51 protein-coding genes (1 of these 51 running past the window's edge) are annotated in these 57,671 nt (G+C 34.6%); 19 read left to right on the plus strand and 32 right to left on the minus strand.

What is annotated here, in order from left to right; genetic code table 11:
- Window positions 1-45: 45 nt before the first annotated feature.
- The 26 genes from BLV84_RS10355 to BLV84_RS10480 form a co-directional block, all read right to left on the minus strand.
- Entirely contained in the window at window positions 46-423 is a 378-nt protein-coding gene (locus BLV84_RS10355) for an arsenate reductase family protein (RefSeq protein WP_093244735.1), read from the minus strand.
- Window positions 424-434: 11 nt separating this feature from the next.
- Window positions 435-674, minus strand: coding sequence for a hypothetical protein (locus tag BLV84_RS10360; RefSeq protein WP_093245180.1), 240 nt, complete (start codon window positions 672-674; stop codon window positions 435-437).
- Between the two features lie 11 nt (window positions 675-685).
- Window positions 686-1,225 (minus strand): DUF420 domain-containing protein, encoded by a 540-nt coding sequence (locus tag BLV84_RS10365; protein WP_093244740.1) that lies wholly within the window; start codon window positions 1,223-1,225, stop codon window positions 686-688.
- Window positions 1,222-1,896 (minus strand): SCO family protein, encoded by a 675-nt coding sequence (locus tag BLV84_RS10370; RefSeq protein ID WP_093244744.1) that lies wholly within the window; start codon window positions 1,894-1,896, stop codon window positions 1,222-1,224. Before BLV84_RS10370 ends, BLV84_RS10365 begins: the two co-directional genes overlap by 4 nt.
- 4 nt (window positions 1,897-1,900) lie before the next feature.
- Window positions 1,901-2,545, minus strand: a complete 645-nt coding sequence (locus BLV84_RS10375; protein WP_093244748.1) for a hypothetical protein — start codon at window positions 2,543-2,545, stop codon at window positions 1,901-1,903.
- A 77-nt stretch (window positions 2,546-2,622) separates the two neighbouring features.
- Window positions 2,623-3,000 (minus strand): cytochrome C oxidase subunit IV family protein, encoded by a 378-nt coding sequence (locus tag BLV84_RS10380; RefSeq protein WP_093244753.1) that lies wholly within the window; start codon window positions 2,998-3,000, stop codon window positions 2,623-2,625.
- An 18-nt stretch (window positions 3,001-3,018) separates the two neighbouring features.
- On the minus strand, window positions 3,019-4,002 hold the full coding sequence (locus BLV84_RS10385) for a cytochrome c oxidase subunit 3 (RefSeq protein ID WP_093244758.1): 984 nt from the start codon (window positions 4,000-4,002) through the stop codon (window positions 3,019-3,021).
- A 43-nt stretch (window positions 4,003-4,045) separates the two neighbouring features.
- The gene (locus BLV84_RS10390; RefSeq protein WP_093244763.1) at window positions 4,046-4,615 is read right to left on the minus strand and encodes a cytochrome c oxidase subunit 3; all 570 of its coding nucleotides are present in this window, start codon (window positions 4,613-4,615) and stop codon (window positions 4,046-4,048) included.
- Window positions 4,606-5,511: a heme o synthase gene (cyoE, locus tag BLV84_RS10395; protein WP_093244767.1), complete on the minus strand. Its 906-nt coding sequence runs from the start codon at window positions 5,509-5,511 to the stop codon at window positions 4,606-4,608. The genes BLV84_RS10390 and cyoE overlap by 10 nt, the downstream gene beginning before the upstream one ends.
- A 103-nt stretch (window positions 5,512-5,614) precedes the next feature.
- Window positions 5,615-7,687 carry a gliding motility protein RemB gene (locus BLV84_RS10400; protein ID WP_093244772.1) on the minus strand — a complete coding sequence of 691 codons (2,073 nt, stop codon included), beginning with the start codon at window positions 7,685-7,687 and terminating at the stop codon, window positions 5,615-5,617.
- 131 nt (window positions 7,688-7,818) lie between these two features.
- On the minus strand, window positions 7,819-8,541 hold the full coding sequence (locus BLV84_RS10405; protein ID WP_093244777.1) for an energy transducer TonB: 723 nt from the start codon (window positions 8,539-8,541) through the stop codon (window positions 7,819-7,821).
- A 54-nt stretch (window positions 8,542-8,595) separates the two neighbouring features.
- Window positions 8,596-8,949, minus strand: a complete 354-nt coding sequence (locus tag BLV84_RS10410; RefSeq protein WP_234953138.1) for a VanZ family protein — start codon at window positions 8,947-8,949, stop codon at window positions 8,596-8,598.
- Window positions 8,950-8,968: 19 nt separating this feature from the next.
- Window positions 8,969-9,346 carry a glycine cleavage system protein GcvH gene (gene gcvH / locus BLV84_RS10415; RefSeq protein WP_093244787.1) on the minus strand — a complete coding sequence of 126 codons (378 nt, stop codon included), beginning with the start codon at window positions 9,344-9,346 and terminating at the stop codon, window positions 8,969-8,971.
- A gap of 19 nt (window positions 9,347-9,365) precedes the next feature.
- Window positions 9,366-16,601, minus strand: a complete 7,236-nt coding sequence (gene sov / locus BLV84_RS10420; protein WP_234953139.1) for a T9SS outer membrane translocon Sov/SprA — start codon at window positions 16,599-16,601, stop codon at window positions 9,366-9,368.
- 5 nt (window positions 16,602-16,606) lie between these two features.
- Window positions 16,607-17,185, minus strand: coding sequence for a Holliday junction branch migration protein RuvA (gene ruvA / locus BLV84_RS10425; RefSeq protein WP_093244794.1), 579 nt, complete (start codon window positions 17,183-17,185; stop codon window positions 16,607-16,609).
- Between the two features lie 52 nt (window positions 17,186-17,237).
- On the minus strand, window positions 17,238-19,526 hold the full coding sequence (locus BLV84_RS10430) for an NADP-dependent malic enzyme (protein WP_093244799.1): 2,289 nt from the start codon (window positions 19,524-19,526) through the stop codon (window positions 17,238-17,240).
- 91 nt (window positions 19,527-19,617) lie between these two features.
- Window positions 19,618-20,544, minus strand: coding sequence for a tRNA epoxyqueuosine(34) reductase QueG (gene queG / locus BLV84_RS10435; protein ID WP_093244804.1), 927 nt, complete (start codon window positions 20,542-20,544; stop codon window positions 19,618-19,620).
- Window positions 20,545-20,553: 9 nt separating this feature from the next.
- Window positions 20,554-21,576 (minus strand): Holliday junction branch migration DNA helicase RuvB, encoded by a 1,023-nt coding sequence (ruvB, locus tag BLV84_RS10440; protein WP_093244809.1) that lies wholly within the window; start codon window positions 21,574-21,576, stop codon window positions 20,554-20,556.
- A gap of 103 nt (window positions 21,577-21,679) precedes the next feature.
- Complete coding sequence (locus BLV84_RS10445; protein WP_093244814.1) at window positions 21,680-23,503, minus strand: cytochrome c oxidase subunit I; 1,824 nt, start codon at window positions 23,501-23,503, stop codon at window positions 21,680-21,682.
- Between the two features lie 9 nt (window positions 23,504-23,512).
- On the minus strand, window positions 23,513-24,577 hold the full coding sequence (locus BLV84_RS10450) for a cytochrome c oxidase subunit II (RefSeq protein ID WP_093244819.1): 1,065 nt from the start codon (window positions 24,575-24,577) through the stop codon (window positions 23,513-23,515).
- Between the two features lie 27 nt (window positions 24,578-24,604).
- Window positions 24,605-25,903 (minus strand): quinol:cytochrome C oxidoreductase, encoded by a 1,299-nt coding sequence (locus tag BLV84_RS10455; protein ID WP_093244823.1) that lies wholly within the window; start codon window positions 25,901-25,903, stop codon window positions 24,605-24,607.
- Window positions 25,904-25,928: 25 nt separating this feature from the next.
- A complete protein-coding gene (locus BLV84_RS10460; protein WP_093244828.1) occupies window positions 25,929-26,510 on the minus strand; it encodes a c-type cytochrome in 582 nt (193 codons plus the stop codon).
- 2 nt (window positions 26,511-26,512) lie between these two features.
- Window positions 26,513-27,037, minus strand: a complete 525-nt coding sequence (locus BLV84_RS10465) for a DUF3341 domain-containing protein (RefSeq protein WP_093244833.1) — start codon at window positions 27,035-27,037, stop codon at window positions 26,513-26,515.
- A gap of 3 nt (window positions 27,038-27,040) precedes the next feature.
- Window positions 27,041-28,495, minus strand: a complete 1,455-nt coding sequence (gene nrfD / locus BLV84_RS10470) for an NrfD/PsrC family molybdoenzyme membrane anchor subunit (RefSeq protein ID WP_093244838.1) — start codon at window positions 28,493-28,495, stop codon at window positions 27,041-27,043.
- A 28-nt stretch (window positions 28,496-28,523) separates the two neighbouring features.
- The gene (locus tag BLV84_RS10475; protein ID WP_093244842.1) at window positions 28,524-31,610 is read right to left on the minus strand and encodes a TAT-variant-translocated molybdopterin oxidoreductase; all 3,087 of its coding nucleotides are present in this window, start codon (window positions 31,608-31,610) and stop codon (window positions 28,524-28,526) included.
- Window positions 31,611-31,638: 28 nt separating this feature from the next.
- The gene (locus BLV84_RS10480) at window positions 31,639-32,958 is read right to left on the minus strand and encodes a c-type cytochrome (protein WP_093244847.1); all 1,320 of its coding nucleotides are present in this window, start codon (window positions 32,956-32,958) and stop codon (window positions 31,639-31,641) included.
- A 189-nt stretch (window positions 32,959-33,147) separates the two neighbouring features.
- Between BLV84_RS10480 and BLV84_RS10485 the strand changes: the two genes are divergently transcribed.
- From BLV84_RS10485 to BLV84_RS10545, 13 genes are all read left to right on the plus strand, one after another.
- Window positions 33,148-33,513 carry a hypothetical protein gene (locus tag BLV84_RS10485; RefSeq protein WP_093244852.1) on the plus strand — a complete coding sequence of 122 codons (366 nt, stop codon included), beginning with the start codon at window positions 33,148-33,150 and terminating at the stop codon, window positions 33,511-33,513.
- A gap of 36 nt (window positions 33,514-33,549) precedes the next feature.
- Window positions 33,550-34,233 (plus strand): TIGR04282 family arsenosugar biosynthesis glycosyltransferase, encoded by a 684-nt coding sequence (locus BLV84_RS10490; RefSeq protein ID WP_093244857.1) that lies wholly within the window; start codon window positions 33,550-33,552, stop codon window positions 34,231-34,233.
- A gap of 31 nt (window positions 34,234-34,264) precedes the next feature.
- Window positions 34,265-37,252: a TonB-dependent receptor plug domain-containing protein gene (locus tag BLV84_RS10495; RefSeq protein ID WP_093244860.1), complete on the plus strand. Its 2,988-nt coding sequence runs from the start codon at window positions 34,265-34,267 to the stop codon at window positions 37,250-37,252.
- 52 nt (window positions 37,253-37,304) lie between these two features.
- Entirely contained in the window at window positions 37,305-38,474 is a 1,170-nt protein-coding gene (locus BLV84_RS10500) for an ABC transporter substrate-binding protein (protein ID WP_234953140.1), read from the plus strand.
- Window positions 38,471-39,340, plus strand: a complete 870-nt coding sequence (locus BLV84_RS10505) for an ABC transporter permease subunit (protein WP_234953141.1) — start codon at window positions 38,471-38,473, stop codon at window positions 39,338-39,340. Before BLV84_RS10500 ends, BLV84_RS10505 begins: the two co-directional genes overlap by 4 nt.
- The gene (locus BLV84_RS10510; protein ID WP_093245183.1) at window positions 39,333-40,109 is read left to right on the plus strand and encodes an ABC transporter permease; all 777 of its coding nucleotides are present in this window, start codon (window positions 39,333-39,335) and stop codon (window positions 40,107-40,109) included. Before BLV84_RS10505 ends, BLV84_RS10510 begins: the two co-directional genes overlap by 8 nt.
- A gap of 1 nt (window position 40,110) precedes the next feature.
- Window positions 40,111-40,839: an ABC transporter ATP-binding protein gene (locus BLV84_RS10515; protein ID WP_093244873.1), complete on the plus strand. Its 729-nt coding sequence runs from the start codon at window positions 40,111-40,113 to the stop codon at window positions 40,837-40,839.
- Between the two features lie 7 nt (window positions 40,840-40,846).
- Window positions 40,847-41,797 carry a radical SAM protein gene (locus tag BLV84_RS10520; protein ID WP_093244878.1) on the plus strand — a complete coding sequence of 317 codons (951 nt, stop codon included), beginning with the start codon at window positions 40,847-40,849 and terminating at the stop codon, window positions 41,795-41,797.
- Between the two features lie 18 nt (window positions 41,798-41,815).
- On the plus strand, window positions 41,816-42,268 hold the full coding sequence (locus tag BLV84_RS10525; RefSeq protein WP_093244882.1) for a rhodanese-like domain-containing protein: 453 nt from the start codon (window positions 41,816-41,818) through the stop codon (window positions 42,266-42,268).
- On the plus strand, window positions 42,265-42,882 hold the full coding sequence (locus BLV84_RS10530; protein ID WP_093244887.1) for a TIGR04282 family arsenosugar biosynthesis glycosyltransferase: 618 nt from the start codon (window positions 42,265-42,267) through the stop codon (window positions 42,880-42,882). Before BLV84_RS10525 ends, BLV84_RS10530 begins: the two co-directional genes overlap by 4 nt.
- Window positions 42,879-43,694: a purine-nucleoside phosphorylase gene (locus tag BLV84_RS10535; RefSeq protein ID WP_093244892.1), complete on the plus strand. Its 816-nt coding sequence runs from the start codon at window positions 42,879-42,881 to the stop codon at window positions 43,692-43,694. Before BLV84_RS10530 ends, BLV84_RS10535 begins: the two co-directional genes overlap by 4 nt.
- 67 nt (window positions 43,695-43,761) lie before the next feature.
- The gene (locus tag BLV84_RS10540) at window positions 43,762-44,847 is read left to right on the plus strand and encodes an acyloxyacyl hydrolase (protein ID WP_159429421.1); all 1,086 of its coding nucleotides are present in this window, start codon (window positions 43,762-43,764) and stop codon (window positions 44,845-44,847) included.
- Window positions 44,844-45,593, plus strand: a complete 750-nt coding sequence (locus tag BLV84_RS10545; protein WP_093244901.1) for a GIN domain-containing protein — start codon at window positions 44,844-44,846, stop codon at window positions 45,591-45,593. Before BLV84_RS10540 ends, BLV84_RS10545 begins: the two co-directional genes overlap by 4 nt.
- On the opposite strand, the gene greA is transcribed toward BLV84_RS10545, so the two are convergent.
- On the minus strand, window positions 45,590-46,066 hold the full coding sequence (greA, locus tag BLV84_RS10550; protein WP_093244903.1) for a transcription elongation factor GreA: 477 nt from the start codon (window positions 46,064-46,066) through the stop codon (window positions 45,590-45,592). The two genes, BLV84_RS10545 and greA, sit on opposite strands and share 4 nt — an antisense overlap.
- A 98-nt stretch (window positions 46,067-46,164) precedes the next feature.
- Between greA and BLV84_RS10555 the strand changes: the two genes are divergently transcribed.
- Window positions 46,165-46,599 (plus strand): Rieske (2Fe-2S) protein, encoded by a 435-nt coding sequence (locus BLV84_RS10555; RefSeq protein ID WP_093244908.1) that lies wholly within the window; start codon window positions 46,165-46,167, stop codon window positions 46,597-46,599.
- Here the strand turns inward: BLV84_RS10555 and BLV84_RS10560 are convergent.
- The 3 genes from BLV84_RS10560 to BLV84_RS10570 all read right to left on the minus strand — a co-directional run bounded on the left by BLV84_RS10560 (window position 46,580) and on the right by BLV84_RS10570 (window position 51,652).
- Entirely contained in the window at window positions 46,580-47,551 is a 972-nt protein-coding gene (locus tag BLV84_RS10560) for an ABC transporter ATP-binding protein (RefSeq protein WP_093244913.1), read from the minus strand. The genes BLV84_RS10555 and BLV84_RS10560 overlap by 20 nt on opposite strands.
- Before the next feature lie 67 nt (window positions 47,552-47,618).
- Window positions 47,619-50,222 (minus strand): T9SS-dependent M36 family metallopeptidase, encoded by a 2,604-nt coding sequence (locus tag BLV84_RS10565; protein WP_093244918.1) that lies wholly within the window; start codon window positions 50,220-50,222, stop codon window positions 47,619-47,621.
- A gap of 65 nt (window positions 50,223-50,287) precedes the next feature.
- Window positions 50,288-51,652, minus strand: a complete 1,365-nt coding sequence (locus tag BLV84_RS10570; protein WP_093244922.1) for a saccharopine dehydrogenase family protein — start codon at window positions 51,650-51,652, stop codon at window positions 50,288-50,290.
- A gap of 61 nt (window positions 51,653-51,713) precedes the next feature.
- On the opposite strand from BLV84_RS10570, the gene BLV84_RS10575 reads away from it, so the two are divergent.
- Together BLV84_RS10575 and pckA are read left to right on the plus strand one after the other, a co-directional pair.
- Window positions 51,714-52,100 (plus strand): DUF423 domain-containing protein, encoded by a 387-nt coding sequence (locus BLV84_RS10575; protein WP_093244926.1) that lies wholly within the window; start codon window positions 51,714-51,716, stop codon window positions 52,098-52,100.
- 74 nt (window positions 52,101-52,174) lie between these two features.
- Window positions 52,175-53,770, plus strand: a complete 1,596-nt coding sequence (pckA, locus tag BLV84_RS10580; protein WP_093244930.1) for a phosphoenolpyruvate carboxykinase (ATP) — start codon at window positions 52,175-52,177, stop codon at window positions 53,768-53,770.
- Between the two features lie 82 nt (window positions 53,771-53,852).
- Here pckA and BLV84_RS10585 read toward each other — a convergent pair whose 3' ends face one another.
- Window positions 53,853-54,596, minus strand: a complete 744-nt coding sequence (locus tag BLV84_RS10585) for a uroporphyrinogen-III synthase (protein WP_093244936.1) — start codon at window positions 54,594-54,596, stop codon at window positions 53,853-53,855.
- A 22-nt stretch (window positions 54,597-54,618) separates the two neighbouring features.
- Window positions 54,619-55,278, minus strand: coding sequence for a DUF4271 domain-containing protein (locus BLV84_RS10590; protein WP_159429422.1), 660 nt, complete (start codon window positions 55,276-55,278; stop codon window positions 54,619-54,621).
- 81 nt (window positions 55,279-55,359) lie between these two features.
- On the opposite strand from BLV84_RS10590, the gene BLV84_RS10595 reads away from it, so the two are divergent.
- The 3 genes in view from BLV84_RS10595 to BLV84_RS10605 are tightly spaced (each overlapping or abutting the next) and all read left to right on the plus strand, a layout consistent with a single transcriptional unit that may run on beyond the window.
- A complete protein-coding gene (locus BLV84_RS10595; RefSeq protein WP_093244945.1) occupies window positions 55,360-56,082 on the plus strand; it encodes a polyprenol monophosphomannose synthase in 723 nt (240 codons plus the stop codon).
- Window positions 56,083-57,420 carry a dihydroorotase gene (locus tag BLV84_RS10600; RefSeq protein WP_093244950.1) on the plus strand — a complete coding sequence of 446 codons (1,338 nt, stop codon included), beginning with the start codon at window positions 56,083-56,085 and terminating at the stop codon, window positions 57,418-57,420. It begins immediately after the preceding gene.
- Window positions 57,417-57,671, plus strand: partial view of a DUF4296 domain-containing protein gene (locus BLV84_RS10605; protein WP_093244955.1) — the 5' portion only. Its footprint extends 129 nt past the window's final position; the window shows 255 of its 384 coding nt (coding positions 1-255); its start codon is at window positions 57,417-57,419; the stop codon falls past the right edge of the window. The genes BLV84_RS10600 and BLV84_RS10605 overlap by 4 nt, the downstream gene beginning before the upstream one ends.

A 57,671-nucleotide genomic window follows, 5' to 3' on the forward strand; every position in this document is an offset into this window, starting at 1 on the left:
CCAATCCATCAACCACAAAAATTTAAAAGACCTCTACCCGCAGAATTATAAAAAAATAGATGAACTAGCAAAGATGTAGTTGGTCGGGGGGATACCGTCTTTTGTTTTTTTAGCGTTGCCAATAAAAACATTTTCACCATCTATAAAAACTGGGCGTTTGAGTAAAGTGTAATGTTCAGCGATTAATTCTTTAAGCTCTTCTTCTGAAACTGACTTATTCTTGAGGTCTAATTCTTTATAAATTCTCGCTCTTTTGTTAAGCAAATCCTCATAAGAGGCTGTGAAGTTTCTTAAATGTGAAAGATCATCTAAAGAAATAGGCTCTTTCTTTAAATCTTGTATGAGCATATCTTCAGGAAGATCGAGATCATTCATAATGCGTTTACACGTGTCACAAGTTGATAAATAAAATACTTTTTTCATAGGAAAGAGAGTTATTCAGCTTCTTGTTTTTTTTGACGACGACTTCTATAAACGGCATAAAAAACGCCTCCAACTAGTAGGTAAGGGAAGGCCATTAAGTAAACAATTCCGTTATTGATGCCTTTGGCAGCACTTTGGTCTGTGTCTGTTTCTAAAACAGCTCGACACATGGAACATTGAGCATCAGCCTCAATAACAATTGACAAGAGGAAAATAACGCTAAAGATTATTTTTAAAGAATTCGTTTTCATCATTTTTAATTTTAATAATAAGGATACATAAAAAGATAAACTAAAACACCAGTGATTGCCACGTATAACCAAATAGGAAATGTCCAACGTGCAATTTTTTTATGTTTTTCAAAGTTACCACTTATCGCTCGATATATTGTAAACAATACTAACGGAACGATAATCGCTGACAAAATGATATGCGTTATTAAGATAAAGAAATAAATTCCTTTTAGCAAGCCCTCTCCACCATAAGGGACTGGATCATTACTGATTTTTGAAATAACATAACTCACCAAGAAAACAACTGAAAGTGCAAAAGCAGTCATCATGAAAAACTGATGTTGCTTTCTTTTTTGTTTTAAAATCATACGATAACCGATGATTAAAAGAAGCGCAGTCAAAGCGTTAATAATTGCATGGAAAAAAGGGAATGTACCAACATCAACACCTAATAAATTTGAGCGTTCAGGGAGATACATCAATATAAGTACAATGATGGGAACTAAAATGGATAGCGTGATAATTGTCGGGACAGCGTACTTGTCAAACTTGGAGATCTTTGTTTTCATTCTAAAAGTGATTTGATGTCTTTGATAAGAATATCAATTTGAGGTTCTTCACCCTCTAAAGGATTTTTTTCGTCATGCGGAACTGATCCTCTATAGAAAATAATCGGATTGCCAAACTCATCTTGTCTGGATCGGATATATCCTTCTTGGTCAACAAGTGCGAAGTATCCAGAATGCTCAAAACCACCTGGTGCATTTTCATCTTCAGCAGCGTAAATATTAAAGCCTTTATTAGACAAATTATAAATTTCATCTTGATCTCCAGTGAGCAAATGCCAGTTGGCATGTTTAATTTTATATTCTTCCGCATATTCCTTAAGAACTTCTGGCGTGTCAAACTCAGGATTTATGGTGATAGAAGCAATTCCGAAATCCATATTTCCATAAAACTCGTTTTGGACTTCAACAAGGTTTGATGTCATAATTGGGCAAATGGAAGGACAGTTCACAAAGAAAAATTCGACAACATAAACTTTATCCTTAAAGTCTGCATTAGTGATTGTTTTTTTGTCTTGATTAATAAATTCAAAATGTGGGACTTTCTTTTTTTCTCCATTTACAACAATATAGCCTAATTCTTCACTTTCATTTCTTGAGTTATATTCGTTAACAACCCAAATTCCGAAAATGAGTACAACCAGCGATATGCCAACGTAAGAATACTTCTTCATTTGATTAATCTTCTTTTTGTTTTTCTTTATATTTTTTCAATTCGAGTCTATATTCAGCTAAAAGTATTTTGACATCATCGTTAAGTTTGTCATTCACTTCTGCAATATTACTCATATCATAGGCGTATTTTAAGCCTTCATCTTCATCCTTAAGGCGTCCTCTTAAGTTAACGTCTTTGTCAATAATAAAGCAATGCTTTGAAGAAAGCTCATCGCTTAATTTAATTTTATTACCAAGTTCATTAAAAACTGATTTGATTTCTGCATCAGTCAGACTGATGAATTTCCAGAATTTTGCATCAGAAGAGGTGGAATTGATTTCGTACTTAAATTGATCAATATATTGTTCTTGATCTGGACTGATGATTGTTACAACTTGAAAATCCTTAAACTCATGATTTTTGTCGTAAATTTTCTCTTTCATATTAAAGGCGAAAACCTTTGTCGTTTCAAAGTCGTGACCAAAGAATGTTAACAAAGTTATTTTATCTTTTAGGTTAACAGAATCAGATTTGATCGTGCTTGAAATACCAAGATCTTTTTTGATAATAGGAAGTCGTGCAAATTCATTAACAGCACTTGAGAAAAACATGTAAGCTGTAATAGGTAGCACAAAAAGTATGATCAGAACAATTTTCTTTTTGTCCATTTTAAATTTTTTACAAAAATAGAAAAGGCGGTTGATATCAACCGCCTTTTCTATGAGTTTTTAACCTTTATTTAGATTTAGAAATCCCAAGTTATAAAACCATTCACGAAGACATCATAAATATAATATCCTTCAATTAATAGAATTGCGATAATGTATGAGATAAGGAATACGCCTGTCCAAACAACAGATCTTCTTAATCCTGATGTTTCATGCTCCATGTGCATGAATGCCCATGTAATATAGTAAGCTTTAAAAATTGTTAGGATGATAAAGATCCAGTTGAGTAAGTGCATATTGACAATATCAGTATTCACTAAAAAATCTGGTTTTATGATTCCTAAAACAACCTCTACAATCGTTAAGACAGAAAGGATGACAAATACTTGCCAAATTCTCTTGATAGCTCCAGAGCTTTTCTTTTTATTTTCAGTAGTCGTAGTTTCTGCTGACATGATAATTAATTTATAATATTAAACGAGGTAGAAGAACGTAAAGACAAAGACCCAAACTAAGTCGACAAAGTGCCAGTAGAGTCCTACTTTTTCTACCATTTCATAAGAACCTCTTTTTTCGTAAGTTCCGACTAATACATTAAAGAATGTAACAATGAGTAGCATTATACCAATTGAAACGTGGAAACCGTGAAAGCCTGTAATGAAGAAAAAGAAATCTGCAAACAGAGGTGGTCCGTATTCATTGCGTGTTAGGTTTGCACCCTCAACAACTCTTACGGCTCTTTCGCTTAGGTATTTTTCTGCCTCAGCACGATCAAGTATTGTTTTTTCGCCGTTTTCGTTAATCTGCATTGTTCTGATAGAGAGATCAGTGTTGTCTGTAAAACCAGCTTTGATTTCATCTAAAGTGTAACTTGGTTGGTCATTACCAGAAGCATACCAAATTCCGTTACTTCCTTCATGTACAGCCTCACTTCTCTCAGAAGCTTTTGCAAAATCTGCAATGGCTATTTGATGTCCATCGCTGTTGACAAACTGTAATATTTGACCAGATTTTGTTTCAATAGCTCCGTAAGTTCCACTGATAAAGTTTTTCCATTCCCAAGCTTGTGAGCCTAAGAAAATTAAACCACCTAATATGGTTAATGCCATATAAGTCGTTACTTTTTTCTTGTTCATGTGGTGTCCAGCATCAACGGCTAAAACCATTGTAACAGAAGAGAAAATAAGTATAAACGTCATTAATGCGACATAATACATCGGCGCATCAACACCGTGTAAGAAAGGGAAGTGATTAAACACTTCATCGGCAATTGGCCATTCTTCAATAAATTTGAAACGAGACAAACCGTAACCAGATAAGAAGCCTGTAAAGGTTAATGCATCGGAAAGGATGAAAAACCACATCATCAACTTTCCATAGCTTGCTTTTAAAGGAGGTGTGCCGCCACCCCAAGCCTTACCTTCAGTTCCTGTTTGTGCAACAGTAGTAGATTCCATATAATAAGATGTTTGTTGTCTGCAAAAATAGACAAAAATCTATTTATTTAAAGAAATATAAAAACAAAAAGAGATATATCCACAAAATGTCCACAAAATGCCAAAAAGTTAAGCCTAGACTGAAGCCTAACATGTTTCCTTTTGAGTACTTCTTTCTAAAATGATTATAAATTACAACCAGTAAAACAATTAAGCCTGCAAAGAGGTGAACTAAGTGTGTGACAATAATAATGTAAACAAATGAAACGCGAACATTACTAGCGCCACCTGTAAAACGGAAACCATCTTTGATGATTTCATCAAATCCCATAAATTGCATGATGACAAACAAACTCCCTAAAATGAAAGTGATAATCATCAATAGATTTGCTGCCTGTCTATTTCCGCTTAAAATTTGTTTTTTGGCAAAGTGAAATGTAAAACTACTGATGACAATTGCAATTGTACTGTATAAAAACACAGAAGGTAAATCATAATCAGTTAACCAATCCGGGCGTGTTTTACTAACCACATAAGAGCTTGTTAAGCCTGCAAACATCATCACCATACTGATGATGCCAAACCAAAGCATCATTTTTCTTGCACGAGCTTTACTTGTATTATCTATACCCATAGTCTAATATATTTATCTAAAACGTAAACAATTTGAATAAAAGAAATGTATGAAACACTCGCCAGCATCAATGCTTTTGCAGCTTTTGTTTCACGTGTTTTATAAAGTTGAATAGCTCTGTAAAGCATAAAAATACCCAAAGCCAAAATAATTATTGCCGAAATAGGAGAGATCATAAAATCTCCAGTAATTTGAAGAACAGGAATTAAAGAAGCGATAATTGTCCAGATTGTATAAAGAATAATCTGAATTGCCGTTCCTTTATCGCGTTTACCTGTTGGAAGCATAAAGAAACCACCTTTTTTATAATCATCATATAGCCACCAGCCTAAAGCCCAGAAATGAGGGAATTGCCAAAAAAACTGAATCATAAATAAAATCCCTGGTTCTATGCCAAACTCTCCGCTTGCTGCAACCCAACCTAACATAAATGGTATTGCGCCCGGTAGGGCTCCTGCAAAAACTGATAATGGCGTTAAGGTCTTTAATGGTGTGTAAACACTTGTGTAAAGAAATATTGATATGGCACCAAACATCGCCGTAATCGGATTGATGATGAATAGGAGGTAAACACCTAAAATCGTCATAACTGAGGCGAGTATAAATGCATTTTGCTTTGAAACTCTCCCAGATGGAATAGGTCGATTTTGTGTTCGTTGCATTTTAGCATCTAAATCTTTTTCAATAATTTGATTGAAAGTATTAGAAGCACCAACCATAGCGTAGCCTCCAATAGCTAGCAATAGGATGTGGAAATAATCAATATGTTCAACGCCAAGCAGATAACCTGCGATGGATGAAAAAACAACGCTTAATGCAAGTCTGACTTTTGTGAGCGATTTAAAATCATCAAAAATGCTTGGAGTCGTATAATTTTCAGCTGTGGTTTTAGACAACTTTTTGGATTTTTGTGCAAAGATACAGCGAAAAAAATAGATTTTGAACTTTGACGAAAGTTAATATTATCTGATGTTCAAAGTAGAATGCTGATGATGTTGTTTAGTAATTATAATACCAATTGAACAAGTCTGTTCTAAACCCAAAATTAAACCAAGTTGTGTTGTCTTCAAACACCGTTGCGGTTGTTTCTTCTGGTTTAAAACTTCTATGAATAATGCGTGTGTAAAGCTTAAGGTTTGTTTTTGGATTGATTAAGTAGCCAACTTCAAGTTCACCAAACAATTGTTTGACTTTATTGCCGTACCCAATTTTAATGTTATTATCCTTAATTCTGTCACGCTCATTTCCATAAATATTACCTCCATAAAAAGGATCAAGATCATCGTTTTTTTCTAAACCTCTTGTCCCTGCAATGAATTTTGCATGACCAAACCAACGGTCTTTTCGATATCTTGCAATTGCAATAAACTCTCTAAAATTAGCGCCCCATTGATGGGCTAATGATTGACCATTATGGCCGTAGTTTAAAACGCCTGTGTAATGAGAATAAGTGTAAGGCCTAACTTCATTATACTCAAGTTGTAAATTTAAATCTTTGACTTTAAAGGCGTCAAAGTATTTAACTCCGAGTTGGAAACCTAGTTTATTTCTCCAGCTATTTTGTCCTCCAAAAATATCACTTGTCGCAAACTCGTCAATTATTAACTGACCATAAGAATTAATGTTATCAGTCCATTTATACTTATAACTTAGACCTATTAAAGCGTTTCCGCCTTTAGATCCTGTTGAAAATTCAATCATGTGATAAAATATGACAGGATTGATGTAGTTGAAATCAAAGCCTCTGTCATTATCATTTTGCCAAATAACAGATTCAAACAGTCCTATATTTAACCTTTTTGTAATGTTGTAACTGAGATGGTGTGTCGCCATGTATTTTGTTCGGTATGATCCATTATCAGTGACCTCATCTCTTGTATCTCTCAATGATCTCCAAGTATTTGTGTATTTAAGTTTCCAAATATTTGTTTCTATTTTAAAATATGGATGAATACTGGCATTATCACTTATGAAAAGTGATCTATGTCCGTCACCTATAAAATTTTGACCATGACCTAATTGAAGTTTGAAATACTTGCTAGGTTTATAACTGATATAGCCTTCAGCGATTGGATAATCGTAAGCGTTTTCATTAAATCTTTTAGCGATCCCTCTTGAAGGAATGGTTGCTGGGTTTCCGCCAACAGGTTTTATCGATTCGGCATAAGCATTGTAATAGTCAGCAAATCTTGCTTGACTTTCGTAAATTGCTGTAAAGAAATTAAATTTCTTGCCTAATTGTCCTTGTATGTATGCAGCTCTTGTGTTATTATAAGTATAGCTCTCATCAGATTCTGTGTCTTTTCCTAATTGAAGATCTGCGGCAATATTAAAAGTTAACCAATAATCTTCTCCTTTAATTGTGACTAAATCTTCGTTAAAAAACTTTTTACCGAGCCATGTTTTTTTGTCAAACCTTAAATCATTGACTTCTTTTTCAAAATTATAATAAGGTTTGATGTCTTTGTAAGAATAAGGTTTTGATGATGTATGCGTGTTTGTGCCAATTCGGTTTAATTCTTTATCAAAACGATTATAAACCTCATGAGATAAAGGGATATTGAGATAACTGTTGAATTGGTCGTCATTAAACTGTTGATTTTTCAGTTGATCATATTCTTCTTGAAGTGGATTTTTTTTCTTTTCCTCTAAAATTTTAGTCTCATTTATATTAATCTCCTCCGTATTATAAATTGGAATAGAAAGAGGAATCGTGAATCTAATAAAACGCGCTTCACCGTTATAAGTTGCAGGTTTTATTTTTGGTAATGAGTCAAAGCTTTTTTGTATTTCACTCTTGATTTTTTGATCTATCGCGTTGATGTAAATCACATTAAACTTTCCAATTGTATCAACTTCAAATAAAACTCTGGCAACACTTTCAGATTCATCCAAAGAATCTGGATGATTATAGCTTTCTGCAAGATGATTAATAAGTTGACTTTTAAAACAATTATTCTGTTGTTCTGAGTTTTTACATTCTTCAAAAACAGGGTAAGTTTCTAATTCAGATTGTGCCTTAACAGTAAAACTTAATAACAAAAATAAAATCAGGAAGGAGTGAGACTTCATAAAATTGAACGATTAGGTGGCAAAGATAGCAAAAAGCTAATTTTAGCAGTTATTTGCGAGTTGAATTTATGATGCATAAAAAAAGCTCGAATCAACTGATTCGAGCTTTAATATTTTTATAATATAAGAGTTTAATCTCTAATTTGGAAAGTAATAGGAAGCGAGTAAAGAACACCTACTTTTTGACCTCGTTGCTCACCAGGTTTCATTTTAGGTAATTTATTAATAACACGCTCACCTTCTCGTTGTAATCTTGGGTGAGGGTTACGCGCTCTTACATCAACAATTTCACCAGATTTACTGATTTTAAATTGTACGTAAACTTTATTAACTCCACTTAAACCTAAGTCTTCACCAAGGCCAGTGTCGAATTCTTTACCAACAAACTCAGAAATCTTTTTACTCATACATTTCTTGCGTTCTTCATTGGTCGTGTATTTCTCACAGCCAGGGAAAATCGGTACATTTTCAATAACAGCAAAAGATACATCTCCGATTTCTTCTTCAACCTCTTCAACTTCTTCAACCTCAACAATTTCGTCTTGGTCAGTATCTGTTGATTCAATCACGACCTCTTCAACATCTTCTTCGTTGTCAACAACCTCAATAACTTCGGGTGCTGGCGGCGGTGGTGGTGGTGGTGGTGGCGGAGGTGGGGCTTTAATATCAGTAATAGGGACATCTTCTTCTTCAAGCATGTCCAAATTAACTTTACCTGTGTCTATCTGTTCTTTATCGTATGTTTTCCATTCGATAAGGAACAAAGTTAACCCAAGCATAAGCGCAAGACCAATTTGAAAAAAAAGAAAGCTCTTTTTATTCAAATCTTTTTTTGGATTCTTTTTAGGTTCCATAATTAATTTTTAAAGATTACTAAAGTATAAATTTTCAAAAGACTATCAATGACTTTACTTATTAATTTTTAAAAATTGTAACAAAGCACTTGTAATAACAAGACCGATAAATGATCCTAAAGTATTTGCTGCAATATCATAATAATCAAAAGTTCTATAGGTAGTCAAGCTCTCTTGAAGGACTTCAATAACAATGCCAAAAAGTATTGTTAAAAAAAATATACCGCTAAAATCTTTTAACGATATATTTTTTTCTCTGTAATTTCTATAATGCAGTGCCACACTAAAGCTCAATGAGGCATAGGCAATGAGATGATAAAGTTTATCTGCTGATTTGACTTTTAGCTTAGGTAAATCACTAATATTAATAAGTGATAGAGCAGGAATTGCACTTGCTATCAGAATCAACAAGCATAGACTTAGCCACTTATTCGATATGAGCTTTATAAGCTGCTGCATCGATAAGGTCATTAAGTTGTTCAGTATCTTTTATTTTAGCCTTAATCATCCAACCTTTGCCATAAGGATCTTCGTTGACTAATTCTGGTTCATCTTCAAGCTCTTCATTGAATTCAATGATTTCGCCATCAAATGGTAAAAATAAGTCAGAAACAGTTTTAACAGCTTCAACAGTTCCAAATACTTCTTCTTTATCAAGCTCTTCGTCTACTGTTTCAACTTCTACATAGACAATGTCACCTAGTTCGCTTTGAGCGAAATCCGTTATGCCTATTGTTGCTACGTCACCTTCAATCTTGACCCATTCGTGGTCTTTTGTGTATTTTAAATCTTCAGGTAATTTCATCTTTATATTTGTTTAATTATTAGTTTCCAAAGTTGTATCTCAATGTAAATCCACTTCTAATCGTTGTTTGTGGATAAATTGTGGAGATCGCATTTTTCGAAAAGATATGATCATAAAAGAAAATCGCAGTTAAGTTTTTTGTGAAAGCATATTCTGCTTCAAAATCTATTGACCAAATGTCTTGTCCTGCAGTCGTTCTGTTATTTACAACATCTAATGATCTGATGATTGTTTCATTTTTTCTTAAAGATAGATTTGCGTTTAATTTTAAATCACTGCTTAAAACGCGTCTGTTACCTTCAAATTGAGTTACAATCTTCAAATCTTTGATGCGATAACCAACCCCAAAGATATACTCTTCCCCTAACATTTCTGTTAAAAGGCTGTTATTAAAACTCAATGATAAAGCTCTGTCTTTTCGATATTCAGCTAAAATACTAACTGAGTTTTTCATTTCAAAATCGACCTTTAATAAAGGTGTAAATTCTTCTATTAAGTTGATGTTTGAAATGATGTATTCACTGTTGAAATTTCCTTTTTGATTTTTATTAAATTGCCCGTAAGGATCAATTCTGTTAAAGTTCAAGTTACTTTGAAATTGATTGATCGTGTAGGATGATGAGTAAGCATGTTGTAATGAAAACCTAGTAAACCTTTCTTTGAACCAGTTCAGACGCATTAAGCCTGAGTATTTCAAATTCCAATTTGGTAGAGGCGTATCTCTAAAAGCTCCAAGCTTTACACTTCCTGCATCTTTTCCAGTATATGCAGCAAGGAACGCAGGTAGTAACACATCTTGACTTGAGCGCCCAAAGCCTTTAGGATAACCGTTTTCGTCAATATTTGACGGATCATTGATATTAATGCCAGCATTTGAAGCTAATCGATTTGCAATGACAAGTCTGTTACTTCTAAAATCTTCAAAAGTTTGTGATTGATCTCTTGAGCTTTCTTTAAAAGCTGTCTTGATCATATTTGTAGAAATGTTGAAGTTACCAAATGTATTTGGCGTCACAGATCTATACTCACCTGTTAGTTGATCAATATTGTAATTTTCCGCATAGGTATCAGAATACATACGGTTTGCAGTTAAGTCCAACGTTAATCCTGGTAAAAGTTTGATGCCTGCCTGTATATCTAACTGTGTGTTTTTCGTTCGTGTATATTCCTCATTAAAGTCTTGATACATTGTTAGCCAACCTTTGCGTGCAGCGCGTTCTCTTATGTCGCTTTGCCCACCAAATGTGAAAGCTGCAGAAGGTTTTAAAGTTCCTCCAAAACCTATGCTGTTAAGGTAACCTGGTAAAAAGATTCCTTTTGTGTTTGAGTAATTAACTTGCACGCGGTCAAGTGCTGTCACAATTCCTATTAAGGTATTTAATGCTTTATCTCCTGTTGATAATTCACTTGAGTTTCCTGAAGGCGCTTCTTCTTTTTGTAGCGTTTGAGCTGCAAGATCAGAGCCGCCTCTTCTTCTGCTCATTTGCTGTCTACCATTGTTGGCCTGGCTATTTGCTCGTTTCTTAGTTAAGCCGATGTAGTTATAAAATCTGCTCATCGTCAAGTTTGCATTGATGTTGTGCTGAGCAGAGTTTTGAACGGTGTTTCCTAAATCTGGAATGTCTTCAAGATTTCTTAAAACTTCAGATCCTTTTTCCCACATAAAATCTCCTGAATATGAATACTGCGCTTTTAAGAAGCTTAAAAAAGGAAGTTTTTCTAAAGGTAAAGTGTAATTAACTTGTAAACGCTGATAATGTCTGTTTGGTTCGCCGAAGTTGATAAAATCATCCCAAATGCCAACTGAATTATCTTGATTGTTATTTTCGTCAATATAATTTCTAACAATTCTATTTGTTGAAGAATTGAAATTAAAATTTAAAGCATCAGTTAATTTATGTTCAATACTGTATTCCCAGTCATAGAAATAATTACGCTGATATAATTTTGGCGTTCCTATGCTTCCTGGAGGCAAGTTGAGATTTCTCAATTTCATTTCGTTATACTGCCTGTTAAAAGTTGAGCTTGCAGAAAGTGATGTTGGTAATAAATTGATATTGAAATCTGTTAATAAATCAAAATACGGACTTTTTAATAATTCAATATTTTTAAAAGGCTCAACTTTATATGGTTCAACTTGATATTCGTAAGTTAAGCCAACATTCAGGGATTGATCTTTTGATTTTTCTATTTCAAAATCTCTATGATCAATTTGATTATAAGTTCCTGAGAAAGCAAAGTTTTCAATATCGTAAGGCATTGGCGTACTTTCTTCTTGGCCAACTCTATCTTTCCTTAAGCCAATAACACTTACACTTTGGCGGCGTGTATATGTTTCCGCACGTTCTTTGATTTGGTCTCTGGTCTCACTGTCTGGTGCTGTGTCTAGAATGTTATCAAGTTCTAAATCATCATAAACCGGATCATATTTAGGCGTGATTAATTCTTCACCTCGACTATAAGAAAATGGAATACGAACACCCCAATCTTGAGGAAGAAGTTGACCGACATTAATACCTGTCACAACATCATATTGTTGCATATCTTCTTGACTACGTTGGTTTGGACCATCTTCAATACCGCCAAAACCTGACGTACTTCTTCGACCAGTTGCTGATATGTTTGCAAAGTCAGCAAAATTGGTGTCCATGTTTGCAACGGCAGCCCAACCACCTTCATTTTTTAAACCAGATAAGCGCATTTCATTAAACCAAACTTTACCTGAAATATTTTGGTTAGAGCTGTTTGTTAAACCTAACATCATCACTCTGACATTACCAAAACTAGGATTTCCTTTGATACCAATACGCATTTCGCCTGGTAGGCTATTTGGAGCTGGAGATAGCTCTTCAGTGAAATAATTTAGGTCAAGGCTACTGTAATTATCATCATTAAGGACTAATGACTTTATACGTTGTAAAACATCTAGACTCAACTCTAAATCATTCTCAGCTGGCCAAACGCCTCTTGGTGTTAAATCGCCTGGAGAGCTCACTTTTAAAGGGACTTCAATTTGGTAATAGTTGTCAGTGAAGTCGATTCCCATCCTGATGAAAGCGACCATTTCATCATCTTGTAATTGTGGATTTGGGGCAGGATATGATTCAGCATGTAAAAACATTTCAAGCTTTTCGTACTGTCGCATATCAATTTGATAATTCTTATAAACGCCACGAGAATCTTTAGACTCTAGGTTTTTGACATTTAAAGAAATAGACTTTTCATCTTCTCTTATTGTCGTGTTGTTGTTAACTAATTCTTCGCGGTAAACACCAGGAGGAGTTACATAAGCTGATGTTGTTTCTTCTGAAACAGATTCAGAACTAAATTGTGTTGTTGTACTTGTTTCTGGATCATTACCATCAGGTCTGATAGGTTGGTTGTAAGTTAAATAATCACCTCTCACTAGGTCCAAACTACCAAATCTTAAAATTGTCTGTTCTTCAAAATCTGTCATAAACAAACGCATAAAACGGATTGATCTTAAATCAGATATGCCGCCGACTGAATATTTGGAATCAGTTTTTAAAGGGACTCTAAATTGTACCCAACGGACTGGCATTTGGTTCCCATTTTCTAAAGTTACATTGGTTTCTCTAACGTCTGTAATATAATCACGATCAATGCCAGCACTTGAGCTTGTATTGTTTTGAACACTCATGTTAGGATAAATAGGAACTTCATATTCGAAATAGCTATCTATCGTGTTCATCGTGTTGTCTCTGTTAACATCTTCTACATCTGGAAAAGATGAATTTCCTCTGTTATTTTCAGAAACATCAACAGGATTGTTGCCTTCCAAGCCGTTATATTTCGCATAACGATCAAGAATGCCACCTTCTGAGTTAAGGTAGTAGATATAATCGTCGTTTGAAGGATCTTCAAAACCAGCAAAAGCAGGGAATTTTTCAGCTTCTTGTGCGTTACTTAGTCCATCTAAACCAACATCTTGATTGGCTCTTTGTTGTCCTTCTGTGTCAAAAGCATAAACCAAAGATTGATTACTAGGGACTTTACCAAAATTGGTTGTTAAGGTATTTGATAAGCCTCCGTCTTCTGGTAAACCGTTTTCAAATTGCTTGCGACCATCTTTTAAAATATCTTCAGAAATACTACCAAAGTTAAGAACAACTTTACCGCCATTATTTGTGACATTGTCATCATAGATAAATGGATCCATTACCCAAAACTCAACAAATTCAACATTAGCACGTTCAAAGTCTGTTGTTTGTAAACCCCGCATAATTCCACCGAAATTCTGCTTGGCATTCGGCAATTGGTTATCGTTAGCAGCAGCTGGATTGTAGTTATACATCCCGCGCTCATTTGGATCGTAAGATAAATCCAAAGAGTAAATTGTTTGAATTTGACCAGGCACTAAATCTGTGTTTGGGAATAGTTCATTGATCAAAATTCGTCTTGAGTAATATTGGGATAAATCTTGATCCGTTAGTCCGCTTGGTCTTTGAGAGCTGTAGAAAATCGGGTCAATAGTGTACCAATTTAATTTTGCTCTGTAATTGTTGATGCTAATATCATCATTGACATCGTAAGTGCCGTTAACATCATTTGGACCTCTAAATCCAACAGGAATACTTGATAAACTCCATGAATCTGGATTAAGTACTGAAATTGAAGTTTGAGATCCTTCGAAATCGTCGATATATGAAGTTGCTTCTCCTCCAAATTCACTTGCTTTTGGTGAGCCAGGTTTGAGGTAAGCAAATTCTCCTCTAAAAGAAAATCTAGACTCAACATCTGTATCAATGTTAGGAAGCTTATTAACAAGCCTAGTAAAGAAAGGAACTTCAGTGTCGTATTTTAAATTAAATCCGTAGATGGAGTTGTTTATCGCTTCTGAATTATAATCTGATTTTTGAGTGATTGGTTTTTCACTTAAATTTAAAAATGTTGCGCCAAATTGTAAATCATCACTAAATCTGTGTTGAACGTCAATTCCTGTAAAGCGTTTTGTTTGTCTTCCAAAGACAGCATTGTTTTCAGTTGAAATATTAATGGGTGTGTTGGAAGCGAGTAAGGCTTCATCAAGAATATTCACACGGCTCAACTCGTAATCAACAGTATAATCAACACCTTCTTGTAATTCTCTTCCGCCCGCAGTCACTTTAACAGAACCTCGCGGAACGTTAAATGAACCGATCGGGATGCCGTTAGCACCTGAGGATTTATAACGTCCTTTTAATTGGAATTTATTTTTATCAGTGCCTTCTTGTTTTGCTTGCGTTTTAGTTGTTTTATATAAACTTCTAAAAACATATTTCTTTTGGTTGTCGTTATAAGTCACAGGATCGCTATAATCTTCACTTCCTGTGTTTGGTGAATTGTCTAACTTTTCAAAAAGATATTCACCAAAAGGTTCAACTTGTGTAAATTTAATTAAGCCTTTATCTGGATCAATCGTAATTCCTGGTACAAAATCAAAAAAGCCATCACCACCGTTAATCGGGTCGTTGTTAGCATTTAATTGATCTAACTGAAAGACCTTTAATAAATTTTCATCTTCAACATCAGATGGCAAAGGAACAGATGAGTTTGGCGCAGCTTCAATAAAGTTGACCGGTTCAGGATCTTTGTATAAAATATTAAACCTAAAGCCATCTTCTTCTAATTGATTTGTCCCTAAATAATAAAAGTTTTTCATCATCAAATCCCAAACAGGTTCGTTCACATTTGTAATTGGACTTTTAAGAAGCTTAACAATTAAATTTTGATTTTGAGCGATTTGTTCACCAGGAACATTAGGATTTTCAGTGGTTTCAGTTGCATCTGGTCCGCCATTTGCAAACTCACCAACTTGAAAAACTTTACCATCTGTTGTTTTATATTCAAAAGCGATACCTAAAATCTCGTCGTTTGATAAACGTTGGTTTAAAGAAATATAACCAAGCTGAGGGTAAAGCGTGTATTCATTTTGTCTTAATTCTCTTGCGTTTTCTAAAACAGCATAGTCACGACCTTCGGAAACAGCAGAATTAGCAGCACCAAAACCTTGGTTGACAGTTGAAATATCTCGAATGGCATTCGTTAAAATGGAATTTCCAGAGCCAATGCCAAAAGGGTTAAAATCGTTATTTGTGTTATGCGGTCTTGCGTTTGGATTATTGATGAAGTTAGGGACAGGGGGAGCGGTTTGATTTCCTTGGTTATCAATAAATAAACCTAATTTCTCAGGATCTGATTCTCCAACATCTTGCAAAGCGACAATGCTTCTGGCATTCGAATAATCATTTGAATTGTTTGATCTATTTGTCACCCAAACTTGAACTCTTGTGATTTGAAATTTACTATTGACAAATGGATAATTTTTTAAAGCATCATCATATTGATCACGAAAGTATTGCGATAAGAAGAAGTGTCTATTCTCATCATAATCTAAAATGAATTTATCAAAATCTCTAACCGTTGCACCGCCTTCGACTTGAACGCTTTGACGCTCTGAGTTTAGCTCTGAGAAAACACCAGTAATTGTTGTTTTACCAAACTGAAGTTCTGTTTTTACACCAAACAAACTTTGAGCACCTTCAATCAAAGAACTATTAATTGGCATATTAACGTTACCAACTTCAATTTTACGAACGATATCATCTTCTGTTGGAGTGTATTCAAGTTTGATTTGGTTTTGAAAATCAAAAGTTGATTCTGTGTCGTATTCCGCGTTTACAGTTAATCGTTCACCAACAAAGGCTTGAAGCCCAACGCTGATGCGTTGATCAAAATCAAAAGTGACATTGCTTTGATTTCTAGGCGATATAGAAGGGTTGTCTTGTTTTGAATAAAGAATTCCTAAATCAATTGCAACTGAACCTCTTGGAATGACTTCAATTCTATTACCTCCAAAAACACTTTGAAAGAAAGAATTATTGACATAAAAAATCGGAATTAAATTCTTCTGATTTTCTTCATTTCTACCGCTAGCGGCATCAGACTTTTGTTTGAAGTAAGCTTTGAGCTGCTGCTCCATGATTAAATCATGGTATTCTTCACGCGTTAAAACCAGCGGATATTTAATACTGACTTCGCCTATTTTTTCGGTGTAAATATATTTGTCTAAAATTGGATCGTATTTGTATTTTTTTGCAATACTTGATGGATCATCCATAAAGATCTGTCCAAAACTATAACCTGTTTTGGTGCTGTCTTGTTCCGTTTGACCAAAAGTTTCTGTTGTACCAAAGAGTAAACATGTAAATACGATGCAGAAAGCTGAAAATTTATGACTTAGCAGTGACTCCAAATGAACTATAGTTTTTTCAAGGCGGTTTTAATAATATTCTCTAAAGTAACAGAAGGCTCATCAGCGATAATTTTGCTGACAATCTTTTCAGATTTTTTTCTATTATATCCGAGAGTTTCTAAAGCAGATAACGCTTCTTTCTTGTGTGTATTGTTTGAATTTGGGATTTTTTTAACATCGTTAGATAAGTCCATTTTATCTTTGAGATCAATGATAACACGCTGAGCTGTTTTTTTACCAATTCCTTTAACGCTTTGTATTGTGTCTGCATCTTCGCTTGATATGGCGTCAATCACTTGTGAAGGTGATAATGATGATAACATTATGCGAGCCGTGCTAGTCCCTATGCCTGAAACACTAATAAGTTTTCGAAAAACTTCACGTTCTTCTTTATCCATGAAGCCATATAAAGTATGCGCATCTTCTTTAACATGAAGATGCGTATATACTTTAATATGTTCTTCGTTTTTTATTTGAGAAAAAGTATGTAACGAAACATTGATTTCATATCCAATTCCTTGGCAATCAATAACAATGTTTGTCGGATTTTTCTCTATTAATTTTCCTACAATTTGGGTAATCATTTTAAGATGATTTTAAGAAGCCCAAATGTAATAAAATAAATCTATCTTAAATTTATTCGTTCGTTTTCTTTTTCTCTTTAAGTTGGGCGTCAACAACACCTACAGCCGACATGTTAACCATTTCATCAACACTTGCTCCGAGTTGGAAAATGTGAGCTGGTTTTTTTAGTCCCATCAAAATTGGACCAATTGAGTCTGTATTGTTGAGCTCCTTAATTAATTTATAAGTACCATTTGCAGCATCCAAATTAGGATAAATCAAAGTGTTGACTTTCATATTTTTAAGTTTAGAGAAAGGAAATTTTTCGTTTCTCATTTTTCTGTTTAAGGCAAAGTCAACTTGCAACTCTCCATCAATAATAATTTCAGGATTATTTTTGTGTAAAATTGAAATGGCTTCCTTCACTTTAGCCGCATTTGGATCTGTTGAAGAACCAAAGTTTGAATAAGATGCCATAGCGATAATCGGTTGAATGCCAAACATCTTAACGGCCATCGAAGTCATGATCGAAATATTGGCAAGTTCTTCAGCAGTTGGATCGATATTAATAGATGTATCACTGATAAAAATTGGACCTTTTGCTGTGTTTAAAACATTGGTTGCTGCAACCTTTTTGACGCCTTTCTCTTTACCGATAATTTGTAATATAGGTTTTAAAACAGAAGGATAAGCTCTTGAATAACCGGAAAGCATTACATCAGCGTCACCTTTTTCAAGCATAACGGTTGCAAAATAATTTCTTTCTCTTAATAGTTTTGTTGCATCATAATAAGTGATGCCTTTTCTAGCTTTTTTGTTCCATAAAAATTCAGCGTATTCATCTCTTGTTTTTTTCTGACTGTCATCTTTAGGGTCGATAATTTCAATGTTATCTGCTTCAAAATCAATCTCTTTCATCAGTTCGATAATGACATCCTTACGGCCTAATAAAATAGGGATGCCAATGCCTTCGTCATGAACAATTTGAGCAGCTTTTAAAACATCGAGATGGTCAGCTTCTGCGTAAACAATACGTTTAGGATTTCTTTTTGCCGTTGTCATTAATAAACGGGTGATTTTATCTTCACTTCCCATACGGTCGTTTAACTCATCTTCATATGCTTGCCAATCTGTAATAGGGATTTTTGCAACACCAGATTCGATTGCAGCTTTAGCAACTGCTGGAGGGATTTTTGCTATTAATCTTGGATCAAATGGTTTTGGAATGATATAATCTCTTCCAAAATTTAAGCGTGTTTCAGAGTAAGCAATATTGACTTGTTCTGGGACAGGTTCCTTCGCTAAATCTGCTAAAGCACGCACTGCAGCCATTTTCATTTCTTCATTAATCTTACTCGCTCTAACATCTAAAGCACCTCTGAATAAGAATGGAAATCCAAGAACATTATTAACTTGGTTAGGAAAGTCTGTTCGACCAGTTGCCATAATCAAATCCTTTCTTGTTTTGACGGCAAGTTCGTAGTCGATTTCTGGATTAGGATTTGCCATCGCAAAAACAATAGGATTGTCCGACATGCTTAAAAGCATTTCTGGCGAGACAATATCAGCAATGGAGAGACCAACAAATACATCGGCACCCTTCATTGCATCTTCAATGGTATGAATGTTTCTGCCAGTTGCGAAATATTCCTTTTCAGGTGTTAGATGATCTCTGTCTTTTCTAATCACACCTTTACTGTCTAGCATGACAATGTTTTCAGATTTTGCACCAAAGGATTTGTATAGCTTTGTACAAGAGACCGCTGCTGCGCCAGCTCCACTGACAACGATTCTGACATCTTCCATTTTTTTGCCTGCAATTTCAACAGCATTAATCAGTGCAGCTGCTGAAATAATAGCGGTTCCGTGTTGATCGTCATGCATGACAGGAATATCTAACTCTTCTTTTAATCTTTTTTCGATTTCAAAAGCTTCAGGTGCTTTGATGTCTTCTAGATTAATACCTCCAAAGGTGTTAGCAATGTTTTTGACGGTTTCAATAAAAGTTTCTGGATCTTTGGTATCAACTTCAATGTCGAAGACATCGATATCTGCAAAGATTTTAAACAAAAGGCCTTTTCCTTCCATCACGGGTTTAGAAGCTTCAGGGCCAATATCACCGAGACCTAAAACGGCTGTTCCGTTTGAGATTACTGCGACAAGGTTACTTTTGTTCGTATATTTATAGGCGTTGTTTTTGTCTTTTTCTATTTCTTTGCAAGGCTCTGCAACTCCTGGCGAATAAGCGAGACCAAGGTCGCGCTGTGTAGCATATTTTTTAGTAGGTATAACTTCAATTTTGCCAGGTTTAGGTTTTGCGTGATAAACTAATGCTTCACGTCTTTTGCTTTCTTTGCTCATAATTTAGAATAATTAACTGAAAATTTCAGTTTTTTAGACTTACAAAAATACAATATAATTCTCTCTAATGTAGTTGGAATTAGTGAGATGTTCAGTCTTTTAAGATATAATTAATATTACGCTTTAAGCCCTCATATTTTGTTCTTTTGACAGCAGATTTTCTGAAAATCTCATTGAAGACATCTTTGGTGATTTCTGTCCAATCTTCTTTTTTGTAGTCTAGAAGATCAGGATGCGGATTGAAGAGAGGTTCATTATGTGGTTTACTGAAACGATTCCAAGGGCAAACGTCTTGACAGATGTCACAGCCAAACATCCAATCTTCAAATTTGTTTTTAAAGTCTGACGGGATTTCTTCTTTTAACTCAATCGTTAGGTATGATATGCATTTACTTCCGTCAACTTGATAAGGCGTAATTGCTTGAGTTGGGCATGCATCTATACATTTCGTGCATGAGCCGCAATGGTCTGTTACTGGCGTATCATAAGCGAGTGGCAAATCAATAATCAATTCTGAAATGAAATAGAAAGAGCCTCTTTGCTTGGTAAGTAGATTTGAATGCTTTCCAATCCAACCCAACCCGCTTTTAGCTGCCCAAGCTTTTTCAAGAACAGGAGCAGAATCAACAAACACACGTCCGTTAATTTCTCCAATTTCTTCATTGAGCTCTTCCATCATCATTCTCAATTTCTTTTTGATTACATGATGGTAATCTTGTCCGTAAGCGTATTTGCTCACTTTAAATGTGTTTTCTTTTTGATTTTCTTCTGGGAAATAATTGTAGAGAAGAGAGACGACACTTTTTGCTCCCTCAACTAGTTCGGAAGGATCAAGACGTTTATCGAAATGATTTTCCATATACTGCATTTTGCCATTAGCATTATTATTTAACCAATTTTCTAGTCTTGGAGCTTCTTCTTCTAAAAATTCTGCTTTGCTGATACCACATGAAATGAAACCATATTTTTCGGCTTTCTTCTTGATGAGTTGGCTATGTTTTTCAGCATTTAAATTCATCTAAAAAAATTAAAATAAACCACTTTGTTGTGTCGGTTTGTTTTTATTTAAGTGTTTATAAGCTAATTCAGTGACCTCCCTACCGCGTGGAGTTCGGTTGATGAATCCTTTTTGTATTAAAAAAGGTTCGTAAACTTCTTCAATGGTTTCTGCATTTTCACCAACTGCAGTTGAAATAGTTCCTAAACCAACAGGGCCACCTTTAAATTTATCAATAATGGTGTTCAATATTTTATTATCCATATCATCAAGGCCATGTGCATCAACGTTAAGTGCTTTGAGGCTATATTTTGATATTTCTAAATCAATATTTCCATTTCCTTTTATTTGAGCAAAATCTCTCACTCTTCTTAATAAAGAATTGGCGATACGTGGGGTGCCACGACTTCTTCCTGCAATTTCTATAGCCGCTTGCTGAGAAATTTTGACATCAAGGATGCGTGCACTTCTAATCACGATATCGCTTAATAATTCTGTGCTGTAATATTCCAAACGGTTTGAAATCCCAAAACGTGCTCGCATAGGAGAGGTGAGCAATCCTGAACGTGTTGTCGCGCCAATGAGTGTAAATGGATTGAGATTGATTTCTACACTTCTTGCGTTGGGACCAGACTCAATCATGATATCGATTTTATAATCTTCCATTGCAGAGTAGAGGTATTCCTCGACAACCGAGCTTAAACGGTGTATTTCATCAATGAATAAAACATCTCTTTCTTCAAGATTAGTCAGTAAACCCGCTAAATCGCCAGGTTTGTCGATGACTGGTCCTGAAGTAATTTTGATATTTGCATCAAGTTCTTTCGCGAGAATATGTGCTAAAGTTGTTTTCCCGAGACCAGGAGGTCCATGGAATAAAGTATGGTCAAGTGCCTCGCCTCTTAGGTTAGCAGCCTTGACAAAAACTTGTAAGTTTTCCAAAACGTGAGATTGTCCAGCAAAGTCATCAAAACTTAAGGGTCTTAAAGCTCTTTCATATTCAAACTCTTCTGAGTTAAAGTGATCGGCTTCTGGATTGAGGTTTTCATTCATAAAAACAAAGATAGCGAAAAAGAGTTTCGTGCAAAACCATTGACAAAAAAGCGGGAAAACCTAAAAGGAAATCCCGCTGAAATATATTTTAAGAAAATCTTGCTTAGTGCATTGTTTCTTCTTCATTATCACGAATAGGAACGTTTTGAGGAACAAAATCTTGACCTGCGATCACGTAATCTTTTTCGTCTTTATCCATTTTAGAATAATCATAAGGCCATCTGTAAACGACTGGCAATTCGCCAGGCCAATTTCCGTGAATATGTTCCACAGGTGTTGTCCATTCAAGAGTCGTAGAGTTCCATGGGTTTTGTGTAGCTTTTTTACCATAAAAAATAGAGTAAAAGAAGTTCCATAAGAAAACGACTTGTACTGCTGCTGCAATAATTGCAAACACTGTGATTAGAACGTTAACATCAGCTAAATCATCAAAGTATGGAAAAGCTGTGTTTGTGTAATAACGACGTGGAAGACCTGCTAAACCAACAAAGTGCATAGGGAAGAAAACCCCATAAGCTGCAATTGCTGTGATCCAAAAGTGAACATAACCTAAGTTTTTGTTCATCATGCGACCAAACATTTTAGGGAACCAGTGATAAACACCAGCGAGTAAACCGTAAATTGCTGAAATACCCATCACTAAGTGGAAGTGAGCAACAACGAAATATGTATCATGTACATTGATATCTAAAGTACTGTCACCTAGAATAATTCCTGTTAAACCTCCTGTGATAAATGTAGAAACGAAACCAATTGAAAATAGCATAGCCGGGTTCATCTGTAAGTTACCTTTCCAGAGGGTTGTAATCCAGTTAAATGCTTTTACTGCAGAAGGAATAGCAATTAATAATGTTGTAAATGTAAATACAGAACCTAAAAATGGATTCATTCCTGAAACGAACATATGGTGACCCCAAACAATTGTTGATAAGAAAGCAATTGCTAAGATTGAAGCGATCATAGCTCTATAACCAAAAATTGGTTTTCTGGCATTTGTCGCCATGATTTCAGAGACAAGTCCCATGGCTGGTAGAATCACGATGTAAACTTCAGGGTGACCTAAGAACCAAAATAAGTGTTCAAACAAAACTGGTGAACCTCCTTGGTGAGCTAAAACTTCACCTTGGATATAAATATCACTTAAGAAGAATGAAGTTCCAAAACTTCTATCCATAATCAACAATAAAGCTGCTGATAAAAGAACAGGGAAGGAAACTAAACCAATGATAGCAGTGACAAAAAGAGCCCAGACTGTCAATGGTAAGCGTGTCATAGACATTCCTTTAGTTCTTAAGTTTAAAACAGTAACAATGTAGTTAAGACCTGCAATAATTTGTGAAGCGATAAAGAAAGCCATTGAAATTAACCACAACGTCATACCCATTCCTGAACCACCAATAGCCTGTGGTAAAGCACTCAGGGGCGGATAAATTGTCCATCCTGCGGATGCTGGACCAGCTTCAACAAATAGTGAGCTCAACATGATTGTACAAGAGATAAAAAATAACCAGTATGATACCATGTTAAGGAACCCTGATGCCATATCTCGTGCACCAATTTGCAACGGTATCAAGAGGTTACTGAAAGTACCGCTCAAACCTGCTGTTAGTACGAAAAAAACCATGATTGTACCGTGAATTGTTACCAATGCGAGATACATGCTTGGATCCATAACTCCATCTTTAGAAAACTTACCTAATAAGGCATCAAAAATCCAAAAAGATTCTCCTGGCCATGCTAGTTGAATTCTAAAAAGTACTGACATCATGATCCCGATGATCCCCATAATCAGACCTGTAATAAGGTACTGTTTAGAGATCATTTTATGATCATAACTAAAAATATATTTTTCAATAAACGTTTGTTTGTGCTCATGATGTTCTTCATGCGCACCGCCATTTTCATTATGTTGTAAAACTACTGACATATTTTAGGATTATTTTTTAGCAGTTAATTCTTGAAATGTTTGTTGTTCACTCATCCATGCATCAAAGTCTTCTTCTTCTTCAACAACGATTTTCATCTGCATGTTATAGTGTGATGCTCCACAAATTTTATTACATAGTAGAAAGTAATCAAATTCGTATTCTTCAAGAGCCATGTCGCCTTGAGCTTCTAACTCAATACTATTCTCCTCTCTAATTTCATTTATTGTTTGAACTTTGTCAACCATGTAATCAGTTTGACGCATTTCTTCAGTTGTTAATGTTGGTGTAAAGCCAAACTGAGTGATCATACCTGGAACAACGTTCATTTGCGCTCTAAAATGAGGGAAGTAAGCTGAGTGAAGAACATCTTGAGATCTAAATTTGAAGATGACAGGTCTTCCTTTAGGAAGGTGTAGTTCATTAACTATAACATCATCCTCAGTATAAGGATCACTTTCGTCAAGGCCAAGTTGATTAACACCTTCAATAAAACGGACGTTAGCTTTTCCTAAAGTCTTATCATTACCAGCGTATCTTGCTCTCCAGTCAAACTGGTAAGCATAGATTTCAACAACTAGCGTCTCATCTGTTTCTTCTAAATTCATGATATCGTTCCAGCTGAATAACCCATAAATAATTAATCCTGCTAACGCAATAACTGGAATAATTGTCCAGATGAATTCTAACTTATCATTATCTGCATAGAATAATGCTTTTCTACCTTTTTTACCGTGATATTTATAAGCAAACCAATGAAGTAGGAACTGCGTAATCATTTGTACGAAAATCAGTAATCCCATTGATATAAGCATCAATTGGTCGAATGTGTGACCGTGTTCAGATGCTGAATCAGGTAATAATAATTTACCATATTCCCAGAATGAATAAAACATCAATCCGTAAAGGAAAACAGTAAAGGCGAGCATTAATTGAGCTTGGTTCTTATTGTCTTTGTTATCTGCTATTTCAGTATCATTACTGTCTGAGGGTTTTGACAATTTGACAATTTTGGATAATTGCCAAAAGGTAATCCCTAAGAGTGCGATAACTATGATTATAAGTAATGTCGTCATTTGTTATTAATTTAATTCTTTGTTTTTTTAGTAATGGTAATTTTTACTTTCTTTAAGGAATGGATTGTTTTTAGGCAATAAATTGACTTTTCCAAGCGCATTAAAGACCACAAATATAAACAATCCTGCGATTAATAAAACAGAACTTATTTCTGGAATACCAATCGACCATGATTCACCTACTGTTCCTGGCGCAATCATCACATAAAAGTTAAGATAATGGCCAACTAAAATTGTTATACCACTAAAGACGATGATCCAGTTGATTCGTTTGAAATCAGAGTTCATCAATATCAACAATGGGAATAAGAAGTTGATAGCAACCATACCAAAGAATGGTATTTTATAATCTTGAATTCTTGCTGCGTAATAAACAATCTCTTCAGGAATATTTGAATACCAAATCAATAGAAATTGAGAGAACCATAAGTAAGTCCAGAAAATAGACATACCAAACATGAATTTAGCTAGATCATGAATATGACTGTCATTAACAAACTCCATATAGCCCAATTTCTTTAGGTAAATTGTAATTAAAGCAATAGCTGTAATACCTGCAACAAACATACTTGCAAATACATACCATCCGAATAAAGTACTGAACCAGTGTGTGTCAATACTCATAATCCAATCCCAAGACATCATAGATTCAGTCACAATGAAGAAAACCAAGAATATCGCTGATAGCTTGAAGTTCTTCTTGTGTAATCTAATATCAGGATTGTTGTCTAATTTTCTTGAGTTGTTGATAATCACTCTAGAAAGTAAAATCCATCCTCCGATATAAATCAAAGCTCTGATAAAAAAGAAAGGAATATTTAAATAGCCAGTTTTAGCCGATATAATTGAATCATTCGCAACAATCTCAGGATCCATCCATATAAAAAGATGATTCATGTTTAACGCTGAGAATATAAAAATAACAATTAGTATTACAGCACCAGGGAGCATGTAATGAGAAACCCCTTCCATAACTCGGAATAGAACTGGTGACCAACCTGCTTGTGAAGCGTGCTGAATTGCATAAAATGCAAATGCACCCAAGGCAAGTAGGAAGAAAAACAAGCTTGACGTATAAATTGCTGTCCAAGGTTTGTTTTTCAGTTGTGTTAATACGTGCTCTGCGTGAGAATCGTGATCATCAACATGATCTGCATTTGCTGCATTAGCAGTATTTGCTTCATCGCCATGATGATCATTAGCTAGCATTTCCTTAACTTCTTCTACTGAAGAAGGAGTATCTACAAAGCTATAAATTAAACCAACTGCACCTACAATCATTAAAATTATAGCAGTGAGTTGTACGTTTTTTGACATCTTATACATAACTATCTATCTTGATGTTTCTAAATTATTGTTCGTTTTCAAATGGAGGTTGCTCTACACCGTCTAAATCGCCTTTAAGCTTCATAACATACATGTTAACTTGCCACATTTCTTTCTGGCTTAGTTGTGATGCGTAAGAACCCATAGTGTTAAGACCATATTTGGTGACATGGTAAACACTTCCTTCTGTTATAGCTCGACCTTGATCATCAAAAGCAGGAACACCTAATATTTTTTCATTTTTGACTAGGATGCCTTTTCCATCACCTGCACCATGACATACAGCACAGTAAATATTGAAAAGCTCTGTACCTTTTTGCATATTATCTTCAGTATACGCAATCGGGTTTCTAAGTTCAGCTTTTGCTGCATCGTAACCATCTAAATTATCCTCGTATTCATAAGGCATCCAACCTCTAGAGATTGATCCTTCTACAGGTAGCTTTGCTTCTTGTCCCTCATAGAAAATTTCATATTCTCCATAAGTTTCATAAGCATCTGAATACATCATGTTCGGGAAATACTGCGCGCCTTTTCCATCTTCATCAGCACATGAAAAAATAGTAAAAGCAAACATTGCTAGTAATATGAAGTTAAACTTATTCATCTCTAGTTATCTTTTAATTTTATTTCTGTAGCTCCCGAATTATAAACTAAATCAGTAAGCTCTTTATGATTCTTTTCGTTAACTGAAATTTCCATTAGAAATCGGTCATCAGTTGTTCTTAAGTCTGGATTTTCAGCTTTTTTAAACGGCCATAATTTACTTCTCATATAAAAAGTAATAACCATTAAGTGAGCAGCAAAAAACACTGTCAATTCGAACATAATTGGAACAAATGATGGCATATTTTCAATAAAACTGAAACTTGGTTTACCACCAATGTTTTGAGGCCAATCTTCAATCATGATAAAATTCATCATAGCCGTTGCCACAACAAGTCCAACAATACCATATAAAAAGGCTGTGATGGCTAACCTTGTTTCTTTTAAACCCATTGCTTTATCTAATCCATGGACAGGGAATGGGGTATAGACTTCTTCAATATGATATTTATTAGCGCGGACAGATTTAACTGCTTCCATCAAAATATCATCGTCTGTATAAATTGCTTGTAATACTTTTGACGCCATTTTCTATTTATTAAATTCGTTAGTAAAGTCTGGCTTAGCCTCTTGCTTATAAGGGTCATGCAATGGAGCATCGTCACCTTTTTCAGCTCTAATCTTTTTATATTTCTCACCTGATGATTTCAGGATTGATTTTAATTCTGCTTGTGCAATCACTGGGAATGTACGTGCATATAATAAGAATAATACAAAGAAGAATCCAATTGTTCCAACAAAAATACCGATATCCACATAAGTAGGAGAGAACATTGTCCATGCTGATGGCATATAATCTCTATGCAATGAAGTTGCAATAATCACAAATCTCTCAAACCACATTCCGATGTTTACCACGATAGAAATAAAGAAAGAGAACATGATACTTCTTCTCAATTTTGGGAACCACATAAATTGTGGTGAGATCACGTTACATGTCATCATTGACCAGTATGCCCACCAATAAGGTCCTGTTGCTCTATTTAAGAAAGCGAATTGCTCGTATTCAACTCCTGAATACCACGCCATAAATAACTCTGTAATATAAGCCACACCAACAATAGAACCCGTAATCATAATAACAATGTTCATCAATTCGATATGTTGATGAGTAATGTATGCTTCAAGACTTGATACTTTTCTCATTGTAATAAGTAAAGTATTTACCATTGCGAATCCAGAAAAAATCGCCCCTGCAACGAAGTAAGGAGGGAAGATTGTAGTGTGCCATCCTGGGATAACTGAAGTTGCGAAGTCAAATGATACAATGGTATGTACAGAAAGTACAAGTGGTGTTGCTAAACCTGCTAAAACTAAGTGGATTTCTTCAAAACGTTGCCAATCTTTAGCACGTCCTGACCATCCAAATGATAGGATGCCATATATTTTTTTCTGGAAAGGCTTAACCGCTCTATCACGAATCATCGCAAAGTCAGGTAACAAACCTGTCCACCAGAAAACCAATGAAACTGATAAGTAAGTTGAAATTGCAAAAACGTCCCAAAGTAATGGCGAGTTAAAGTTAACCCATAAAGATCCAAATTGATTTGGAATTGGCAATACCCAATAAGCTAACCAAGGACGGCCCATGTGAATAATTGGGAAAAGTCCTGCTTGAACAACAGCGAAAATTGTCATTGCTTCGGCAGATCTGTTAATGGACATTCTCCATTTTTGTCTGAAAAGCAAGAGTACCGCTGAAATTAATGTTCCGGCATGACCAATACCAACCCACCAAACGAAGTTAGTAATATCCCAAGCCCAACCAATTGTTTTGTTTAATCCCCAAGTTCCAATACCTGTGGATACGGTGTAAATAATACATCCAAGTCCCCATAAAAAGGCAATTAGAGATATTGAAAATACTATCCACCAAGATTTGTTAGCCTTTCCCTCTACTGGTCTCACAACATCAAGTGTGACATCATGGTATGATTTATCTCCAGTAATTAAGGGTTTTCTTATAGGCGCTTCGTAATGAGACATAATACGCTATTGATTTATTTCTTATTTATTAAGCTTCTGTTGTGTTTCTAACTTTAGTTTGATACATCACATTTGGTTTAGTACCAAGATACTCAAGAAGGTGATACATCCTATCGTCATCTCTTTTTTCGACAACTTTACTTTCTTTATCATTGACATCACCAAACACCATTGCACCTTTATCACAAGCTGCTGAACAAGCTGTTTGGAATTCACCATCTTTTATTTCTCTGCCATCACGTTTAGCATCTAAAATAGTTTTCTGAGTCATTTGGATACAAAGAGAACATTTCTCCATGACACCTCTTGATCTTACTGTGACATCTGGGTTTAAAACCATACGTCCTAAATCATTATTCATGTGATAATCAAACTCATCGTTTTGACTATACTGGAACCAGTTAAACCTTCTCACTTTGTAAGGACAGTTGTTTGCACAATATCTTGTACCAACACATCTATTGTAAGTCATATGGTTTTGACCTTGACGGCTATGAGCTGTCGCAGCTACTGGGCAAACTGTTTCACAAGGCGCGTGATTACAGTGTTGACACATCACTGGCTGGAAAATTACTTGAACATCAGTTTCTGATGGCTCTTCTAATTCAGCAAATTTGCTTAAAGATTCACTTAAACCAGAAATATTGTCTTTCTTTTCATAATCTCCTTGTAAAGAATCTTCTGAAGAATAATATCGGTCAATTCTTAACCAGTGCATATCTCTACTCTTACGGACTTCATGTTTTCCAACTACAGGAACATTATTTTCACTATGACATGCAATCACACAAGCACCACAGCCTGTACACGAGTTAAGGTCGATAGAAAGGTTAAAGTGATGACCGATTTCACGATCAAATTCTTGCCATAAGTCAACATCTGGTGATGTTACTTTTGTAGGTTTATGATTTAAAGAAACTTCAGGTGTTTTATTCCACGAGTCTTTCTCACTCGTGTTGAAAATTTCTAAAGTTGTTTCTTTGACAATATCACGGCGTCCCATCATAGTATGATGTAGTTGAACACAAGCAAATTCATGAACTCCAGTGCCTTTCGAAAGTGATACATCTTGATGTGTATTAAAATCTTTATATAATTTAAAGGCATTGTGACCAACTTGCATTTCTTCCTGAATAGATTCAGTTTTACCATAACCTAAGGCTAAACCTATTGAACCTGGAGCTTGTCCTGGTTGGATAAATGCTGGTATGTTTTCTATAGTTGTCTCGCCGAGTGTGAGGTTAACATAATCTCCATTCAACGCACCATCAGCTACATTGTAATTTTTAAGACCTAAGCTCTCAGCATCACTTTTCGCTATAGTAATGTAATTATCCCAAGATGTTCTAGTGATTGGGTCAGGCATTTCTTGCAACCATGGGTTGTTAGATTGTTGCCCATCTCCAATTGAAGTTTTTGTGTATAATGTTAATTCAAGATTATCTCCTGAATGAGCCAATAGCTGTCTTGCTACTGAACTCGCATTGAATGCAGAAGAGATTGTTTCTTCTTCAGAGTCTTCTTTATTAACTTCACTTTCGTAAGTGAAAGTTCCATCATGTAAACTTTGATTCCAAGATAATCCACCAAAATTTTGGTTAAATGTTTCTTTTATAAAACCATAGTAGTCTGTTGATTCACTAATGATGTTTAAAAGACACTCTTCAAATTGACGTGTATCAAAAAGAGGTTGGATTGTTGGCTGTATGAGGCTAAAGGTTTTTTTTGTCAATTGAACATCTCCCCATGACTCTAAGTAGTGAGGTGTTGAAGCTACATACTTAGCTTGCGTTGCTGTTTCATCTAGTTTCATACTGAATGCAACAGTGGCATCAACATTTTGCATAGCTTCAGTGAATTCTTCAGAATTTGGTAGACTGTAAACCGGATTTATTCCAGCTGTCATTAACACACCAATTTGACCTGACTGCATTTCTTCAATTAATCTATCAATTTTTGAATTTTCGCCTTGGCGAATCATTCTTGCATTGTCTGTATCGATGATTGTGCTTGCTAATGCAGCATTGATTTCAAGAGCCATGCGTTGTGCACCTTCATCTTGAATACCCGTAATTAAAACTGACTTTGAACCACCTTTCTTAAGTGAATTCACAGCTGAATCAACAGCTTTTTGTGTTTTAGCATTTAATTCAGTTGAGCCTGCATTTGAAACAATCTGATTGTAAATTTCAACTAGAACTTGCTTTTGAACAGAAGGTTTAGTTGCAACACGCTTATCTGCGTTTCCGCCTGATAATGTCATGTTTGCTTCAAATTGAACGTGACGTGACATTTTTCCACTCTTAGGCTCACGACCTCTTGAATAGCTTGCGTCAAATCCGCCACCTTGCCAGTCTCCTAAGAAATCAGCACCAACACTAACGATTGTTGCTGCTTTGCTAAAGTCATAGTTTGGAAGTGCTTTGTAACCAAATTTTCCTTGAAAAGCTTTTAATGCGGCTTCTTCAGAAACAGAATCGTATACGATATGTTCTGTATTAGGGTACTTTTCTTTAAATTGTTTTATTAAACGATCTGTTGATGGACTTGCAAAAGTCTGCGTCAATAGAACGATTTTTTTTGTTGATGCTAAGTTTAGTTCTATACCTACTTTTTCATCAAATTCAGACCAAGTTGCATCTCTACCCTCAATTTGAGGATTTTGAAGACGCTTGATGTCATATAAATCTAAAACAGAAGCGTGAACTCTTGCTTTACCTGCTGTAAAATCTTTTGCACTTGTATTGTTGTCAATCTTTATTGGCCTGCCTTCTCTTGTTTTTACAAGAACGCTAGCAAAGTCATATCCGTTTGCAATTGTTGTTGCATAATAATCAGCTACACCAGGAACTAATCTATCTGGCTGAACAACATAAGGAATAGATTTAACAACAGGACCTTCACATGCTGCAAGTGAAGCTGCAGCTGTACTAAATCCAACATATTTTAAGAAATCTCGACGTGTAGTTTTAGAGTTTTCTAATTTTTCTTTATTACCTAAGAATTCATCGGTAGGAATATGCTCTACAAACTCGTTGTTTTCAAGTGATTGCACTTCTGGATTGTTTTCATCCAGTTGTGCTTCACTTTTCCAATATTTTTTTTCTGATGACATATCTCGATTCAAATTTTCTTCATTATTATTAATAGTGACACTTACCGCATTCGATTCCGCCCATTTGAGCTGCAGTAACTTTTTCTACGCCATACTTTTTTGCTAGCTCTTCATGAATCTTTTCATAGTAAGCATTGCCTTCCATTTTAACATTTGTTTCTCTATGGCAATTAATACACCATCCCATTGTTAAAGGAGAATCTTGGTACATGATTTCCATTTCTTCAACTGGACCGTGACAAGTCTGACATTCAATTTGTCCTACGCTCACATGTTGAGAGTGATTAAAGTATGCAAAATCAGGAAGGTTGTGTATTCTTACCCATTTCACAGGTTTTGTTTCTCCCGTGTAAGATTGCGTTGAAGGATCCCATCCAGTTGCATCATAAAGCTTTTGGATTTCTCCGTCATAAAATTCTTTTGAGTATTCTTCAGTGGCTGTTTCGTCAGAAACTTCAGCAATTTGCTTATGACAATTCATACAGGTATTTAGTGAAGGAATGCCTGAATGTTTAGATTTTCTTGCAGATGAGTGACAATATTTACATTCAATTTGGTTATCGCCTGCGTGAATTCTGTGTGAGTAGTGAATAGGTTGAATTGGTTCATAACCTTGGTCAACACCAACGTTCATCAAAGCACCATAGCCAAACCACGTCACGACTAAAAGCATAACACCAACAGTTAGAATAATCAGGAATTGATTTTCTGCAAATGCAACCCAAATAGGCTTACCTTTTTCTTTTTTCTCTTCAACTTCAACACCATTAACTTCCGCAAATTTGCGTAATGTTTTATTAACCAAGTAAAGAATTACTGCAAGCATCAATAAAACGAATGCTAATACGCCAATAATGACTTCATTAGAAATGCCAGATCCGCCACCGCCGTCTGCAACTGCAGCACCAGCCTCAGCTTCCTTCTTTTTTGGTTCTGGTTTTGGTTGTTCTACATATGCTAGAATGTCGTCAATGTCTTTATTGCTTAACTGGGGGAAAGCATTCATAGAAACTTTGTTCCATTCATTGTAAACAGCAACAGCTTCAGAATCTCCTGAAGCAATTAATTCTTGACTGTTCTTAATCCATTTGTAAAGCCATTCCATATCACGACGTTCAGTTACGCCATGTAAAGCAGGGCCCACACCGTCCTTGTAAGGTTTGTGACATGCAGCACATAAAGAATTGAATAAATCCTTTCCGGCTACCGGGTCAGCTCCGGGAATCGCCGATTCAGTGCTTTCTGCAGATGCTTCATCTTCCTGAGCATAAGTGCTTGAAAGTGAAAAGATAAGAATGGATAGTAAAAAATACTTTAAAATTCCTTGATTTAAGGTCACCTTTCTCATAGTGTTGTAATTAACTATTTTTGTTAAGCTTGTAAGTTGTAATATTCTGTTAATTTAACAAGCCAGAATTGTTCACAAAAGTAATACTTAACAATGATTTTCTGAATAGACTCATTTGTTAAATGCTAATTTATAACGCTTCTAAATAGATTGTGACGCAAATATATTATTTTAGCTGAAAATTTTTCCATGAAATATCTTTTTTGTTTTCTCTTCATTTATTCATCATTTACCGTTTTTTCTCAGTCAGAAATCAAAGGTGAAAATGCAAGGCTTGTACAAGAACTTAGTTCAACCAAAAGTAAGCTAGAGTCGAGATTTCAGCTGAAATCAGTTTATAAAATACAAGTGTTTTCAGGAAGTATTCAACAAGCCAAAAAAGTCAAAAACGACTATGATCAGTTAGCGCTAGATTTTAGCTCAATGATTTTTTATGAGTCTCCAAATTACAAGGTTTGGATTGGAAGTTTCCGAACTAAACTAGATGCTGATAGAGCTTTTCTTGAATTAAAAAATGACTTTCCTCATGCTTTTGTGTTTCAACCAGGTCGCTAACTTTATTTAATTAACACTTCTTTTACAATCGTTAAAATGTTGTCCAATACGGCTATTTTATTTTTTTATCAGAATCCTGAATTCGAAAAGAAAAATCTGGGCGTAAAAAGGCAGCAATTTTTTCATTATCAAAACAATCGAATTCTAAAAGAATTAAAAAAGTCTGGGTTTAAATTTTTCTGTTATGATGAATCAAAACAAAGAGGACAAACTTTTGCAGAGCGTTACCTCAATGCTATTGATGATGTTTTTAAACTAGGTTACAAAAAAGTCATTTCCATAGGGAATGATTCACCACATTTAAACACTAATCACTTAAATCAAGCAGCTCTTGATCTTCAAAAGAAAGATATGTGTTTTGGGCCTTCTTATGATGGCGGTTTTTATTTGTGGGGATTAAATCATTCGTGTTTTGATAAAGAAGCATTCTCTCAATTAAATTGGCAATCTTCAACAATTCTTGATGAAATCAACAATATTGCTGTTATTCACAAACAAAGTTATTCACTTTTAGAAAAGTTAATTGACATTGATACTCAAGCTGATGTTGATCTAATTCTTACAAGTGAAAAGAAGTTGTCAACGTTGATCACCTTTCTGCTATCTGCAATGTTAAGTGTTAATCGGCTAGCTCAAGATTGTCACAACTCTCGTTTGTTAAAATCCAACACTCCAATTTATTATAATAAAGGTTCGCCGCTTGATGTCGTTTTTCAGTAGCATTTAATTGTTCATTTTTAACGCATCTTGCATGTCCCGAATTTTATTTTTGTTTTTATGCTTACCTTTAATAGGTTCAGCACAGAATAACATATCAGCTCACATTTATAACAGTCACACAAATGAGCCTTTACAAAATGTTGAACTCAAATTATTCAATGTTTATCATGGTTTTAAGCAATTACAAACAACTTCATCTGCGGGTGTTGCACATTTTAAATCTGTGCCTTCACTTGATGGATTTCAAATTGTATTTAATGGGAATTCTCAGTTTAAACAAGCTAAAAGTGAAGTATTCAATTTGCGTTCAAATGAAAACCCGACAATTATTTTATACGCAATTTCTACAAAATCAGAAATCCAGAATTTAGATGAAGTTATTATTTCTTCTAAAAATCAGCCTCAATTAAATCGACGTGATGCTGAAGTTTCTTTTGAAATAAATTCTAAAGAAATTGAACAAATTCCCGTTGAAGGACGATCGATTTCAAAAGTGCTTCACCGCTTGCCAAATGTGACCAAAGCGACTGGATTTTTTACTGAAGCACCAAATGTAAGTGTCAATGGTGCCAATCCATTATTTACTAATTATACGGTTGATGGCTTAGATAATAATGAAAGATTTCTTGGAGGAATGCGATTTGCTATCCCATCAGGCGCTGTCAAAAATATGACTGTATTCACCAGTAATTATTCTGCGGAATATGGCTTGACACATAATGCTGTGATTGATGTGACAACAAAATCTGGTCGTAATCATCTTGAAGGAGAAGTTTTTTTCTTGACGCGACCTGGTTCTGTCATTGATGCTTCTAGTCCTTTTGCACAGAGAGATTTATCAGGCAATCAAGTTAAAGATGGTTTTGCACGTTATCAATCAGGTTTTTCTCTTGGTGGACCTTTGGTAAAAAATAAAACTTTCTTTTTTATAAATTACGAACACACGACAGATGTGAAAGATAACTTGTTGAATAGTCCAGATTTAGGAATTTCTGAAACAATTAGAGGGAAAAATAATTTTGATTATGTCACAGTTAAAATTGATCAGCATTGGAGTTCTCGTTTTAGATCTTCATTGCGTGCCAATTTAGGTTTAATCACTATTGACAACCAAGGCGGCGGTTTAGATGGCGGAGTTGCATTTCCTTCAGCTGGTTTTGCGCAAGAACGCAACAGCTTCAATTTAGCCTTTAAAAATGCTTATTATATTGATAATTTTGATTTTGAAACAAATTTTCAATACAGCCGCTTTCATTGGGATTATTCAAAATCTTTTCAAGATGGGCCTCAAGTCACAATCCGAAATCCTCAAGAGTTACCCATCGCAATTATCGGTAATAATGGAACGACCTTCGATGAGCTTGAAAACACTTTTCAGTTTCAACAGAAAGTGAGTTATTTCTATAAAAATCATACCTTCAAAGCTGGATTTCAGTTTTTGTCCGGCCAACATCAACTTTTTGGCGGTGGCAATCCTGATGGTAATTATCTTGTTGATTTGTCACAAAACCAACTTGACTTTTTAAGATCTCAAAATTTTGGAAGTCAATTATCACCTGAAGGTCTTCCTGCAGATGTTGATGTTGTCAATTATAATGTCGAATTAAATCCAAATTCTTTTGGAGCAACACAAAGAATTTATAGCTTTTATCTTGAAGATGAATGGCAAGCTTCACGCAATTTAAAATTGACTTTTGGGTTAAGATACGATTATGACAATCTTTCAAAAGGCGGCGGAACAAAAAGTGACGAAAATAATATCGCACCACGCTTAAATTTCAATTATCAATTGTCCGAAAACTCAGTGATCAGAGGTGGTTATGCCATTGCTTATGATAAAATTAATTATGCAATTTACAGCGATGCGCTTCAGCAAAACACAACTTCTGATGCTTATAAACAACAACTTCAAGCTTTGATTGATCAAGGTATTTTACCACAAAATACGTCTTTAGATCGCATCACTTTTGATGGGAATTTAGTTGCAAGTTTAACAGATGTCCCTTACCTCAATGCGCCAACGGCTTCAGATTTACAAAACCAAAGAGAAAGCATTTTTTCTAATGAACGTCGTATCTTAAACCCTAACGGCTATCAAAATCCTTACAGTCATCAGTTTTCTTTGGGATATCAAACAAAAATTGATGGTGATAAATTATTTTTCATCGATCTTTTTCATAACCGAGGTGAAGATTTGTTTCGTTTACGAAATTTAAATGCTGCTGAAGAGATGACGATTGATCAAAATTTCACTGCAGCTGATGTGAGAACTGTTGAAGAAGCTGATGCTTCAAGACCTATTCCTATTAAAAATAATCAAGGGATTATTAATGGTCAGTGGGTTGATGGTGTTGCAAGAAACATTGTGATGACAGAATCAAAAGGGAAATCAGAATACTGGGCGGCGAGTTTTAATTTTCAAAAATCACGTGGCGATGATGCTTATAAACTCAGGCTAAATTATACGATTTCTTCTTTAAAAAATAATACTGAGGATATCAACTTCCGAGCACAAGATGCTAATAATTATGAAGCAGAATGGGGACCGTCCATCAATGATAGAACGCATAACATCAATGGGATTCTGACTTATTTTCCATTGAAAAACACGCAATTAACTTTTGCAGGTTTGTTGCAAAGCGGACAACCAATTAACAGAATTCCTGATGCTGAAATATACGGAACCACTGATTTGAACGGAGACGGGTCAGGATTTGGTGAAGCTTATTTGGGTAACAGCGATAGGTCACCAGGTGAGTCTCGAAATAACGATCGATTGCCTTGGTCTTTTAATTTTGATCTTGGGGCTCAATATCAATTCGTGTTTAATGAAAATTCACGTTTCATCATTCGTGCCGATGTTTTCAATGTCTTTAATGTTGAAAATTTGAGCGGTTATAGCAATAATGCAACGCAGAGCAATCAGATTCAAGTTGGTTCAAAATCTTCAGGTCGTTTTGTTCAGCGTAATGCAGGTCCGCCACGTCAATTTCAGTTTGGTTTAACTTACTTATTTTAATAAAATGAAATTTTTAAAACTCGCTTTTAGTATATTAATTTTATTTTTTTTGATGTCTTGTCAAGAATCAAAAAAACAAGAAAAGATTGATTTGTCAGAATTATCTTGGGATGAAATTATTGAACAAGGCAAGTCTCAAGAGATCAATATGATGATGTGGAAAGGCGACCCAAAAATCAATGCTTATATGCAAGATGTTGTGAAACCTTTAGTGAAAGAAAAATACAATGTCAAACTCAATATAATCAGTGGTCAAGGTAATGTTTTGGTGCAAAGTTTAATGAACGAAATTCAGGCGAATGTGAGTCAAAGTGAACTTGATATGCTCTGGATTAACGGCGAAACTTTTTATCAATTACGACAGATTGATGCTTTGTTTGGCCCATGGACTGAAAAACTTCCGAATGCAAAATATATCGATTTTGAGAATCCTTTCATAGGTAAAGATTTTCAGCAAGAGATAAATGGTTATGAAATGCCTTGGGGAAATGTTCAAATGACTTTAATCTATAATTCTGATAAAGTTCAAAACCTACCACAATCACGAGAAGAATTATTTGATTTTGTTAAAGAAAACCCAGGTAAATTAACTTTCGATAATCATTTTACGGGTTTAACTTTTATGAAAAGTTTACTGATTGATATTGCTGGAAGGAAAACACTTTCTGGTGAATTTGATGAAGAAAAATACATGAAGTACAGCGCAGAATTATTTTCTTATCTCAAAAAAATAAAACCTTATTTATGGCGAAAAGGCAAAGTTTTTCCTGAAGATGTGGCGCAAATACATCAACTTTTTGCCGCTGGTGAATTATGGTTTACAATGAGTAATAATGACGCAGAAGTGGATAATAAAATTAGCGAAGGTCTCTTTTCAAAAAATTCGCGGGCTTATGTTCCCGAATTCGGAAGTATCCAGAACTCTCACTATCTCGGGATTCCTGAAAAATCTGCTTATAAATTATCAGCGATGCTGGTAATTAATGAAATGATTTCGCCTGAATTACAGTTTCAAAAAATGCGACCAGAAGTTTGGGGAGACGGAAGTGTTCTTGATTTTAAAAAGTTGCCTATAGAGATTCAAAAGAAATGGAATTCTTCAAAAAAAAGACAATATGCGCCATCAAGAGTTGAAATTCAGAAAAATGCTTTGCAAGAATTGGCACCAGAATATATGATAAGATTGGCGGATGATTTTCAAGAAAAAATACTTCAAGAGTGAATCTAAAATTTACATACACAAAACTTCTCAGAGTCATTTTCTTGATGTTGATCCTCTTGCCAACTTTGGCAGGTTTTACTTATGCTTTGCTTTATAGTTTTGGCCTAACGGGTTTGCTTAGTGAAGGTTTCACCTTAAAGCATTGGACTGAAACTTTATCTGATTTCTATGCTTGGAAGTCCATTGGTTTTAGTTTAATGATTGCCATGATCAGTGTGTTTATCAGTTTTTGGATATCACTTTTTTTGGTTTTAAAACTCACAAAAGATTTTCAAAAGAAATGGTTTCACCGTCTAATTTTCGTGCCTTTGTGTTTCCCAGCAACCGTGATGGCCTTATATGTGCTACAAACTTTTTCTAAATCAGGTTTTTTTTCAAGAATAAGTTATCAATTGGGTTTTATTGATCAAATAGAAAGTTTTCCTGAATTAACAAATGATGCTTACGGTATCGGGATTATGCTGACTTCAGTTTTGATGGTTTTTCCTTTTTTTACAATTTATATCAAAAATATTTTTGATGCCGAAAAACTAAATGAATATCAGCAGTTGTCACAAAGTTTAGGAGCTTCATCTCTACAAACGTTCTGGAAAATTTCATTACCAATTTTATGGCGAAAATCTAAACTGACTTTGATGCTTTACATCATTTTTGTGATGGGAAGTTATGAGGTGCCTTTACTTTTAGGTCGACAAAATCCGCAGATGATAACACCACGAATTGTTGATAAAGCACAGCGCTTTAATCTTCAAGATATTCCTCAGGCTTATGCCATGGCACTAATGTATTTAGGTGTTGTTTTAATTTTAATTCTAGTGACTTCAGCTTCTTTTGTTCAATTTTTTAAAAGAAAATCTGATGCTTAAAAGAACTATACATCTCGTTTTAATCACCCTAATTTTATTACCTATCTTGGTTTTAATGATGTTGTCATTTGGTGAGCAATGGATTTTTCCTGATGTTTTCCCTCAAAATTTCAACACCAAAACTTGGCTGAAATTGTTTTCATCAGATTCTGAAATAAGTAAAAGTTTAGGCTTATCGGTTCTGATATCTTTAAGTGTTGCTTTTTTATCAACCTTAATGGCTTTTGTTTTTTCTAAAGTGATTTCGACCTCAAAATATAAAAATCAATACATCAAACTTGCTTATTTACCATATATATTATCACCAGTTGTTTTGGGCGTTTTATGGCATTATTTTGCTGTGGTTTTAAAACTAAATGCAAGCTTTTTTGGTGTTGTTTTAGCACAATTTCTCATTTGTTTTCCTTTTGGTTTTATCATATTATCGAGTTTCTGGTCTCGTCATATTTATGATATTCAAAATTTGAGTTTCACTTTAGGCGCTTCAACATATTTTAGTTTTAAAAGAATTATTTTTCCCTTAGCAAAACCTATTTTAGGTTTATGTTTCTTTCAATGTTTTCTGATTTCGTGGTTTGATTATGGTTTAACACAATTAATCGGTGGCGGACAAATCAAAACACTAACTTTATCGGTGTTTAATTTTATCAAAGAGGCTAATATTTTCTTGGCAGCTATAGCAAGTTTACTTCTCTTGTTTCCTCCGTTATTGCTTTTGTTTTTTAATAAAAAAATTAAGTTTAAAAGAAGTTTGATTAACACTCATTAAAATGCGATTAGAACTTAAAAATATATCTAAAAGCTTTCAGCAAAAACCTGTTTTATCTTCAGTTAATTTACAATTAAATGAAAATCAGGTCATCAGTGTTTTAGGAAAATCTGGAAGTGGAAAAACGAGTTTATTAAAAATCATAGCCGGACTTGAAAAACCTGATTCTGGTGATGTTTTTCTAAATCAAAAATCCATTTTAAATAAGAAGGTTAATCAACGACAAATTGTTTATCTCTTTCAGGAAGCTTTACTTTTTCCACATTTAAATGTGTTCGACAATATCGCTTTTGGGTTACAAGCGCAAAAAGTTGAAGCAACAGAAATAGAAAGTCGCGTTAAAGCTATTTTAAAAGAAATTGCATTGTCAGATCATTCTTCTAAATTCCCGCTTCAATTATCAGGCGGCGAAAAACAGCGCGTTGCATTTGCGAGAGCCATCATCATCGAACCTCAAGTTTTATTGCTCGATGAACCTTTTGGCGCATTGGATGTGGAGACTCGCGAAAATATGCAAAAGCTGTTTTTAAAACTGATCAAACAATATGGAATTTCAGCTTTATTTGTTACCCACGATTTAAAAGAAGCTCTGATGATTGGTGATCAAATTGCTAAAATTGATCATGGCCATTTGAGAACATATCAAAATAAAAAAGATTTTATTCAAGATGAAAAATCTGGAGTAAAAGAAGAAATTGATTTTTGGACGAAAATCCAAGAATTTGAATAGTTGAAAAATGAAGAAAGATTTTAATCACGTTGAATCGCTTTATTGGGTTTTCACACAACTTTGTAATGACGATTGTGACCATTGTTATAACGATTCAAGTCCTTTTGGGGCGAGAATTTCAAAAGAAGATTGTTTTGCAATTATCGAGAATATGCCTGATCGCGTTGATCGTTTGATCTTGAGCGGTGGCGAACCTTTATCTGAGATTAAACTACTTTATGCTATTTTAGATAAAATTCAAGAAAAATACGGAGACGAAACACAAGTGATGCTTCAAACAAACGGAGACTTGTTGAACAAAGAGAAACTTGAAATTTTAATCGAAAAAGGTGTCAGACGTTTTGATATCGCAAGTATTGATCGCTACCACAAAAAAGCAGGAAGTCGTCTAGCTGAATTAGGTGAAATTTTTGAGAGTTGCGGCGTGAATGGCACAGAAAAAGATCCTTTGATTGAAGGCGGACATTATTTAGCCGAAAACCCTTTGAGCTGGGGTTACTGGGGTGCAACTGAAGAAATGTGGCTCGGCGGAAATTGGGCGAGAGGCAAAGCCGTTAAAAATGATATTTATAAAAAGGATCCAGATCATAATTTCTGTAATATTTTATCAGGCGCCAGAAACTTTTTAGGCGGTTATGATGATATTCCTAATGAATTTAGCATTCAGTTATGGCGCATTAATCCATGTTGTCCAGGCACACATTTTCCGATGGGCGATGCAAGAAAAGAAAAAGTTGTCGATGTTTTGGAGCGCGCTTCAAAAAACTTGGTTTTCAGAATGCTTAACGAAGGAAAGCCATTAAAAATGGGAGAACATCTCGGTGTTTCTCAAGAAGAATCTAAAGCCAAAAATGCTGATTTGAAAAACATCTGTTTGTATTGCGATGAATTTATGAAATGTCATAAAGATGAAATTTTTGATAAAAATGGCGTGATGGCAACTGATGCTATTTCATAACTGATTAAAGCTTGTGAAATGTCACTATCCCATAAAGAAATTATTCAAGAGTTACTAACGAAGAAAAATACGGGTGAAATTCCTTATATTTCTGTTGAAGATTTATATCGACAAAAACATAATGATTTTCTTGTTTTTGACACACGTGAAGAGGCTGAATATAATGTGAGCCATTTGCCAAATGCAATTCATATTGGTTATGAAAATTTTGACTTAAAAAGTTTTCAAAATCAGTATTCAAAATATTCACAAATCATTCTGTATTGCTCTTTAGGTGTACGCTCAGAACGCATAGGCATTCAACTTCAGAAAGCAGGATTTCAATCTGTCAACAATTTATATGGCGGGATATTTCATTGGGCTGACTTTGATTATCCACTTTTTGATTCTTCAAATGAAATCACCGGGAAAGTTCATGTTTATAGTTTAAAATGGGAAAAATATCTTTTTAAAGCCAAAGCTGTTTTATGAGTAAGGAAAAAAAACTCTTATTGATTTTTGCACGACATCCTGAATTAGGAAAATGCAAAACAAGATTAGCTAAAAGCGTTGGCGAACATGCGGCTCTGGAAGTTTATAAATATCTGCTGAAAAACACTGCCGAGATCACTCAAAAAATCAATGTTAAAAGACAAGTTTGGTATGCAGATCAGATTCATAAAAATGACATTTGGGATGATGGTTTATTTGAAAAAAGAGAGCAAATTCAAGGTGATTTAGGTGAAAAAATGCAGCATGCTTTTGAAACTGCTTTTCATGAAAATGCTGAGAAGGTTGTGATTGTTGGGACTGATATTCAAGATTTAAACGAAAAAGTGATTAATCAAGCTTTTAAAAAACTTGATACAAATGATGTGGTGATTGGTCCTGCTTCAGATGGTGGTTATTATTTATTAGGAATGGAAAGTTTGAATCCTGAAGTTTTCCAGCTTAAAGAATGGAGCACATCACAAGTTTTTAATCAGACAATTGATGCGCTCAAGGACAAAAAAATAAGTATTTTAGAGCAGAAAAATGATGTTGATTATCTAGATGATATTAAAGGAAACACAGAATTAGAAAACATTATAAAAAAGTACAAATGACATATATAGAACAAACAGTTGACTATTTAAGAGAGAGAGGTTTTGAGTCACCTGAGATTGGAATTATTTTAGGAACAGGATTAGGGAAGTTACCTGATGAAGTTGAGATTTTAGCGGAAGTCAGTTATAATCATATTCCGCATTTTCCGACAGCAACAGTTGAGTTTCATAAGGGCAAACTGATTTATGGAAATCTTGAAGGTAAGAAAGTTGTGATTATGCAAGGTCGCTTTCACCTTTATGAAGGCTATGATTTTCTTGATGTGACTTATCCAGTTCGAATAATGAATCGATTAGGAATCAAAAAATTATTAGTGTCGAATGCTGCTGGCGCGATTAATCTAGATTTCAAAAAAGGCGATATCATGCTGATTGATGATCACATTAATTTATTGGGCGGCTCACCTTTAGCTTTTAAAGGTGTTTCAAAAACTGGTGATCGTTTTGTAGATATGAGTTGTCCTTACGACAAAAAAATGAGCGAAAAAATTGAGGCGATAGCCAAACGTAATGACATCGCGTTACACAAAGGTATTTATGCTTCAGTAAAAGGACCTCAACTTGAAACAAGAGCTGAATATCGTTATTTGAAAATTATTGGAGCCGATGCTGTTGGGATGAGTACAGTTCCAGAAATTATTGTGGCAAACCACCTGAAGCTTCCTGTTGTTGCTGTTTCTGTGTTAACTGACGAATGTGATCCTGATGATTTACAAGAAGTTGATGTGCAGTCTATTTTAGACATGTCAGCTAAAGCTGAACCTAAAATGATTAAGCTGTTTAAAGAATTAATTGCTGATTTAGAAGTTTAAAAATTAATATTTTAATAAGAATTTAATTAAAAAGCATAGTTTTGAAAACTATGCTTTTTTTGTGATTGTGAGAATTTTATTTGTATTTATTTTATTTTTAGGCTTCGGTGTGACGCAAGCGCAAAGTCAAATTGATGGTTTTCATGTGTCTTATCTTTTCGGGAAAGTGATTATGCATAAACCAGAAATGTCACACCTCGTTCAAGGACCAACGCATGGTTTTTCTTTGTCTTATGATCACTTTTTAACTGGTGAAAAAGAATGGCATCAACTTTACAATTATCCAAGTTTTGGTGTGAGCTTTGTTTATCAAAACATGGGAGCAACGCAGTTAGGGAATGTTTATAGTCTTCATCCACATTATAAATTCTATTTTCTTAAGCGTCGACTGAATTTGAAGTTTGGTTTAGGTTTGGGATACATTACAAACCCTTTTGATAAAATTGATAATCCTAAAAATGTGGCTTACGGATCAAAACTAACAGCTAGTGTTTTATTTGAATTATCTTACCAATCTCAGCGATTGTTTAATCTACCATTAAGATTTCAAGCTGGATTATTTTTGATGCACTACTCAAACGGGAAAATGCAATCACCAAATACAGGTACAAATAATTATGGTCTTTCTGCCGGTTTGACTTATGATGTTTCTGAAGACGTAAATTTTAAGGAGAAAGAAATCACAGAAACTCCAATCAAGCCAATGAATTACCAATTTATATTTGCTTCAGGGTTTAATGATTTAGGATTATTACAATCAAAAAAATATCCTTTCTTTACATTCACAACTTTGGCTGAAAAGCCTTTAACTCATAAAAATGCAATACAACTTGGCGCTGATTTATTTTTGAGCCAAGCTGCAAAAGAACATAACGTTTATAAAGAAGCCGCTTTCCCAAATGATGGTATTTCTGCGGATGATGATTACAAAAGAATCGGACTTTTTGGAGGACATCGTTTTTATATGGGAAAACTTAATGTGGCCACTCAAATCGGTTACTATATATATTACCCTGTTGATTATTTAAAGAGAGTTTATACCAGAATTGGTCTACAATATGATATTTCAAAACACTTTTTTGGTTCTTTATTATTGAAAACACATTTTGCAAAAGCAGAATCAATTGAATTTGGAATCGGATTTAAATTATGAGAAACATTTTTTTTTACATATTTATAATCACATTATTTTCTTGCGATATTGAAGACGCCAAAGATTGCTTGCGTTCACATTCTGAAAAGGAAACCTATGAACAAACCATCATCGCTATTGAAGAAGTGATTGTACGCAGAGATATTCAACTTTCTGTGAAACAATCAACTGAAAATAAATTGGAAATCATCACCGATCAAAAGTCTTTTGAAAATTTAAATATTGAGTTTAATAATCAAACTTTAGAATTAAGTTTGGACAATGTTTGTCCTTTTGGAAATTCAGAACCTTTTGCCGAAATTGTTTTGCATGTGACTGATATTCGACAAATCCGAAATTCAAGTCAGTACACAATACAAAGTCTTGGGCAGCTCAATTTTCCTTTTTTAAGATTGATATCTGAGAGTTATAATGACAATGATGCTTTAAATTCTGGCGATTTTAAAATGGATATTGATGTAAATAATTTTGGGATCGTCAGTTCAGGTATTTCAGATTTCTACATCACAGGAAAAACCAATAAAATGTCACTCGGTTTTTATGATGGTTCTGGTGCCTTTTATGGAGAAAATCTTCAGGCACAAGAAGTTGATATATTTTACCGATCGAGCAGAAATTCACAACTTAACGTACAGCAAAAAGCTGTTGGTGAAATTCGCTCGACAGGTTCAATATATTTTCAGCAAACGCCTAACAATTTAGCGATTGAATGTTTTTATACAGGATGTTGGTTTGTGACAGATTAGTCACGTGAGATCTCGATAATCTCAAAAGTAAGTGTGCCATTTGGAACTTTGATTTCAGCGAGGTCGCCTTCTTCTTTACCAAGTAAGCCTTTACCGATAGGAGAGTCAACAGAAATTTTATTTGACTTTAAATCAGCTTCGCTTTGCGCGACCAATTTATAAGTCATTTCTTGATTTGTCTTTGTGTTTTTAAGCTTCACAGTAGAGTGAATCAGGATTTTAGAAGTATCCAATTGAGATTCGTCAATGACGCGTGCATTTGAGACAACTTCTTCTAATTTTGAAATTTTCATTTCCAACATACCTTGTGCTTCTTTTGCAGCATCGTACTCAGCATTTTCACTCAAGTCGCCTTTGTCTCTTGCTTCACCAATTGCTTGTGAAGCTTTAGGCCTTTCAACATCTCTTAATTGGTCAAGCTCAGCCTTCAGCTTTTTTAAGCCTTCTTCTGAATAATAAGAAACTTTACTCATAATCTTAGATTTATATCATAAAAAAAGAATCCCGCTTTTACGAGATTCTAAGTTACAAATGTAATAATTTTACAGATTGAAATCAATAGTTTTAAGTTATGTTTAAAAAAGTCCTCCTGATATTTAGCTTGTTAATTGCTTTGACTTCTTGTGAATCAGATGATGAAAGAAGAAACAATCCTAATTTGGTTGATCTAAATGTTGACCTGCAAATCAGCTTAAATTTACCCCAATTTATCGATCTTAATTATCCAGGGAATGCTGTTTATGTGGGAACTCAAGGCAACCTTGGAATTATTATTGTCAATACTGGTAATGACTTTTTAGCTTGGGATGCTGCTGATCCAAATTTATTGCCAAATCAGAATTGTGCACGATTAGAAATTAATGGTTTGAATGCCGAATCAGAGTGTGAGCAACTTAATGTTTACAGTCTTGCGACTGGACAACCAATTTCTGGTGAAAACCTCATCTATCCGCTTTATCAATACAGAGTGGTTCAATCAGGTGATATTATTCAGATTTATAATTAAGTCTATTATTTATTTTTTCAAGATCAAAATGAAATTTGATTTGATTTGTAGTCGGTTTTTCAACTGAGTTGATGATGATTTCTTCGCCTTTGTATTTTGCAATAATCATGTAATGCTGACCTTTAAAATAGATATTTAAAACGTCAGCTTCTTCAGTGGCATTTTCAGATATTTTAATTTCTTCAGGATAAATAATGGTTTTTTCACTTGAAGGCTTGATCTCAGGAATCATGAGTTGATTGACCTCTCCAAAAAGCGAAGCGCAGTACATGTTTTTAGGTTTGGTATAAACGGCTTCCGCTTTTCTGTAATCTATTTGTTTGCCGTTTTTTAAAATCATAATGCTATCTGCAAAACCTAGTACATCATCCATGTCGTGTGTGGCAACAATCAGGCTGATATTTTCTTTTTTGAGATATGAAAAAATCTCTCTTCTCAGTTTATGTTTTTTAAATTGATCAATATGGCTGAAAGGTTCGTCAAATAAAATCAGCTGAGGTTTTTTGGCTAAAGCACGACCGATGGCAACACGCTGTTTTTGTCCGCCACTCAAGTTTTTCACCATTTTATCTTTTAAATCTTTAAGTTCTAAAAGTTGAAGAAGTTCATCAGTTTTCTGCTGACTTTCCTCTGGAAATTGACGTGAGAGATGTTTTTTTATGTTTTCTTCAACACTGATGTATGGCATCAAATCAAACTCTTGCGCAAGATATTTGAAATGTTCATAACCGGGAATTAAATTGTATTTCGGTCCTTTAATTTCATCTTTTCTCCAAAAAATTTGCCCTTCTTTTAAATCATAAAGTCCAAAAATAGATTTGAGAAGTGTGCTTTTACCGCAACCGCTTTCGCCAATAATCGCAGTAAATTCTCCAGGTTGAACTTCAAAATTGATATTTTTCACACCTTCAGAAGCATTGTGAAGGTAGGTCAGGTTTTTAACTTTTAACATGATACAAAGATGAATAAAAAAATCCTGATGAGATATCAGGATTTTTGAGAATTAATATTTTAGATTGTTATTGAACAATCAATTTTTCTGTTGTTGTTTTTAAGCCATTATTCATCTTTACAAAATAAACGCCGCTCGATAAATGACTGACATCAATAACTTGATTTTCTGAAGTTTCTTGAGAAAGAATTTCGCGTCCATTGATATCGTAGATCTGAACATTAACTTTTTCAAAATTCAATTGACCAAAATCTATTTCAAAGTGACTTTGAGTTGGATTAGGGAAAATCTTAAAATCAGATTTATTAAAACTTTCATTATTTAAAGTACAATTTAGTAGATCAGAAGGTGGTAAATCAAAAGCTTCAGTTTGATCATATCTACTGTATGCAGAACCTTGGTTAGCGCTATAACCTAAACCACGACGTGCAAAAACTTCCCAAATTAAACATTGATTTGCGCCGTTGTTAATCAGTTGGTCTGCTTGTAAAATAGCATCACGTCCGTCAATAAAACCAGGGTCACAAGATTGTAGTTTTAAACCATCAATCACAAGTTGCATTACTTTATTGTTACCGCCATCACCATTGTATAAATCTGGATCATAACCGTAAACATCGATAAATTCCCAAGTTAAATCCCAAAGCATTGTTGCCCAAACAAATCCAATGCCGTGAGGTGCAGAGAGCTGATAGTTGTTCGTTAAATCATAAGTTGCAGGATTAACACTCATATTCGTCGTGTAAGGAAAAGGACGAATTCCAGAACCTGAAATATCTTGGTTAACAGCAAAAGTTCCGTAGCCACGAGCATCTGTGCTTTGGTCACCTTCATTCATTGTCATGATAAGTCCGATCCAGTCGCTCCAGCCTTCACCCATTTGTTCGTCATTAAAAAGACAATTGACGTCAGCTTTTCCACCAGTCAGTCTGCTTGAAATACCATGGCCATATTCATGAGCAATAATGCCATTATCAAAATCTCCATCAATTTTAAATGGACCATTATTTGCGATGCTGGTTGTTATTGTTTCATTGTTTTCAAGAGCAGAAATTAAATTTTGCCCATCATATTGAGTGATCATTAATGATGGAATGCTAATTGAAGTATTTTCTCCGCCCATTCTGATAGGTTGTCCAGCTTCATTATTGACAACAATCACAGCAATGGCGCCTGCGTTTTGGGCATTCATAACTTTGTCAGTAAAGCTGCAATTTCCTCGCTTAATAACAGCAATTTTTCCATCAATTTCAGCTGGATTGGTTAAGTTATTACAAGCTTCATAATCATTAAAGCTAGTAAAGTCTTCAGCTAAAACAAGATTAGCGATTAAAGCTTCAGTTGTTAATGCTGGACCAAATCCAGCTTCGACACCATAATATTCTCCTGAAGCGCTCGAATTTATGATGTTTATTTGTGGTAAAGGCTGGCCTGTTGTTGCCCATAAAAACATTTGCATTCTTGGGCTGTAACCATCTGGTGGCGTACCAAAGTTTGCGTTATTAATACCGCTGCCATCTTGCGCATCAGCATAAACTGGGTCATTTTCGTAGAGCGAAGATGCTTCATAATTTTTCTGTTGAAAGTTGCCAGCTTCTTCATCAAAACCGTAGGCAAACCATAGGTCGTGCATCATATTATTACGAACAAAAAGGTTTGTAATTGCTGCATCTTCATTAACCACTGCAGGCTGGTTTTCTTGAAAAGGGAAATCAAAATTAAGATTAGTGCCTCCGTCAGGTGAGTAGCCAGGAGAATCATTTCCAGCTCTATCCTCATGAGCATAGACATTATTTCCTCTCGTAATTGTGTATTCTGCACCTTCAATGCCATCTGTATCATGCCAGCCATAAGGAGAAGCAATCACGTTAGCAGGATTAATTAATAAAGATGTTTCTCCATGATTAGGTGACTCGACAGTAATGTCGAAAGCGCGATATTGAGCATTGTCACTTAAAGTGGACTGCTGAAATAAAACAGATCTTTTCTGTTGAATTTTTTTATATTGCTTTAAACCTAAAAATTTTTGATGATTATGATTTTCAAAATTACAGCTGAGTAGCCAATCGTTCTGATCGATGATTTCTCCTGAGCTAGCATCTAATCTAAAACTCCACCAGTGTTCAGTATTTTTAAGATAGATACTGATATCCCAAGCTAAAACAAGTGCATTATCAATTTCTTGATAAACCAACTGAGCAAGAATTTTTTCATGTGAAATCGAGTTGTTTTCTAATTCGTAAGAATTCTTAGTTTTACTCTCAATAATTCTAGTTTCAGAATTCTTATCTAATTGAAAATAATTAGCAGCAATATTGATAGCTTCTTTGACATCAAGACTTGCAGATGTGTTTGAAATTTTATCGTTGAGACTTGAAGTGAAATTGTGACTTTGTAAAGAAACTTCTTGATTTTTGACTAAAAAAGTACCAATTGCATTGTAAATAGGAACCCCATTTAAACTTTGTTGTATATAAATTAAATCGGCATCAAGACTTTCAGAGAAATGCTGACTGCTTAATTGCAATTGATCAACATCTTTAAAATCTAATCCTTCAGTTGAAGCATTGCGCTTAAGATAATCTTTGATAAATTGTGAGTTGTTCTGAGCAAAAAGGCTTGACGATATGATCATCAAGCCTAATGTGAAAAGTAAAGTTTTAAACTTCATTAAATTTGATTTTTTCTGCAAAATAAGTCGAATTTAATGAAAGACTGATTTAACCCATGTTAAAATTATTTCAGGTTATGTGGGTTATAGCCAAGATATTCGGTTTGTGTTTCTGTGAACTCAATACCATGTTCTTCTAATTCTTTCAAAATAGGTTTATAAATCTCAGGATAAATTGGTCTGAGAACACCAGGTCTAGTAATTTCTTTTTTGATCATTTTTATAATCGCAATTCCTAATGGTAGACCAACAGTTCGAGACATGGCTGTAAATGTTTGATCTTCACCAATGCTCACCATTGTTGAGTCAATTTGTTTTTTTTGACCATCGAGTTCATACCCAAATTTATGATACATCACAATCATATCTTTGTCATCAGGTTTTAGCATCCATTTTTCTTCAAGAATTGATTGTAGAGCTTGTGCTGGCGTTGCGTTTTTGATACCGATTGTTTTTTTGTTGTTGAAAATATCTAGATCTAAAAGTTTCTCCCAAAGCAAATCATCTTGATCGATTTTTAGACTGTGTCGCAGTTTTAATTCAACAGAATCTGTTGGTGAGTAAGGCAAAAATGTATTGAAAAACTCACGATAAGTCATGTGTTCTGAATCTTCTAAAGTGTAAGTATCGTCAGTTACACCAAGTTGAACAAATACATTCCAAGCTTTACTAAATCCGACACGGCGCAGCGTTCCTCTATATAAAGTTGGTATATCTTCGATGCCGTAAACTTCACGGTAAGCTAATGAGTTTCTGTTGGCTAAACCTTCAAATTGTCCATAGCCAGGAACCTCTAAAAATTCGGTTCTTCTAAATAAACGTTGATAAGGAATGTATTTGTATTTGCCTTCTTGTATAAATTTAGCAGGACCGCCTTGTCCGGCGACGACAACATTTCTGGGATTCCATGTAAATTTATAATTCCAAAGGTTATCATCGCTTTCAGGAGCGACCAATCCGCCGGTGAAAGATTCGAAAAGAATAAGTTTACCGCCCTTATCTCTGATTTCATCGATCACCTTCATGGCGCTCATGTGGTCAACACCAGGATCGACACCAATTTCGTTCATGAAAGTCAAGCCTTTCGTTTTAACTTCTTCGTCAAGCGCAGCCATTTCATCAGAAACATAAGAAGCTGTTGCCATATTTTTACCAAAATTGACACAATCTTTGGCAACCTCAATATGGAATCTTGCAGGAAGCATTGAGACAACCATATCGGCTGCTTTTATTTGCTTCTGTCGTTCCTCTGTGTTAAATATATCGAGTTCAATTGCTTTTGTTGATGGATATGCCGCTGATTTTTTGGCAGCTTGCATATCTTTGTCAGCGATTAAAATTTGTAAGTTATTTTCTTGAGCGTTTGCATCTAAATATCTGACAAGTGCAGATGCCGATTTACCAGCTCCAATGATTAATAATTTAGTCATAGTGTAAATAAATTAGTAAATATTAGTTTAATTGGCACGAATGTAATTAAATAAGTTTAAAATGAGCAAGAAGCTATTAGGTTTAGGATTAGGACTCGGTGGAGTCGCAATTATTTTAGGTGCTTTTGCATCGCATGGTTTAACAAAACACTTAACTGAGAGTCAAATCCTTACTTTTGAAACAGGTGTTCGATACCAAATGTATCAAGCTTTTTTTTTGATTTTAATGAGCTTTGTTAAGGAGTTGAATTCAAAATCGAAATCTGTTGTCTTGTGGCTAAATGTTTTTGGGGTTTTGTTTTTCTCAGGTTCAATTTACGGCCTATCAACAAATACGTTATCAAGCTTTGATTTTACTAAAATTGCATTGATAACTCCTTTAGGAGGAAGCCTTCTTATTTTCTCTTGGTTTTATGTTTTATTTATTGTTTTTAAAAATAGAAAATAATAGAAATACTACTCACTTATTTGGAAATAAGTGTTTAAATTTGTTAGCCAAATGACAATACAACATCATATATTATGCAAAACAAGGATAGTCAAGCGAAAACAATTTCGCTAAAGTCTTACGGCATTCATTCAGATCAAATTAATTATCAATTATCTTCTGAAGAACTTCACAAAATTACAGTAGAAAAAGGTCAAGGTCAAACTGTTGATTCAGGCGCTTTAGCTGTTAACACAGGTAAATTTACTGGGCGATCTCCATTAGACCGTTTTATTGTAAAAGATGAAATCACTAAAGATGAAATTTGGTGGGGCGATATCAATATCCCTTTTGAAGCAGACAAATTTGATAAGCTTTATGATAAAGTCGTCAAATATCTTTCTGATAAAGAAATATTTGTAAGAGATGCATTTGCTTGTGCAGAAGAAAGCTATAAAGTTAATATTCGCCATATCAATGAATATGCGTGGAGTAACATGTTTACATATAACATGTTTTTAAGACCAACTGAAGAAGAACTAGAAAACTTTACACCAGAGTGGACGGTAGTTAATGCGCCAGGTTTTCAAGCTGATCCTGAAGTTGATGGGACACGTGACAAAAACTTTGCAATCTTAAACTTTACTAAAAAGATTGCTTTAATCGGTGGGACTGGATATACTGGAGAGATCAAAAAAGGAATTTTTTCAGCGCTTAACTTTATTCTGCCAGTAGATAAAAATACATTGCCAATGCACTGTTCAGCAAACTCTGGACAAGATGGCGATACAGCAATTTTCTTTGGGCTTTCTGGGACTGGTAAAACAACATTGTCTGCAGATCCTGAACGTCAACTTATTGGTGATGATGAGCATGGTTGGACAAATGAAAACATTGTCTTTAACTTTGAAGGTGGCTGCTATGCAAAAGTGATTGATCTGACTGAAGAGAAAGAACCTGATATTTATGGCGCGATCAGACCAGGTGCAATTCTAGAAAATGTAACAATCCGAGATGGAAAAGTAGATTTTGAAGATTCTACGATTACACAAAATACAAGAGTCAGTTACCCAATTTATCATATCAATAACATCATGAAGCCTTCGGTAGGGAAAAATCCTAAAAATATTTTCTTCCTAACGGCAGATGCTTTTGGTGTGTTGCCTCCGATTAGTAAGTTAACACCAGGTCAAGCAGCTTATCACTTTATCAGTGGTTATACTGCAAAAGTAGCAGGAACTGAAGCTGGTATTGATGAGCCTTTACCGAGTTTTTCAGCTTGTTTTGGCGCACCATTTATGCCGTTACATCCAACACGTTACGCTGAAATGTTGAGTGCAAAAATGAAAGAAAGCGGAGTTAACGTTTGGTTGGTTAACACAGGTTGGACAGGTGGACCTTACGGCGTCGGATCAAGAATGAAATTGAAATACACGCGAGAAATGATTTCATCAGCATTAGAAGGTTTACTTGATAATGTTGAGTATGAAACACATGAAGTTTTTGGTTTAAATATGCCTAAAACATGTGAAAACGTTCCGAATGAAGTGCTTAACCCTAAGTCAACTTGGAGTGATGGAAAAGCATATGATGAGAAGGCAGAAATATTAGCTAAATCATTCAAGAACAACTTTAAGAAATTTGAAGATTACGCAAATGAAGAAATCATGAATGGAGGACCACTTCATTAATTGATTTTGACATAAGATATTAAAAAAGCCTCTCAAAATATTTTGAGAGGCTTTTTTGTATTTTAAAAAATGACAGTAAATTTTATTTTTTATCGTCTTTAATATAATTCTCTAAAGCCATTGTCATCGATGGAGCTTCTGGTGTTGGTGCTTTAATTTGAACTTTTAAACCGTGTTTTTCAGCCATTTTTAAAGTTGTTTTGCCAAAAGCAGCTATGCGAGTGTCTTTCTGTTCAAAATCAGGAAAGTTCTCAAAAAGAGATTTGATTCCGCTTGGACTGAAAAAGACAACGACATCATAAAAAACTTCTTTTAAGTGAGATAAATCACTTACAACAGTTTTGTAAAAAATACCACGTGTCCAATCCACACCGATTTTGTCGAGTTGTTGAGGGACAACAGGTTTTAAACTATCAGAAGAAGGCAATAAAAACTTTTCATCTTTATGTTTTTTAATGCTTGCAACTAAATCTTGGAAGTTTCTTTTGCCGACATAAATTTTACGCTTACGGTAAACAACATATTTCTGTAAATAATACGCAACAGCTTCACTCTGGCAGAAATATTTCATGCTGTCAGGGATTTTGAAACGCATTTCTTCAGCGATTCTAAAGTAATTATCAACAGCATTTCTACTTGTTAAGATAATTGCAGTGAAATCATTTAAATCAATTTTTTGCTGACGAACTTCTTTTGATTCAACACCTTCAACGTGAATAAACGGAATAAAATCAACTTTTACTTTGAGTTTGTCTTCGAGTTCAGCGTAAGGTGAGTTTTCAACTTTGGGTTCTGGTTGGGAGATGAGAACAGTCTTGACTTTCATGTGTGTTTGGTTTTGAAACACCCTAAGAGTTAAGCCACTTATAGCTAATAACTAGTGGTGCTATTTCAAGGCTGCAAATGTACAAAATAAAATAATACCAATCTTGTATTATGTACTTTCTATATCTGTATATGTAGTTTCCTATAAAGACAAGGTTTGTCAGGCAAAATAAAACAATAACGAGATAAGAAAATCCTTCAAATTGAATTTTATTATAGGTTAAAATCGCAGTAAGAGGTAAAATAAGTAAAGAGGCATATCCCAAACTTGCAATTTTGAAGAAAATATAATTGAGGATTAAGTCTGTTTTATTTATAAAAAAACCAACACAAATCTCTAAAAGACTTTTGGATATAATAATGATTGAAAAAAATAAACCAATATGTGAAAAGTTAACGATGTCAGAGTTCGTTTTTAAAGTTTCAATTTGCATCATGCTAATGCTCATAACACTGATCGTAATGATAAAAAGTATTAAATCAAACCAAATAATTTGTTGCTTGAGTCTTTTCTTTTCCGCGAAATAAGATTTTAAAAAATCAAGCTTAAAAAATAAATAAAACTCATTGGTGTTGATATATTTGGCAGCAACAATCAAAAGGAGGATAGCTAAATAAATAAAGCTAATCCAATCAGATGAACTTGTATGCCTAACAATAACCTCCACAATTTTTTTCTGCAAATGTAAATTAATTTGTTGTTTTGTTAACTCAATCCATGGACATAAAATATTTACCTTTGCGGCACAAACTTTAGCAAATCAATGAACAAACGATTGGTGATCATACCAACTTATAATGAATGCGAAAACATCACAGATATCATTGATGCTGTTTTTTCGCTTCCACTTGATTTCCATCTCCTTGTTATTGATGATAATTCTCCAGATGGGACGCCTCAATTAGTCAAAGATTTGCAGAAAACTTACCCTAATCTCTTTCTTGAGGTAAGACTTAAGAAAAACGGTTTAGGAACCGCTTACATTCATGGTTTTAAATGGGCTTTAGAAAAAGGCTATGAAAAGATTTTTCAGATGGATGCCGATTTTTCTCATAATCCTAAAGATTTGGTTGAAATGGATAAAGCATTTCTAACCGATGGTGCAGATGTTGTTATAGGATCTAGGTATTTAACAGGTGTAAATGTTGTTAACTGGCCGATGAAAAGGGTTTTGATGTCTTGGGGCGCCTCAAAGTATGTAAAGTTGATCACAGGTTTAGAAATAGAAGATACCACGGCAGGTTTTGTAGCTTATAGAAAAGAAGTGCTTGAGAAAATTGACTTGAATCGCATAAAGTTTATAGGTTATGCTTTTCAAATAGAAATGAAATATAAAGCTTATCATTTAGGTTTTAATGTCAAAGAAATTCCGATTATCTTTACCGACAGAACTCGTGGAAAATCTAAAATGAGTAGCAAAATAATAACAGAAGCAGTATTTGGTGTAATCCGTATGCGCTTCCGTAAAATGATAGGTAAATTGTAGATGGTATATTTAATTAAACATGCGAAGATTGTTAATGAAGGAAAGATAACTGAAGGTGACGTTCTGATTGAAGATCATATCATTAAAGAGATCAATTCTTCTATAAGTGTTAAATCAAGCGAAACAAAAGTGATTGATGCTGAGGGAAACTATTTAATCCCTGGTATGATCGACGATCAGGTTCATTTTAGAGAACCAGGATTAACACATAAAGAAACAATTTTGACAGGTTCGAAGGCTGCTGTTTCTGGCGGAATCACATCTTTTTTTGAAATGCCGAACACGAATCCACAGACTACGACACAAGAGAAATTTCAAGAGAAAATAGAACTAGCTCAAAAAGGAAGTTTTGCTAATTATGCTTTCATGTTTGGCGGAACGAATGATAATTTAGAGGAGATTAAAAAGATAGACCCTCAAACAACGCCTGCACTGAAGCTTTTTTTGGGTTCTTCTACAGGAAATATGTTGGTTGATGATGAAAAGGTTTTAAAAGAAATTTTTGAAAACTCACCGATTATAATCTCTGCACATTGTGAAGATGAAGCTACAATTAAAGCAAATTTAGATAAAGCAATTGAAGAATTTGGTGAAGAAATCCCGATAGGCCAACACCCGAAGATCAGAAGTGCTGAAGCTTGTTATTTATCTTCTTCAAAAGCGATAAAACTCGCAGAGGAAACAGGGGCTCGATTACATGTTTTTCATTTATCAACAGCAAAAGAAATGCGTCTGTTTAACGGAAAGAAAAAACTCGAAAATAAAAAAATTACAGCTGAGGTATGTGTGCATCACTTGTGGTTTTCAGACGAGGATTATGACGAAAAAGGAACTTTAATAAAGTGGAATCCAGCTGTGAAATCAGCACAAGATCGTCAAGCACTTTTAGAGGCGCTTAAAAATAACAAAATCGACGTGATAGCTACTGATCATGCGCCTCATACTTTAGAAGAAAAACAAAATACTTATACAAAAGCACCAAGCGGCGGACCTTTAGTTCAGCATGCTTTACCAGCTCTATTCGAATATTATCATCAAGGCGTTTTGAGTGTTGAGCAAATTGTGGAGAAAACATCTCATAACCCTGCAAAACTTTTTGATGTTGAAAAAAGAGGCTTTATTAAGGAGGGTTATTTTGCTGATTTAGTGTTGGTCAATCTCAACTCGCCTTGGACAGTCAATCAATCTAATATTTTTTATAAATGTGGTTGGTCACCATTTTTTGGAAATACCTTTAAATCGAGAATTACGCATACTTTTGTTAACGGACATCTTGTTTATAACAACTTTAAGTTCAGTGAAGAAATGCCGGGACAGCCATTAAAATTTGACAGATGATAAAACGTCTTAGTTATATTTTTTTTATTCTAATCATGATGGTTTCATGTCAGGAAACTTATGAGGTATCTAAACCTGATCAATTGATTGGTAAAGAGAAAATGATTGAGATTGTCACTGATATGATGATTCTTGATGCTGCAGATAATGTTTCTGATATTCCTTTGAAAAAAAACAACATTAGCTCTTATCAATTAATTTCTGAAAAATATGGAATTGATAGTATTCAGTTGAAGCAAAATCTGAATTAT

Source organism: Psychroflexus halocasei, from assembly GCF_900107595.1.
Lineage (GTDB): Bacteria > Bacteroidota > Bacteroidia > Flavobacteriales > Flavobacteriaceae > Psychroflexus > Psychroflexus halocasei.

Excerpts from the sequence above, each read along its gene's own strand:
- BLV84_RS10570 (WP_093244922.1), bottom strand. The coding sequence starts at position 51,652 with ATGACTAAATTATTAATCATTGGAGCTGGTAAATCGGCATCTGCACTT.
- BLV84_RS10370 (WP_093244744.1), bottom strand. The coding sequence starts at position 1,896 with ATGAAGAAGTATTCTTACGTTGGCATATCGCTGGTTGTACTCATTTTC.
- BLV84_RS10380 (WP_093244753.1), bottom strand. The coding sequence starts at position 3,000 with ATGTCAGCAGAAACTACGACTACTGAAAATAAAAAGAAAAGCTCTGGA.
- BLV84_RS10545 (WP_093244901.1), top strand. The coding sequence starts at position 44,844 with ATGAGAAACATTTTTTTTTACATATTTATAATCACATTATTTTCTTGC.
- BLV84_RS10405 (WP_093244777.1), bottom strand. The coding sequence starts at position 8,541 with ATGGAACCTAAAAAGAATCCAAAAAAAGATTTGAATAAAAAGAGCTTT.
- BLV84_RS10575 (WP_093244926.1), top strand. The coding sequence starts at position 51,714 with ATGAGCAAGAAGCTATTAGGTTTAGGATTAGGACTCGGTGGAGTCGCA.
- BLV84_RS10475 (WP_093244842.1), bottom strand. The coding sequence starts at position 31,610 with ATGTCATCAGAAAAAAAATATTGGAAAAGTGAAGCACAACTGGATGAA.
- BLV84_RS10535 (WP_093244892.1), top strand. The coding sequence starts at position 42,879 with ATGACATATATAGAACAAACAGTTGACTATTTAAGAGAGAGAGGTTTT.
- nrfD (WP_093244838.1), bottom strand. The coding sequence starts at position 28,495 with ATGTCTCATTACGAAGCGCCTATAAGAAAACCCTTAATTACTGGAGAT.
- BLV84_RS10495 (WP_093244860.1), top strand. The coding sequence starts at position 34,265 with ATGTCCCGAATTTTATTTTTGTTTTTATGCTTACCTTTAATAGGTTCA.
- BLV84_RS10400 (WP_093244772.1), bottom strand. The coding sequence starts at position 7,687 with ATGAAGTCTCACTCCTTCCTGATTTTATTTTTGTTATTAAGTTTTACT.
- BLV84_RS10490 (WP_093244857.1), top strand. The coding sequence starts at position 33,550 with ATGTTGTCCAATACGGCTATTTTATTTTTTTATCAGAATCCTGAATTC.
- BLV84_RS10530 (WP_093244887.1), top strand. The coding sequence starts at position 42,265 with ATGAGTAAGGAAAAAAAACTCTTATTGATTTTTGCACGACATCCTGAA.
- BLV84_RS10485 (WP_093244852.1), top strand. The coding sequence starts at position 33,148 with ATGAAATATCTTTTTTGTTTTCTCTTCATTTATTCATCATTTACCGTT.
- BLV84_RS10360 (WP_093245180.1), bottom strand. The coding sequence starts at position 674 with ATGAAAACGAATTCTTTAAAAATAATCTTTAGCGTTATTTTCCTCTTG.
- BLV84_RS10585 (WP_093244936.1), bottom strand. The coding sequence starts at position 54,596 with ATGAAAGTCAAGACTGTTCTCATCTCCCAACCAGAACCCAAAGTTGAA.
- BLV84_RS10450 (WP_093244819.1), bottom strand. The coding sequence starts at position 24,577 with ATGACGACATTACTTATAATCATAGTTATCGCACTCTTAGGGATTACC.
- BLV84_RS10465 (WP_093244833.1), bottom strand. The coding sequence starts at position 27,037 with ATGGCGTCAAAAGTATTACAAGCAATTTATACAGACGATGATATTTTG.
- BLV84_RS10455 (WP_093244823.1), bottom strand. The coding sequence starts at position 25,903 with ATGTATAAGATGTCAAAAAACGTACAACTCACTGCTATAATTTTAATG.
- ruvB (WP_093244809.1), bottom strand. The coding sequence starts at position 21,576 with ATGAATGAAAACCTCAATCCAGAAGCCGATCACTTTAACTCAGAAGAG.
- pckA (WP_093244930.1), top strand. The coding sequence starts at position 52,175 with ATGCAAAACAAGGATAGTCAAGCGAAAACAATTTCGCTAAAGTCTTAC.
- BLV84_RS10375 (WP_093244748.1), bottom strand. The coding sequence starts at position 2,545 with ATGGACAAAAAGAAAATTGTTCTGATCATACTTTTTGTGCTACCTATT.
- BLV84_RS10460 (WP_093244828.1), bottom strand. The coding sequence starts at position 26,510 with ATGAATAAGTTTAACTTCATATTACTAGCAATGTTTGCTTTTACTATT.
- BLV84_RS10500 (WP_234953140.1), top strand. The coding sequence starts at position 37,305 with ATGTCTTGTCAAGAATCAAAAAAACAAGAAAAGATTGATTTGTCAGAA.
- ruvA (WP_093244794.1), bottom strand. The coding sequence starts at position 17,185 with ATGATTACCCAAATTGTAGGAAAATTAATAGAGAAAAATCCGACAAAC.
- BLV84_RS10355 (WP_093244735.1), bottom strand. The coding sequence starts at position 423 with ATGAAAAAAGTATTTTATTTATCAACTTGTGACACGTGTAAACGCATT.
- BLV84_RS10515 (WP_093244873.1), top strand. The coding sequence starts at position 40,111 with ATGCGATTAGAACTTAAAAATATATCTAAAAGCTTTCAGCAAAAACCT.
- BLV84_RS10390 (WP_093244763.1), bottom strand. The coding sequence starts at position 4,615 with ATGGGTATAGATAATACAAGTAAAGCTCGTGCAAGAAAAATGATGCTT.
- BLV84_RS10365 (WP_093244740.1), bottom strand. The coding sequence starts at position 1,225 with ATGAAAACAAAGATCTCCAAGTTTGACAAGTACGCTGTCCCGACAATT.
- BLV84_RS10565 (WP_093244918.1), bottom strand. The coding sequence starts at position 50,222 with ATGAAGTTTAAAACTTTACTTTTCACATTAGGCTTGATGATCATATCG.
- BLV84_RS10430 (WP_093244799.1), bottom strand. The coding sequence starts at position 19,526 with ATGAGCAAAGAAAGCAAAAGACGTGAAGCATTAGTTTATCACGCAAAA.
- BLV84_RS10520 (WP_093244878.1), top strand. The coding sequence starts at position 40,847 with ATGAAGAAAGATTTTAATCACGTTGAATCGCTTTATTGGGTTTTCACA.
- BLV84_RS10445 (WP_093244814.1), bottom strand. The coding sequence starts at position 23,503 with ATGTCAGTAGTTTTACAACATAATGAAAATGGCGGTGCGCATGAAGAA.
- gcvH (WP_093244787.1), bottom strand. The coding sequence starts at position 9,346 with ATGAAATTACCTGAAGATTTAAAATACACAAAAGACCACGAATGGGTC.
- BLV84_RS10510 (WP_093245183.1), top strand. The coding sequence starts at position 39,333 with ATGCTTAAAAGAACTATACATCTCGTTTTAATCACCCTAATTTTATTA.
- BLV84_RS10525 (WP_093244882.1), top strand. The coding sequence starts at position 41,816 with ATGTCACTATCCCATAAAGAAATTATTCAAGAGTTACTAACGAAGAAA.
- queG (WP_093244804.1), bottom strand. The coding sequence starts at position 20,544 with ATGAATTTAAATGCTGAAAAACATAGCCAACTCATCAAGAAGAAAGCC.
- BLV84_RS10595 (WP_093244945.1), top strand. The coding sequence starts at position 55,360 with ATGAACAAACGATTGGTGATCATACCAACTTATAATGAATGCGAAAAC.
- greA (WP_093244903.1), bottom strand. The coding sequence starts at position 46,066 with ATGAGTAAAGTTTCTTATTATTCAGAAGAAGGCTTAAAAAAGCTGAAG.
- BLV84_RS10600 (WP_093244950.1), top strand. The coding sequence starts at position 56,083 with ATGGTATATTTAATTAAACATGCGAAGATTGTTAATGAAGGAAAGATA.
- BLV84_RS10555 (WP_093244908.1), top strand. The coding sequence starts at position 46,165 with ATGTTTAAAAAAGTCCTCCTGATATTTAGCTTGTTAATTGCTTTGACT.
- BLV84_RS10385 (WP_093244758.1), bottom strand. The coding sequence starts at position 4,002 with ATGGAATCTACTACTGTTGCACAAACAGGAACTGAAGGTAAGGCTTGG.
- BLV84_RS10560 (WP_093244913.1), bottom strand. The coding sequence starts at position 47,551 with ATGTTAAAAGTTAAAAACCTGACCTACCTTCACAATGCTTCTGAAGGT.
- BLV84_RS10480 (WP_093244847.1), bottom strand. The coding sequence starts at position 32,958 with ATGAGAAAGGTGACCTTAAATCAAGGAATTTTAAAGTATTTTTTACTA.